This is a genomic window from Phenylobacterium sp., assembly GCF_004799515.1.
GTDB lineage: Bacteria > Pseudomonadota > Alphaproteobacteria > Caulobacterales > Caulobacteraceae > Phenylobacterium.
This window is the reverse complement of the sequence record NZ_SSMX01000028.1, coordinates 1-42063: the sequence shown is the minus strand read 5'-3', so window position 1 is coordinate 42063 and position 42063 is coordinate 1. Positions and strand designations below refer to the sequence as shown.

At 67.2% G+C, this 42063-nt stretch carries 46 protein-coding genes and 4 pseudogenes; 31 read left to right on the top strand and 19 right to left on the bottom strand.

All coding sequences use genetic code 11. The annotated features are described in order from the left end of the window. The 3 genes from E8A49_RS12865 to E8A49_RS12855 all read left to right on the top strand — a co-directional run. A partial coding sequence (locus E8A49_RS12865) for a nucleotidyl transferase AbiEii/AbiGii toxin family protein (RefSeq protein ID WP_293381627.1) occupies positions 1 to 971 on the top strand: 971 nt, incomplete at its 5' end. A 136-nt stretch (positions 972 to 1107) separates the two neighbouring features. After that, positions 1108 to 1662, top strand: coding sequence for a S26 family signal peptidase (locus tag E8A49_RS12860; protein ID WP_293381624.1), 555 nt, complete (start codon positions 1108 to 1110; stop codon positions 1660 to 1662). Beyond that, positions 1662 to 2471: a cell wall hydrolase gene (locus E8A49_RS12855; protein ID WP_293381621.1), complete on the top strand. Its 810-nt coding sequence runs from the start codon at positions 1662 to 1664 to the stop codon at positions 2469 to 2471. Before E8A49_RS12860 ends, E8A49_RS12855 begins: the two co-directional genes overlap by 1 nt. Here E8A49_RS12855 and E8A49_RS12850 read toward each other — a convergent pair. Then, positions 2468 to 3178, bottom strand: coding sequence for a hypothetical protein (locus E8A49_RS12850; RefSeq protein ID WP_293381618.1), 711 nt, complete (start codon positions 3176 to 3178; stop codon positions 2468 to 2470). The two genes, E8A49_RS12855 and E8A49_RS12850, sit on opposite strands and share 4 nt — an antisense overlap. A gap of 239 nt (positions 3179 to 3417) precedes the next feature. On the opposite strand from E8A49_RS12850, the gene mobQ reads away from it, so the two are divergent. From mobQ to trbB, 3 genes are read left to right on the top strand one after another with little or no spacing between them, the layout of a single operon-like run. Then, positions 3418 to 4914, top strand: coding sequence for a MobQ family relaxase (gene mobQ, locus E8A49_RS12845; RefSeq protein WP_293381615.1), 1497 nt, complete (start codon positions 3418 to 3420; stop codon positions 4912 to 4914). 9 nt (positions 4915 to 4923) lie between these two features. Then, complete coding sequence (locus E8A49_RS12840) at positions 4924 to 6876, top strand: type IV secretory system conjugative DNA transfer family protein (protein WP_293381612.1); 1953 nt, start codon at positions 4924 to 4926, stop codon at positions 6874 to 6876. A 10-nt stretch (positions 6877 to 6886) separates the two neighbouring features. Further along, positions 6887 to 7846 carry a P-type conjugative transfer ATPase TrbB gene (trbB, locus tag E8A49_RS12835; protein WP_293381609.1) on the top strand — a complete coding sequence of 320 codons (960 nt, stop codon included), beginning with the start codon at positions 6887 to 6889 and terminating at the stop codon, positions 7844 to 7846. Here trbB and E8A49_RS12830 read toward each other — a convergent pair. Continuing rightward, positions 7843 to 8058 (bottom strand): helix-turn-helix transcriptional regulator, encoded by a 216-nt coding sequence (locus tag E8A49_RS12830; RefSeq protein ID WP_366928820.1) that lies wholly within the window; start codon positions 8056 to 8058, stop codon positions 7843 to 7845. The two genes, trbB and E8A49_RS12830, sit on opposite strands and share 4 nt — an antisense overlap. Before the next feature lie 96 nt (positions 8059 to 8154). On the opposite strand from E8A49_RS12830, the gene E8A49_RS12825 reads away from it, so the two are divergent. After that, positions 8155 to 8370: a hypothetical protein gene (locus E8A49_RS12825; protein WP_293381603.1), complete on the top strand. Its 216-nt coding sequence runs from the start codon at positions 8155 to 8157 to the stop codon at positions 8368 to 8370. A 12-nt stretch (positions 8371 to 8382) separates the two neighbouring features. On the opposite strand, the gene E8A49_RS12820 is transcribed toward E8A49_RS12825, so the two are convergent. Genes E8A49_RS12820 through E8A49_RS12810 form a run of 3 tightly spaced genes read right to left on the bottom strand, consistent with a single transcriptional unit; the run spans position 8383 to position 13830 of the window. Beyond that, positions 8383 to 11628 carry an error-prone DNA polymerase gene (locus tag E8A49_RS12820; protein WP_293381600.1) on the bottom strand — a complete coding sequence of 1082 codons (3246 nt, stop codon included), beginning with the start codon at positions 11626 to 11628 and terminating at the stop codon, positions 8383 to 8385. Then, on the bottom strand, positions 11625 to 13154 hold the full coding sequence (locus E8A49_RS12815; protein ID WP_293381597.1) for a DNA polymerase Y family protein: 1530 nt from the start codon (positions 13152 to 13154) through the stop codon (positions 11625 to 11627). Before E8A49_RS12815 ends, E8A49_RS12820 begins: the two co-directional genes overlap by 4 nt. Next, the gene (locus tag E8A49_RS12810) at positions 13069 to 13830 is read right to left on the bottom strand and encodes a damage-inducible protein (protein ID WP_293381594.1); all 762 of its coding nucleotides are present in this window, start codon (positions 13828 to 13830) and stop codon (positions 13069 to 13071) included. Before E8A49_RS12810 ends, E8A49_RS12815 begins: the two co-directional genes overlap by 86 nt. A 76-nt stretch (positions 13831 to 13906) precedes the next feature. Between E8A49_RS12810 and E8A49_RS12805 the strand changes: the two genes are divergently transcribed. After that, on the top strand, positions 13907 to 14299 hold the full coding sequence (locus E8A49_RS12805; RefSeq protein ID WP_293381591.1) for a hypothetical protein: 393 nt from the start codon (positions 13907 to 13909) through the stop codon (positions 14297 to 14299). 53 nt (positions 14300 to 14352) lie between these two features. Here the strand turns inward: E8A49_RS12805 and E8A49_RS12800 are convergent, their stop codons facing one another. Further along, entirely contained in the window at positions 14353 to 15201 is an 849-nt protein-coding gene (locus E8A49_RS12800) for an SOS response-associated peptidase (protein WP_293381633.1), read from the bottom strand. Here E8A49_RS12800 and E8A49_RS12795 point away from each other — a divergent pair. From E8A49_RS12795 to E8A49_RS12780, 4 genes are all read left to right on the top strand, one after another. Then, positions 15200 to 15718, top strand: coding sequence for an MOSC domain-containing protein (locus tag E8A49_RS12795; RefSeq protein WP_293381588.1), 519 nt, complete (start codon positions 15200 to 15202; stop codon positions 15716 to 15718). The two genes, E8A49_RS12800 and E8A49_RS12795, sit on opposite strands and share 2 nt — an antisense overlap. A 61-nt stretch (positions 15719 to 15779) precedes the next feature. Further along, positions 15780 to 15959 (top strand): hypothetical protein, encoded by a 180-nt coding sequence (locus E8A49_RS12790; protein WP_293381586.1) that lies wholly within the window; start codon positions 15780 to 15782, stop codon positions 15957 to 15959. A gap of 14 nt (positions 15960 to 15973) precedes the next feature. Next, positions 15974 to 16411, top strand: coding sequence for a DUF1810 domain-containing protein (locus E8A49_RS12785; protein ID WP_293381583.1), 438 nt, complete (start codon positions 15974 to 15976; stop codon positions 16409 to 16411). Next, on the top strand, positions 16411 to 16947 hold the full coding sequence (locus E8A49_RS12780) for a hypothetical protein (RefSeq protein WP_293381580.1): 537 nt from the start codon (positions 16411 to 16413) through the stop codon (positions 16945 to 16947). Before E8A49_RS12785 ends, E8A49_RS12780 begins: the two co-directional genes overlap by 1 nt. A 1-nt stretch (position 16948) precedes the next feature. On the opposite strand, the gene E8A49_RS12775 is transcribed toward E8A49_RS12780, so the two are convergent. After that, positions 16949 to 17800, bottom strand: a complete 852-nt coding sequence (locus E8A49_RS12775) for a Ku protein (RefSeq protein WP_293381577.1) — start codon at positions 17798 to 17800, stop codon at positions 16949 to 16951. Positions 17801 to 18007: 207 nt separating this feature from the next. Between E8A49_RS12775 and E8A49_RS12770 the strand changes: the two genes are divergently transcribed. After that, a complete protein-coding gene (locus tag E8A49_RS12770; RefSeq protein ID WP_293381574.1) occupies positions 18008 to 18265 on the top strand; it encodes a GlsB/YeaQ/YmgE family stress response membrane protein in 258 nt (85 codons plus the stop codon). A 74-nt stretch (positions 18266 to 18339) separates the two neighbouring features. Here E8A49_RS12770 and E8A49_RS12765 read toward each other — a convergent pair whose 3' ends face one another. Continuing rightward, complete coding sequence (locus tag E8A49_RS12765) at positions 18340 to 18582, bottom strand: DUF5961 family protein (RefSeq protein WP_293381571.1); 243 nt, start codon at positions 18580 to 18582, stop codon at positions 18340 to 18342. Between the two features lie 124 nt (positions 18583 to 18706). Between E8A49_RS12765 and ligD the strand changes: the two genes are divergently transcribed. The 5 genes from ligD (at position 18707) to E8A49_RS12740 (ending at position 22890) form a co-directional block, all read left to right on the top strand. Beyond that, positions 18707 to 21334 carry a DNA ligase D gene (gene ligD, locus E8A49_RS12760; protein WP_293381567.1) on the top strand — a complete coding sequence of 876 codons (2628 nt, stop codon included), beginning with the start codon at positions 18707 to 18709 and terminating at the stop codon, positions 21332 to 21334. 9 nt (positions 21335 to 21343) lie between these two features. Further along, entirely contained in the window at positions 21344 to 21808 is a 465-nt protein-coding gene (locus E8A49_RS12755; protein ID WP_293381564.1) for an NUDIX domain-containing protein, read from the top strand. 2 nt (positions 21809 to 21810) lie between these two features. Then, positions 21811 to 21954, top strand: a complete 144-nt coding sequence (locus E8A49_RS12750) for a hypothetical protein (RefSeq protein WP_366928818.1) — start codon at positions 21811 to 21813, stop codon at positions 21952 to 21954. Positions 21955 to 22018: 64 nt separating this feature from the next. Then, positions 22019 to 22558, top strand: coding sequence for a hypothetical protein (locus E8A49_RS12745; RefSeq protein WP_293381636.1), 540 nt, complete (start codon positions 22019 to 22021; stop codon positions 22556 to 22558). Between the two features lie 95 nt (positions 22559 to 22653). Next, a complete protein-coding gene (locus E8A49_RS12740; RefSeq protein ID WP_293381561.1) occupies positions 22654 to 22890 on the top strand; it encodes a hypothetical protein in 237 nt (78 codons plus the stop codon). Between the two features lie 20 nt (positions 22891 to 22910). Here the strand turns inward: E8A49_RS12740 and E8A49_RS12735 are convergent, their stop codons facing one another. Then, positions 22911 to 23255: a DoxX family protein gene (locus E8A49_RS12735; protein ID WP_293381558.1), complete on the bottom strand. Its 345-nt coding sequence runs from the start codon at positions 23253 to 23255 to the stop codon at positions 22911 to 22913. Positions 23256 to 23298: 43 nt separating this feature from the next. Next, positions 23299 to 23691, bottom strand: coding sequence for a DUF4267 domain-containing protein (locus tag E8A49_RS12730; protein WP_293381555.1), 393 nt, complete (start codon positions 23689 to 23691; stop codon positions 23299 to 23301). Between the two features lie 105 nt (positions 23692 to 23796). On the opposite strand from E8A49_RS12730, the gene E8A49_RS12725 reads away from it, so the two are divergent. After that, positions 23797 to 24375 (top strand): TetR/AcrR family transcriptional regulator, encoded by a 579-nt coding sequence (locus E8A49_RS12725; protein WP_293381552.1) that lies wholly within the window; start codon positions 23797 to 23799, stop codon positions 24373 to 24375. Between the two features lie 355 nt (positions 24376 to 24730). Here the strand turns inward: E8A49_RS12725 and E8A49_RS12720 are convergent, their stop codons facing one another. Continuing rightward, entirely contained in the window at positions 24731 to 25213 is a 483-nt protein-coding gene (locus E8A49_RS12720; protein WP_293381549.1) for a hypothetical protein, read from the bottom strand. A gap of 321 nt (positions 25214 to 25534) precedes the next feature. Between E8A49_RS12720 and E8A49_RS12715 the strand changes: the two genes are divergently transcribed. Beyond that, entirely contained in the window at positions 25535 to 26629 is a 1095-nt protein-coding gene (locus tag E8A49_RS12715; protein WP_293381546.1) for a histidine kinase, read from the top strand. Between the two features lies 1 nt (position 26630). Further along, the gene (locus E8A49_RS12710; RefSeq protein ID WP_293381543.1) at positions 26631 to 27401 is read left to right on the top strand and encodes a LytTR family DNA-binding domain-containing protein; all 771 of its coding nucleotides are present in this window, start codon (positions 26631 to 26633) and stop codon (positions 27399 to 27401) included. A gap of 47 nt (positions 27402 to 27448) precedes the next feature. Here the strand turns inward: E8A49_RS12710 and E8A49_RS12705 are convergent, their stop codons facing one another. Next, on the bottom strand, positions 27449 to 29413 hold the full coding sequence (locus tag E8A49_RS12705; protein ID WP_293381540.1) for a hypothetical protein: 1965 nt from the start codon (positions 29411 to 29413) through the stop codon (positions 27449 to 27451). A gap of 125 nt (positions 29414 to 29538) precedes the next feature. Next, a complete protein-coding gene (locus E8A49_RS12700) occupies positions 29539 to 29874 on the bottom strand; it encodes a hypothetical protein (RefSeq protein WP_293381537.1) in 336 nt (111 codons plus the stop codon). A gap of 119 nt (positions 29875 to 29993) precedes the next feature. On the opposite strand from E8A49_RS12700, the pseudogene E8A49_RS23200 reads away from it, so the two are divergent. Together E8A49_RS23200 and E8A49_RS12695 are read left to right on the top strand one after the other, a co-directional pair. Further along, a pseudogene (locus tag E8A49_RS23200) lies at positions 29994 to 30059 on the top strand (hypothetical protein); the annotation flags it as partial. Positions 30060 to 30276: 217 nt separating this feature from the next. After that, positions 30277 to 30683: pseudogene (locus E8A49_RS12695) on the top strand (hypothetical protein). A 72-nt stretch (positions 30684 to 30755) separates the two neighbouring features. On the opposite strand, the gene E8A49_RS12690 reads toward E8A49_RS12695, so the two are convergent. The 3 genes and pseudogenes from E8A49_RS12690 to E8A49_RS12680 form a co-directional block, all read right to left on the bottom strand. After that, entirely contained in the window at positions 30756 to 32582 is a 1827-nt protein-coding gene (locus E8A49_RS12690; protein WP_366928817.1) for a DUF885 family protein, read from the bottom strand. 59 nt (positions 32583 to 32641) lie between these two features. Then, positions 32642 to 33466 (bottom strand): AraC family transcriptional regulator, encoded by an 825-nt coding sequence (locus E8A49_RS12685; RefSeq protein WP_293381531.1) that lies wholly within the window; start codon positions 33464 to 33466, stop codon positions 32642 to 32644. Positions 33467 to 34007: 541 nt separating this feature from the next. Continuing rightward, positions 34008 to 34627, bottom strand: a pseudogene (locus E8A49_RS12680) (transposase); the annotation flags it as partial. 55 nt (positions 34628 to 34682) lie between these two features. Between E8A49_RS12680 and E8A49_RS12675 the strand changes: the two are divergent. The 3 genes and pseudogenes from E8A49_RS12675 to E8A49_RS12665 all read left to right on the top strand — a co-directional run. Continuing rightward, positions 34683 to 34854, top strand: a pseudogene (locus tag E8A49_RS12675) (IS3 family transposase); the annotation flags it as partial. A gap of 80 nt (positions 34855 to 34934) precedes the next feature. Continuing rightward, positions 34935 to 35420 carry a hypothetical protein gene (locus E8A49_RS12670; RefSeq protein WP_293381528.1) on the top strand — a complete coding sequence of 162 codons (486 nt, stop codon included), beginning with the start codon at positions 34935 to 34937 and terminating at the stop codon, positions 35418 to 35420. Positions 35421 to 35668: 248 nt separating this feature from the next. Continuing rightward, positions 35669 to 36715: a PAS domain-containing protein gene (locus E8A49_RS12665; RefSeq protein WP_293381526.1), complete on the top strand. Its 1047-nt coding sequence runs from the start codon at positions 35669 to 35671 to the stop codon at positions 36713 to 36715. A 371-nt stretch (positions 36716 to 37086) separates the two neighbouring features. Here E8A49_RS12665 and E8A49_RS12660 read toward each other — a convergent pair whose 3' ends face one another. Then, positions 37087 to 37920, bottom strand: coding sequence for an aldo/keto reductase (locus tag E8A49_RS12660; RefSeq protein ID WP_293381523.1), 834 nt, complete (start codon positions 37918 to 37920; stop codon positions 37087 to 37089). A 139-nt stretch (positions 37921 to 38059) separates the two neighbouring features. Between E8A49_RS12660 and E8A49_RS12655 the strand changes: the two genes are divergently transcribed. From E8A49_RS12655 to E8A49_RS12640, 4 genes are all read left to right on the top strand, one after another. After that, positions 38060 to 39313, top strand: a complete 1254-nt coding sequence (locus tag E8A49_RS12655) for a DUF6880 family protein (protein WP_293381520.1) — start codon at positions 38060 to 38062, stop codon at positions 39311 to 39313. Positions 39314 to 39489: 176 nt separating this feature from the next. Further along, on the top strand, positions 39490 to 39675 hold the full coding sequence (locus tag E8A49_RS12650) for a DUF3008 family protein (RefSeq protein ID WP_293381517.1): 186 nt from the start codon (positions 39490 to 39492) through the stop codon (positions 39673 to 39675). 39 nt (positions 39676 to 39714) lie between these two features. Then, positions 39715 to 39963, top strand: coding sequence for a hypothetical protein (locus E8A49_RS12645; RefSeq protein ID WP_293381514.1), 249 nt, complete (start codon positions 39715 to 39717; stop codon positions 39961 to 39963). 32 nt (positions 39964 to 39995) lie between these two features. Then, a complete protein-coding gene (locus tag E8A49_RS12640; RefSeq protein ID WP_293381511.1) occupies positions 39996 to 40679 on the top strand; it encodes an alpha/beta family hydrolase in 684 nt (227 codons plus the stop codon). A gap of 12 nt (positions 40680 to 40691) precedes the next feature. On the opposite strand, the gene E8A49_RS12635 is transcribed toward E8A49_RS12640, so the two are convergent. Next, positions 40692 to 40979 (bottom strand): hypothetical protein, encoded by a 288-nt coding sequence (locus E8A49_RS12635; RefSeq protein ID WP_293381508.1) that lies wholly within the window; start codon positions 40977 to 40979, stop codon positions 40692 to 40694. 73 nt (positions 40980 to 41052) lie between these two features. Then, positions 41053 to 41316 (bottom strand): DksA/TraR family C4-type zinc finger protein, encoded by a 264-nt coding sequence (locus tag E8A49_RS12630; protein WP_293381505.1) that lies wholly within the window; start codon positions 41314 to 41316, stop codon positions 41053 to 41055. Positions 41317 to 41437: 121 nt separating this feature from the next. Between E8A49_RS12630 and E8A49_RS12625 the strand changes: the two genes are divergently transcribed. Then, on the top strand, positions 41438 to 42063 hold a 626-nt coding region (locus E8A49_RS12625; protein ID WP_293381502.1), incomplete at its 3' end, for an SDR family NAD(P)-dependent oxidoreductase.

Sequence of the window (42063 nt, the reverse complement as noted above, 5' to 3'; positions counted from 1 at the left end):
CCGCGCCTTCAGCGCAGACCCTGCAGCGTCTCGCGAGCGAGACCGGCCTGCAGCCCGGCACGCTGGAGAAGGTCATGCGGCTCCTCGACGTCCTGCAGGAGATCGCGGGCGATGAGGTCCTGGCCGATCGCTTGGTGCTCAAGGGCGGGACTGCGCTCAACGTCTTCCATCGCGGGCTCGCTCGGCTCTCGGTCGATATCGATCTGAATTACGTCGGCCCCCTTGATCGGGCGACCATGGAGGCCGAGCGGCCCGCGATTGACGCCGCCTTGAACCGGCTCCTGACGGCGATGGGCTACGCCATCCGCCGCCAGCCAGACGAGCATGCTGGCGGCAAGTGGATCGGGCGTTTCACCTCGGCGCTGGGCGGGGGCGCGACGCTGGAGGTCGACGTCAACTACATGGCGCGCCAGCCGCTTTTCGGCGTCGATCGGCTCGACTCCGTCGCGCTCGCGGATGTGCAGGCGAGGGGCATTGCGGTCCTGAACCTGCATGAGGTGGTAGCCAGCAAACTGGTGGCTCTGGTTGATCGGACGGCGGCCCGCGACCTGTTCGACGCCCGCCGCATCCTCGACATCCCCGATCTCGACTGGACGCGCATCAAGGCGGCCATGTTGGCCTATGGCGCATCTGGCCGACGTGACTGGCGCCTGGCGTCGATCGACGACATCGGCGGCGATCCGAAGGAGCTGCGCCAAAAGCTGGCAATCTGTCTGCCCCAGAACGCGTTCGAGGCCGCCGGGGGCGTCGAGGCGTGGATCGCACAATCGGTCGCGGCTTGCCGGGCGCGCCTCGCGCCCCTGTTCGCCCTGTCCCCGGAGGAGACGGCGTTCCTCGATGGCGTGCTGGATCGTGGGGAAATCGACACCTCTAGCCTCGCGGTCGGCCCGGACATCCAGGCCCGCATCGCCGCGATGCCGATGCTCCAGTGGAAGGCGCAGAACGTCCGCCTGCACAAGCGGGGCGGATAGGACGCGTCAACGACCGGCGAGCGCGTCGGTAACTCGGAGCACGGAGGCGACAGCCCTCTATGGTCACGATTGCAACGCACTATTACCGGTGAAATAGTGCGTCAGTCGTATCACCGGCGTGTCCCGGACGTTCCCAATGACTGCATCCTCCGTTTCCGCTCTAACCCCGCAGCCGCATATCGCCGGATGGGGTCGGGTCGCCGGGCTTAGCATCGGCGTCGCTATCGCGCTGTCGGCGCTCCTGGCGACGGCTCCACAGGTTCTCATCAACACCACGGCCAGCGAGCCTGAAGGACTTTACAGGCGGATCGACGCGGCCGCGGCCGTAGGGCGTCTCGTCGCCTTCAAGGCGCCTGCGGCCGCCTTTCCCTATGCGGACGCGCACCTCGCCTATCTGCGCCGGGTGCCAATGTTGAAGACCGTAGCGGCTGGGCCCGGCGACCAGGTCTGCGCCCGGGACGGTCGCCTCGTCATCGCCGGCCGCGACCGGGGCCCAATCGTCCGGGCGGACCGGGAGGGCAGGGCGCTGCCGCATTGGAAGGGGTGCCGGCGGCTCGGGGCGAGCGAACTCTTCGTCTTCTCCGACCGGGTCCCCAATAGCTTCGACAGCCGCTACTTCGGTCTCATCGACCGCCAGGACGTTTTGGGCGTCTACGCGCCCCTCGTGGTCGCCTCGCAAGGGGGCCAGTGATGGACCCTGCCGCCATCGCCGGACTGTGCGCGCTCCTCGCGCGCGGGCAGGTCAACGGGCCGCTGCCCGAGGGGGTGACTTGCCCCGCGGTCGCGGTCTCGCCGATGTTGCCGACCACCCCACAGTTTGACGTCGGCCTCGGGCGTGCCATTGCCGCTCCAGGCGCACGCGACGGGATAGCCCGGGTGGCCTACGCCGAGGCCGGCAACCAGGGTGACTCCGGCCTTGCGGGGGTCGTCTACACGATCCTGAACCGGCTGCAGGACGGGCGATGGGGCAGCAGTATCGATGCCGTGCTCAACGCGCGGTCGCAGTTTGAGCCGGTGATGCGAGCGGGCGGCGATTGGCGCAGCCTGCCGCCGGTCTCGGCTGCGGCCCAGGCTCGGATCGACACGATCCTGAACCTGGCGCTGGAAGGCCGCCTGCCGGACCTCACGCATGGCGCGCGCTACTTCCAGAACCCTGTCATCGTCGCGGGGCGGGCCCGCGCCGGACAGGTCTCCGCCGGCCTCGTGAACTTCGGCGGCGCGGCGCCCTCGGCCGTGATCGGAGCGCATAGCTTCTATGCCGAGACGGGGCGGGGAGGCGGTCCTGGCCGCGCCGGTGGAGTGGGCGGTCGGCTGGCTCAACCTGATACGATTTTCGTCGGGGAAAACCGCGTCGGACCGGCATCGGCTGGTGACAATGGGCCGGCGGCCGAGGATCAGCCGCAGGGTCCGCCGACGACATCTCTGGTCGCGCCTTCGGGCGATCCTTCGCGCGCCTTGTTTGTGTCCCGCGACGGGCGCGTCAAGAGCGGCGAACCTTAGGCTTCGCGCCGCCAGACGGGGTCGAGGTCGGCGTAGTCGCCGTCGATGTCGGAGGGGCGAAAATCGTTTTCTTCGGCCATGGCTTCCTGCACCAGAGCATCGAAATCCGGCGTGTCGTTAGCCATGGTCTGAAGGGCCGTCGATAGGTCTTCAGCGACCTCGCCGCCGGGGCGAAGGGGCAGGGGCGCATCGCCCAAGAGATCACGCACCGTGAGGCGATCGCGAGCGAGATCCACGCGCCGATCGAGGATGTCCAGGACCGTGGTGAGCAAGGTGCGATCGCCGGTCAACGTCGCGTCGATCAGTTCGGCAAGCAGCGCGCCACCGATGATGATCTTGCCGCGCGTTTCGCGCTTGCGGCGGTCGATCGACCACAAGGCTTCGAGCCGTTCGACGCGCGCCTTCAGCACGCCGAAGCGCTCGGCGTCGTCGGTGATGCTATCGAGGGGACGGGTGTGACGCCGACCATGAATCCCGTTGTGGCCATGATCGCGTAACGCCGTCTCCAACTCAGCTAGTCGCGCCAGCCATCGGGCTTCATCGTCTGCAGTCTGGCGACGTTTTCGAGCTTCAGCCCGCGCGTCCCAAAGCTGCTGGCGCCGTTGCTTCTGGGCATCGGTCCGGGGCCGATATTTCGACGGCCGGGCGTTGCGACGTCTCTTGTCCATATCCGTCACCACAGCAGAAAAGCGGGCGAGAAACCGCACTACGCACTTTTCCTACCAATATCGTGCGTTCTGGTCCATGGTGGTGGTCAAGGCAAGTTGAGGCAAGTTGAGGACAATGGCGCATATACGGGTTGGTTGGGCTACGCCCACCAACCCCGCGGTCAGGCGGCGCCCGACACCCTCAACCACACCCAGGCCAAGGCCTGCCGGTCGGTTTGAGCCAAGGGCGTTGCCCTTAGCGATCCCCGGCCACAGGCCGTTCAAGAGGAACGCGCGCGGTGGCGTCGTATCTGTGTCAGGTCCAGACCATCCAGCGCGCCGCCGGGCGCTCGACTGTGGCTGCCGCCGCCTACCGCTCAGGCCAGCTTCTGACTGACGAGCGCCTGGCGATGGAATTCGACTTCGCCGGAAAGTCGGGCATCGAGCACAGCGAGATCCTGGCGCCAGCCGACGCGCCTGCGGCCTTTCAAAACCGCGAGGTGCTCTGGAACGCGGCCGAGAAAAGCGAGCGCCGGAAGGACGCCGTACCGGCGCGCGAGATCCTCCTGGCGCTACCCCACGAACTCGACTTCGAGCAGCGTCGCGCCCTGGTCCAGGACTTCGTCGCCAAGCATGTGGTCGCGCGCGGAATGATCGCCGACATCGCCATGCACCGGCCCGGAAAAGAGGGCGACCAGCGCAACTTCCATGCCCACGTCCTGGTCACCACGCGGCGGGTCGGGCCGGATGGATTCGGGCGTAAGGACCCATCCTGGTGGTCGCCGCAGCAGGTCCGCGACTGGCGCGCCGGGTGGGCTGAAATCCAGAACGAACACCTGCGTCGTCAGCTGGGACCAGACGCGCCACAGGTCTCGCATCTCAGCCTCGCCGAGCAGGGCATAGACCGAACTCCGACCGAGCATCTGGGGCCGTCCGTGACGGCCATGGAGCGCCGCAACGAAGCGACTGATCGGGGCGATCGGAACCGTGACGTCGACGCGCGAAACGCTGAGGCGCAACGCTCGCGCCGCGACTATTCGGACACCGCCGATCGGCTCGCAGCGACAGCGCCCCCGGTCGATGCTCCGATCGATGCGCTGGTCGCAGAAGGGCAACGCGTGCGCGACGGCCTGATGGCCGAGCGGGCCGCTTGGGAGGCCCAACGCCAGGCGCTCGCCGGCCCGCCCGTCGCGGGTGAACGGCGGGTCGCGGCGGAGTTGTTGCGGGACGATGCCCAGGCCCAGAAGACGGCCCAGGCGCGCTTGGAGCGGACGGAGGCGCGGGTCGCTCGGATACGCAACCAGCGGCTCGGCCTCGTTGCCTGGATCCGCAATCCGGCGCGCATGATCTGGGCCAAGCATGCTGAGCTGAACGCCTTGGCAAAGGTCCGTCAGGACGCGCGGCGCGCCGACTTGCGGCTGCAGTTTCGCCAGGCGTGGCTGCGCTCACCTGCTGGGCAAGCGGCGGTCGCAGCGCGACGCCAGCCCGACCTCGACCGGGCGGCGGATGCGGCCCGCGAGCGGCGCACCTTGGTGCGCAAGATCAAGCGGATGGATCGGCGGATCGAGGGGGCGACACGGACGGTCAATGACCTTGTCGTGGCCCGGGAACTTGGCCAGCGGCAGCTCCGTGTTCCTGCCCATTCACCGGACGCGACTCGCTTCATTCGCGATGTGGGATCGCCCGCGCGCGAGGCTCTCGCCCGCTACCCGGCGCCGGCGCGTAAGGCCGCCATCGACCGCCTCAACCGCAACGAAGGGCGCGGCCTGATCCGCACTCTTTTCCCAGGCCGATAGGAGCCCGCCGTGACCCTGTCCAAGCGTTCCCGCGTCGTCATACCGCTGGCCGCTCTGGCGCTTGCGGCCGGGCTGATGACAGCGACGCAGCAGGTCGCCGGGGCCTTCCACTACCCGCATGAATTCGGCGGCGGCCTGGTCGATCTCGGGGGTGTGCGGATCTATCCGCCTTGGGCGATCCTGGGATGGTACGCGCACTATGCCGGGCGCTATCCAAAGGCGTTCGACATGGCGAGCCTTTGGGGCCTGGCGGCGGCGATGATCCCGGTCGGGATGGCGATCGGGGCCGCCCGCCGTTTCCGCCGCAGCCCGCCGGCGTTCGGGGCCGACGCCTGGGCGGGCGCCGAGGATGTCCGGCGCGCCAAGCTGATCGATCCCAAGGGGGCGATACGCGGGCGGGTGCTGGGCCGGTTCGACGGCCGATACCTGACCTATGACGGCGTGGAGCACGCCATCATCGTCGGCGCCTCGCGGAGCGGCAAGGGGGCCGGCCACGTGATCCCGACCCTGACGGCATGGCCGCAGAGCGTCTTTGCCTATGACCGCAAGGGAGAGCTCTGGCACATCACCGCCGACCATCGGAAGCAGTTCAGCCACGTCTTCTATTTCGCGCCCACGGACCCGAACACGGTGCGCTGGAACCCGCTGTTCGAGGTGCGCAAGGGCCTTATGGAAATCGCTGACATCCAGAACGTGGTCGGGATCCTCGTGGATCCGCTGGGGCGCAAAGCCGGTGACCTCAGCTTCTGGGATCAGAGCGCGACGGACTTCTTCACCGCGGTGATCCTGCACGTCCTCTACACCGAGCCTGACGAGCGCAAAAACCTCGCCCAGGTGCGCCGGTTGATGATCAACATCGAGCCGACCCTGCACGCGATGATGCACACCCATCACCGTCATCGCCCGGACCTACATGCGGCCGACGGGCTGGCCCGTGACGGCGAGGGACAGCCGATCCCGGAGATCCATCCGGAGGTCCTGCTGGGCGCCCGATCGCTGGCCAGCATGGACGAGCGCGTGAAGTCGAGCGTGCTGGCGACCTGCCGGTCCTCGCTGACTCTTTGGGCCGATCCGTTGGTGGAATACGCCACCAGCTGGTCGGACTTCTCGATCGGCGACCTGGTCTGCTCGGCCGCGCCGGTGAGCTTCTACATCATCACCCCGCAGGCCCACGCCGACCGGCTGGCGTTCCTGGTGCGGGTGTTCACCCGCCAGACCATCAATAGTCTGATGGAGAGCGAGCACGCCGACAGTCGCGGGCGGCGAAAGCTGCATCGGCTGCTACTGCTGCTGGACGAGTTTCCGAAGCTTGGGGCCCTCCCGTTCCTCGAGAACGCGATGGGCGAAATGGCGGGCTACGGGATCACGGCCCACTTGATCTGCCAGAGCTTCAACGACGTGTTCTCGAAGTACGGCGACAAGACCTCGCTCTTCGACAACATGCACATCACCGCTGCCTTTGCGACGTCGGAGCCGACCAGCATCGAGAAGGTCACGCGCCGCGCCGGCAAGGCGCTGGAGTTGCGCGACAGCTTCAGCGACCCGCGCAGCCTGTTCAGCCGGGCGCACCGTTCGACCTCGCAGTCCGAGCAGCAGCGCTACATCCTCTCCGAGGAGGACGTGCGCGGGCTCGATGACCGCCAGCAGTTCCTGTTCGTCAACAACTGCAAGCCGATCCGGGCGGACAAGATCCGCTACTACGAGGAGCCGTTCTTCAAGGCGCGGACTGGCGACTACTTCCATGGCCAGCCTGCCGCCTACCAGCAGATGCCCGGCGCCCCGGACCTGCCGGGGCGCGCCCACATCGACTGGCTGGGGGTGCGCGCAGTCGGCGATCCGCCGCCTGCCTTTGTCGGCGTCGCTCCGCCTTCCGCGCCGGCGGGGATCGATCCCGACGACTACGCGACGTTCCACGCCGCGCACGCGATCCGCACGGCCGCGGACGACGACGGCTTGGTTTGAGGAGCTTTGCATGACCGCGACGAACTCGGTGACCGCTGACCGCAAGGTCGCCGCGCTACGCCAGGCCATGGGGCCGGTCATCGCCGAGGCTTTGGCCGACCGTCTGGTGGTGGAGGTCATGGTCAATCCAGATGGCAAGATCTGGATCGACCGGATCGGGGAGGGGCGTTCCTTCACCGGCCAGAGCCTGGCGGCCTCTGACGCCGACCGCATCCTGCGCCTGCTGGCGGACCATGTCGGCGAGGTGGTGACCCGTGATCGGCCGAGGATCAGCGCCACCCTGCCGGAGACCGGCGAGCGCTTTCAGGGCGCCTTCATGCCCATCGTGGCCAGCCCGGCCTTCGCCATCCGCAAGCGGCCGGAGGTGGTCTTTACGCTGGACGACTATGTCGCCCAGCACATCCTCACGGCCGGGCAGGCGGCCTTGCTCCGGGTGGCCGCTGAAAGCCGCCAGAACCTGCTGATCGCCGGTGGCACCGGGTCAGGCAAGACCACGCTGGCGAATGCCATCCTCGCCGAACCGGCATTCGCGGCGGACCGCGTGGTGCTGATCGAGGACATTGCCGAGCTGCAGTGCGCCGCGGCGGACAAGCTCGAAATGCTGACCAAGCGCACGGAGCCGGCGGTGACCATGACCGACCTGGTGCGCGACACTCTGCGCCTGCGGCCCGACCGGATCATCATCGGCGAGGTCCGCGACGGCTCAGCGCTGGACCTTTTGAAAGCGTGGAACACGGGGCACCCGGGCGGCCTGGCGACGATCCACGCCAACAGCGCGGCCGAGGCCCTGACGCGTCTGGAAGACCTGATCGGCGAGGTGACGCAGCGCGTGCCCTATCGCGCCATCGCTCAGGCCATCAACCTGGTGGTCTTCATCGAGCGCACGCCCACGGGCCGTCGCATCCGGTCGGTGACGCGGGTGCTGGGATGGGACGGAGAGGCGTACCGGTTGGAAAGCGTGGACGCCTAGGTGTTTTCGGAAGGCTCCGGCGTCTGGGCGGTCAGCAAGGCCCGCGGTTCCTCGTCCAGCGCCTTGGCCAGCCGGTCGACGAGGTCGATGCTGGCGGCGTAGACCTTGCGTTCCAGGGCGCTGACATAGGTCCGGTCAATACCGACCCGATGCGCGAGCTCCTCCTGGGACAGCCCTTTCGCTTTCCTGAGCCGCTTCAGATTCGCGGCCAATATTTCCCGACTCTCCATCGACGAGAGAGCACGGCGATGTAGAGTATTCCACCACGGAGTATTCTATTCATTTCCGAGGGGTCAGGAGCGGGTGGCTTGGACGAAGACAGCGACATCCGCGATCTCGTCGGGGCGCAGGGAAAGCTGGTGGTGTTCTTGGCCAGCTTGCTGCAGCGGGCCGGCGTCGTGAAGACAGGCGAGTTTGCGTCTCTGCTGGACACCTTCGCGCTTGCCGTGACGGAGACGGATCCCGAGGAGGGTTCGATCCTGGCGGCGTGGTCGGCCCATGTCCGGGCCGCCAGCGGACATTAGGCCTCGACCGGCCTAGCGGAAATCCCGAGGCTTCTGCTTGAGCGTGTCGATGTGCAGGTCGGGGACGTAGATGTCCCGCACGGGATGTACGCCGCGAGGGTCTGGTCCATGGGGGCCGCGGCGGCCTTCATCCGCCGGGGTATGGGGCAGCGGGAACGGCGCCTGGCGCTGGCCAAGACTGGAGAGCAGAGGGCTCAGGTTTTCCAGCTTGTAGGCGATCAGGTGGACCACCTCGCCCTCGCGCTGAACCCGCCCGTCGACCATCAGCATTGACCCACTCAGAACGGTCCGCCGGTACTTCTCAAACACCTTCTCCCACACCACCAGATTGGCGACGCCCGTTTCGTCCTCGATGGTGATGAACATCACGCCCTTAGCCGAACCGGGACGCTGGCGAACCAGCACCAGGCCGGCGGTCTTCAGAAAGCGCCCGTCGCGCCCGCCGCTGGCCTGCGCGCAGGGGACGATGCCGCGCGCCTTCAGCTCTGGCCGCAAAAAGCTTACCGGGTGCGCGCGCAGGCTGAGACCCAGGGTCTGGTAGTCCTCCACCACTTCGCGCCCGTCCGTCATCGGCTTCAGCGCCGTGGCGGGTTCGTTGAGTTCGAGCGTTTCTTCGCCGAGATCGAAGAGGGGCAGGGGAGTGTCGCGCAGACCCTTGATGGCCCAGAGCGCCTCGCGCCGCGCGAGGCCCAACGCTGGACGGAAAGCGTCGGCCTCGGCCAGGCGGTCGAGGGCGCCGCGGCCGAGGCTGGCCCGCCGCCAAAGCTCGGGCAGAGAGCGAAACGGGACCTCCCCCCGAGCCAACACCAGCTTGGCGCCGTCGGCGTTGCGCAAGGATCGCACCATGCGAAGTCCCAACCGGACCGCAAAGCGATCCTCTCGCCCGGTCGGCTCCAGCGTGCAGTCCCAACGGCTGGCATTGACGCAGATCGGCCGCACCTCGACGCCATGGTCGCGGGCGTCGCGGACAATCTGGGCCGGGGCGTAGAAGCCCATCGGCTGGGCGTTCAGCAGCGCGCAGCAGAAGACGTCGGGGTGATGGCATTTGAGCCAGCTTGAGGCGTAGGCGATCAGGGCGAAAGAGGCGGCGTGGCTTTCCGGAAAGCCGTATGAGCCGAAGCCCTCCAGCTGGCTGAAGGTCTTGTCGGCGAATTCGGCGGTGTAGCCGCGCTCGATCATGCCGCCGACCAGCTTGTCCTTGAAATGGCTGACGCCGCCGGTGAACTTGAAGGTGGCCATGGCCCGGCGCAGCTGGTCGGCTTCCGAGGCGGTGAAACCGGCGCACTCGATGGCCACCCGCATGGCCTGTTCCTGGAACAGGGGGACGCCGAGGGTCTTGCCCAGTACCCGTTCCAGCTCGGGCGTCGGGTAGTCGACGGCCTCCTTGCCCTCGCGCCGACGCAGATAAGGGTGGACCATGTCGCCCTGGATTGGGCCTGGGCGAACGATCGCCACCTCGATGACCAGGTCATAGAAGGTTTGGGGCTTGATCCGGGGCAGCATGGCCATCTGGGCCCGGCTCTCGATCTGGAAGACGCCGAGGGTGTCGGCCTTCTGGATCATCCGGTAGGTGCGGAAGTCCTCGGCCGGGATGGTGGCGAGGTCCAGGTCCTGACCCTTGTGATCACGCAGCAGGTCCAGGCCGCGCTTCATGCAGCTCATCATGCCCAGCGCCAGGCAATCGACCTTCATGAACTTCAGGGCGTCGATGTCGTCCTTGTCCCACTCGATCACCTGACGGTCTTTCATCCGCGCCGGCTCGATGGGGACGAGCTCATCCAACCGATCCCGGGTCAGCACGAAGCCGCCCGGATGCTGGGACAGGTGGCGCGGCGTGCCATGCAGTTCGCGGGCAAGCTCCAGGGTGCGGGCGAGGCGCCAGTCTGAGGTGTCGAGGTTGAGCTCCTGGGCGTGCTTGTCCTCGATGCCTTCCTTGGACCAGGCCCAGGTCTGGCTGGAGAGCGCCTTGATCATGTCTTCGGGCAGTCCGAGCGCCTTGCCCACATCGCGGATCGCGCCGCGGGCCCGGTAGCGGATCACGGTCGAACAGAGGGCGGCGTGGTCGCGGCCGTAGGTCTCGAACACCCACTGCATGACCATCTCGCGCCGCTCGTGCTCGAAGTCGACGTCGATGTCGGGCGGCTCCTTGCGCTCCTGGCTGATGAAGCGCTCGAACAGCAGGTCGTTGCGCTCGGGATCGATGGAGGTGATGCCCAGCACGTAGCAGACCGCCGAATTCGCCGCCGAGCCGCGGCCCTGACAGAGGATGTCCTGGCTGCGCGCATAGCGGACGATGGAGTTCACCGTCAGGAAGTAGGGGGCGTAGTCGAGACTCTCGATCAGACCGAGTTCGTGCTTCAGAAGCTTGATGACCTTGCCCGGCACCCCTTCGGGATAGCGCCGCTTGGCGCCTTCCCAGGTCAGCTCGGCCAGGGTGCGCTGCGGCGTCTTTCCAGGTTCGGAGACCTCATCCGGATATTGATAGGCCAGCTCCTCCAGCGAGAAGCGAAGACGGTCCGCGAGGGCGACGGTGCGGGCCAGCGCTTCGGGGTAGGGCCGGAAGAGCCGGTGCATCTCCTCGGGGGGCTTCAGGACATTGCCGTCCTGGCTTTCGCGCCGCAGGCCCAGTTCGTCGATGGTGCAGCGGAGGCGTGTGCAGGCCATCACGTCCTGCAGCGGCTGGCGGGCCGGCTCGTGAAACAGCACGTTGTTGGTGACGACGGTCAGGACCCCGGCGGCGACGGCGAGGTTGGACAGGTCGTGCAGGCGTTTGGCGTCGCCCGGCCGGTAGCGGCGGGATAGCGCCAGGTAGGCGTGGTCGCCGAAGGTCTGCTTCAGGCGCTTGAGGCGCAGGGCGCAGAGGGCGTCGGCCTCGATGGTCACCAGGACGGCCGCCAGCCCCTCGCCGTAGTGGGCCAGATCGGCCCAATCGATCTGGCATTTGGCCTTGCCGGCGCGCGACTTGCCCAGCGACAGCAGCCGGCAGAGCCGCCCATAGCCGCCGCGGTCAAGCGGATAGACGAGGATCCCGGTCCCGTCGGTCAGATCCAGCCGACAGCCGACGATCAGCCGGATCCCGGTGACCTTGGCCGCCTCATGGGCGCGCACGATACCAGCGACGGTGTTGTGGTCGCAGATGGCGACCGCCTCGATGCCGCAGAGCGCCGCCTGGCTGAACAGCTCCTCGCAGCTGGAGGCGCCGCGCAGGAAGCTGAAGTGCGACGTCGCCTGCAGTTCGGCATAGCTCGGCCGCGTCATCCGAACAGCCCGTGCATCCACCAGCTGAGGTCACCAGAGGGGCCCCATTCGCCGTCGCCCCGGCGAAACACCCAGAACCGCTCACCGGTCTCGGTCTCAAGCTGGAAGTAATCACGCGCCGCCCAGAGTTCGCCGGGCCGGCGCCACCATTCGCCGTGGATGCGCTCCGGGCCGTCGGCCCGGACCACGCGGCGGCGCTGGCCACGCCAGGTGAACGCCGTCGGCGGCTGATCGGGAAGGAGCGCCATGGCCGTCACCGGCTCGGGCCGGGCCAACAGCCGGGTGGGACGAGGCCAGTTCTCTGGCCAGGCCAGTTCGGTCGCCATCGCGGTCGGGGCGACCCTCTGGACCGAGCGCTCGGGCACGAAGCTATCGCCGGGGTCCAGGCGATAGAGCCTACCCGATTGGCCAAGCCGGTTGGCCAGGGTGTCGATCAGGTCGCTGACATCCGGCGGCGCCGGCGTCGTCAGGTCGTTGGCCTGCGGCTTCCACACCAGCGGCTCGGTGGCGACCGCCGCCAGCACCATCTGCTCGATCCCGAACCCCGGGTCGACGGTCTCGATCTTGTCGCACAGCAGCCGCGACAGGCGCTTGAGATCGCGCACCGGCTTGGCGGTGGCGACCCGGACCGCCTCAATGCGGTTATCGACCCGGTGAAAGCGCAGGTCGGCGACCCGCACGCCGAGGTCGCGCTCCTCCAGTGCCGTGCACAGGGCTTGGACGAGCTTGACTGTGTAGCGGGCCAGGGTTTCGGGGGCGCTGATCGGCTCGGGCGCGAAGGCCCGGCGGACTTGGACCAGCTCCGGCGCCTCAACCGGCTCGATCGGTTCGCCCGCGCGGCCGTAGGCCTGGTCGAGCCGGCGCATCAGTTCGGGACCAAAGCGATGGACGAGGGGCGCGCGCGCGCTGGCCTCTAGCTCGCCGACCACCTCGAAGCCAAGCTTGGAGAGGCCGTCGATCATCTCGCCCGGCAGCCGCAGGGCCCGGACGGGCAAGCCGGCGATGGCGCGCCCGCTGTCGGCGCTGTCTACCACGAGGGTGGGGTTGGCGATGTAGCGGGCGAGGGCATGGGCCGACCCCCAGCTGCCGCTGACCGCCGCGCGGCCGGCGACGCCGACCTCAGCCAGGCGGTGGACCAGGTCCTTCAGGTAGGCGGCCTCGCCGCCCTTCAGATGGGCGGCGCCCGTGGCGTCGATCACCAGACCGTCGGGTGGATCGGCGGCGACGATCGGCGAGAACGACTTCAGCGCCCAGAGCGCCAGTTTCTCCAGTCCGTCTCGGTCGCCCACGAGGTCGGCGTCCTGGATGATGAGGTCGGCGGCCATGGCCTGGGCGCTGGCGGCCGCGGCGCCCGGATAGATGCCGAGCCCCTTGGCCGCGTCGTTGGCAGCCAGCACCAGGCGCCGCGATCCAGAGCGGCCGATCAGGACTACGGGAGCCTCAGCCGGCGGCGCGTCTTTCCCAAGACGGCGCCGCTGCCGGTCCGTAGGCCACGTCGGCAGGTAGAGCGAGACGACCCGCCGCATCAGGGGCTTCCAATTCAAACTCCAGACGCTCGCCCGCTTTGCAGCGGATGAGCTCAACAAACCATCGCGCCCGGCCGACTCCCGGGGTCGGCAGGGGTGAAGAGGGCAGGGGGCTGACTCGCCATCGGGTGGTCGCCGCCGTCGGCTGGCCGAAGTCGGCCGCGTCCTGCTGACGCCGCCAACGCCGGACGATGATCGCCATGGTGGACGACGCCTCGGCCGCCAGTTGCAGGCGTCGCGAGGCAGTCGACGACAGGCGGGACACCTCTCCGACCACGGCTCCTAGGCCCCCATGACGCAGGCCTTCTTCGCAGCACGCCAGGAGGGTCTTCTCGTCCCCAGCCTCCAGATAGATCACCCGCTCCGGCGCCAGCCCGGCCTGGAACAGCGCCGGGGCGAAAAGGTCCGGGCGGGTGATGCACCAGAGCACCTGGCCGCTGGAGCGGGCGGCCAGGCCGGCGGCGAACAGGGCCGACGATGCGCCGTCGACCGCCCCGGCGCCGCCGCCGGCGACTTCATGCAGGGCTCCGAGGGGGAGGCCGCCGCCGGGGAGGCGCCGATCAAGCTCCGGGATCCCAAAGGCCAGCACCCCCTTGCCCGCACGGCCGCGCGCCTCGATCTTAGCGATCTCGACGCGCAAAGCCTCAAAGGCGCGGGGGGGCGGGTTGGCGAGCATGGACTCCGGAACGGCAGGACTGTAGGCATGTTCCTAATTTGTTCTGCTGCTGGACGGAAAGAGTCAAGGGCCCCCAATGAGCGTGGCTGTGCAAAAGACTGAACCCCTGAGGACGGAGACCCTGCCGCCCGGCCTGCCGACCAAGCTCAAGCGGCCGGAAGAAAAGGCGATCCGCAGCTTCAAGCCCTGGATGATCGGCGCCGACACGATCGGGACCCTGCTCGACAACGGCTGGTCGCTGGGGATCTGCTGTCGGAGCTGTCCGCGCACCATCGAGATGAAGCCCGAGGCGATCGAGGAGAAGTTCGGCGCCTACCGGGGCCTACGGTTGATTGACCTGCTGCCCAAGCTGACCTGCGGCCAGGACCGAGGCTGCGGCTCGACCGACATGGTGCTGTTTCCGTGGAAGGAGCCGGCGAGCGCGGCGAAACCAAAGCCGGGCAAGCCACAATCCGGCGATCTCTTCTAGACCGCTGTTCGACCCGATGATCCAGCCGCTGCGCTGGCGCTAACAGTCAGCGCCTAAAGCAGGAGACCGGCCGTCGTGGGTTCGGGTTTCGGCTCTGGCGGCACGACAACCAAAGAGCCTTCCGGCAAGGGCCGTTGCAGATGTCTGACCTCCGGCCAAGGCGCGTCGCTCAGCCAAAGGTCCCATTCCTCCGGCTTGGTGAGGATCACCGGCTGGGCCTTCTCGTGGTAGGTCAGCACCGGTTCGTTCGCATCGGTCGTCATGAAGCCGTAGAGGTCGCAGGCTTCCCAGCCGGTCTTGATCTTCCGGACGCAGGCATGAGGGGTCCAAGCTCCGGCAAAGAAGGCCAGGGGCTTGTCCTCGGACAGCGCGAACCAGAACGGTTTCAGGCTGCCGCCGACCTGGTCGGGCTCGCTGAACGAGGTCATCGGCACCAAGCAGCGGTTCCTGGGTCCGAGCCACTGCTGCCAGTGCTTGATCTCGGTCTGGCGGACGTTGGTGATGCCCTTGTCGGGCTCCATCTTCAGAAGCTCATCCCAATCGAACGGCTTGTTCTTGGCGATCAGCTTATCCCGCCGTTTGATCGCTTCCTTTTCGAGATACTTCGGCGGCGTTGGCAGGCCCCAACGCATGTCGCGAACCTCGCGCTGGCCATCATCGCCGCGCAGGACGACAGGCGCGGGATAGTCCGGATAGATGCCAGGCTGCGGGGGCTGGTTGTTGTTGCGGTCGCGCATGGCGCCGGCCAGGCTGGCCACCTCGGCGCGGGATCGCATCATCGCATAGAGATTACACATCGCGGAAATCCAAGAGATCGACGTCTCATAAGACGATCTCACCGCGAAAGTCGACATCCTCCCGCCTAAAGCAAATCCAGCCGGCGCGCCTATCTGTAAAGCCATGCCCTTCAACCCTTCATCCTCTCTGGCCAAGCTTCTCGACGCGCCCGTGCGTCCCGGCCGCGTCATCTGGCTGGGCCTGCGGCCTGAGCGTCGCGCGCCGATGGTGGTCATTGACGCGATGCAGTTGGAGACCGGCCGAGGTGTGACCGGCGACCGCTACAGCAAGCTCGACGGCAACCGGCAGGTCACGCTGATCGGGGTCGAGAACCTCGCCGCGGTCGGCGCCTACCTTGGGACTGCGCCGGCTGATCCCGAAGCGGTCCGGCGCAACATTGTCGTCGAGGGCTTGAATCTCCTGGCGCTCAAGGAGCGGCGTTTCCGGGTGGGCGAAGCGGTCCTCCAGACGACCGGCGAATGCCATCCCTGCTCGCGGATGGAGGAGATCCTGGGGGTCGGCGGCTACAACGCGATGCGGGGACAGGGCGGCATCACCGCGAAGGTGCTCCGAGGCGGGCTGGTCCGATTGGGCGACGTTGTCGAGCGTCTGGACGGCGAGCCTGAGCACGTCGCCAAATAGGCCGCCGGGAACCATCCGACTCCGCCAGGATTCCAGGAGGATACGTTTTTAGGAGGCAACCATGTCCAAACGCGAAGAGATCGCCCCCAATGGCGACAAGCGCTACATCCGCCGCGACGACAAAGGTCAGATCAAAAGCTCGGTCGAAGAAGGCGCTTCTCTATCGGCCGACGCCCGTCACAAGGCCAAGGCCGACGCCAAGCCAGGCCAAGGCGACCGCGGCGACCATCACGCCAAGTAATCGGCGCTAGCGCGATGAGCGGTGATCCGTTCGATCTCGCTCGCTTCGTGAGCGCCCAGGCGGGCGTGTTCGAGACGGCTGTCGGAGAGCTCAGGGCGGGCCGCAAGCGAACCCACTGGATGTGGTTCGTTTTCCCGCAGCTGAGGGGGCTCGGCCGATCGTCGACCGCCCAGTTCTACGGGATAACCGCGCTGGACGAGGCCACTGCCTATGTCCAGCACCCCGTGCTTGGATCCAGATTGGAGATCGCCGCATCGGCGGTGCTGACCACTCCTGCCTTGTCGCTGAACGCGCTATTCGGGTCGCCCGACGACATGAAATTCTGCTCGTCCATGACTCTGTTCGCCATTGCCCAGCCGGACGGCCCTTACCAGACGGCCCTTGATCGCTGGTGCGGCGGCGAGCCAGATCATCAGACAGTCGAGCTGCTCAGCCAGGCCGGAGGCCGATAATGGCTGGCCGCAAGCTCAAGGTCTTCCAGGCTCAGTTCGGTTTCTACGACACGGTCGTGGCGGCGCAGAGCCAAGCCGCCGCCCTTCGTGCTTGGGGCGTCAATCAGAACCTCTTTGCGAGCGGCGAAGCCACGGTCACCACGGATCACGCGGCAGTCGCTGCGGCAACTGCCCATCCCGAAACGCCCTTGCGCCGGGCGGTCGGATCAAAGGACCCTTTCGCGCTGGAGCCGACCAGTCTCCCTGACGTCCCGGACGCTCCGAAAAAGGCCCCCGACAAAACCTCCGCCAAACTCAAGCCTGTTAAGCCCGCAAAGCCGCCCGCGGATCGATCCAAGCTCGACGCCGCGGAAAAGGCGCTCGGTGCTCTGGATGAGGATCGAAAGCGGGAAGAGGCGGATTTTCGGCGCGAGGCCGAAGACCTCGAAGCCCGCCGGATGGCGGCGCAGAGCGGCTATGTCGAGGCGCGCAAGGCCGCCACGAGTAAGGTTGTGGACGCCAGGATCGCGTTTCGGAAGGCCGGCGGCGCCAACTGAGCTAGCCGGCCTTGCGCGTCTTGGCCTTCGCCGGCGTCTTGGCCGCCTTCTCCTTGGCGGCGGGTTTCGCGGCGGCCTTGTCCTTGGCGCCCAGGCTCGCCCGTAGCGCCGACATCAGGTCGACCACGTTGGTGTCGTCGGGCTCGGCGACCTTGGCGGGCTTGTGGCCCTTCTTCTTGTCCTCGATCAGCGCCTTCAGCGCTTCCTCGTAGCGATCGACAAATTGGCTCGGGTCGAACGGACCTTCCTGCTGCTCAATGATCTTCTCGGCGATGGCGATCATCGCGGGGTCGGCCGCCTTGTCACTGATGCCGCCGAAGATTTCGTCGGGTTTGCGCACCTCGGCGTCGGTGCGGATTGTGTAGGCCAGGATGCCCTTATCGCGCGGCTCGAGCGCCAGAATACGCTCGCGCGTACCGATGACGACCCGCCCGAGCGCAATCTGGCCGGATTTCTCCATGGCCGTGCGGATCACGCCGAACGCCTCCTGGGCCAGCTTGCCGTCAGGCGCTAGGAAGTAGGGATTGTCCCAGTAGAGGCGGTCGATTTCGTCGCCGGGCACGAAGCGCTCGATCTCGATGGTCTTGGTGCTCTCCAGCTTGACCGAGTTGATCTCGTCGTTGGTCAGCAGGATGTATTCGCCCTTGGAGACCTCGTAGCCCTTGACCAGTTCGGAGCGTTCGATCGGCCCGGTGTCCGGGTCGGTCGTGATCATCTTGATCCGGTTGTTGGTCTTCGGGTTGATCAGGTTGAAATGGACGTCGCCAGCGGAGTTGGTCGCCGTGTAGAGCGCGACCGGGCAGGTCACGAGAGACAGCTTCAGGTGCCCTTGCCAGGTCGGACGGTAAGCCATGTTAGTTCCCTCGAGCGTCGCCGTACTGGCGCTTCGACCGACTCAACGACTTCGAAGGTGATTCGTTCTGCCGGCGAGCGCGTCGGTCACACGCGGCGCTACGGTTCAGTGCAGCAGCTCCAACCGCTGACCTAGAAAGGCGCGGGGAACCGAAGGCGCCGCGCAGGATTTCACGGTCGCCGCGCTTGGCGGCTGGAGGGCTCTACTATGTCAATTCTTGCATGGCTCGTCGTGGGCCTGATCGCTGGCTTCCTGGCAAGCAAGGTCGTCAACAAAACCGGCGAAGGCCTGGTGCTCGACATCGTGCTGGGTGTGGTTGGCGCGATTGTCGGCGGCTTCCTGTTCAACCAGTTCGGTCACTCCGGAGCCACGGGCATCAATCTCTACAGCATCTTCGTCGCCTTCATCGGCTCGGTCGTGGTGCTGTTGATCTACCACTTGGTCTTCCGCCGCCGGGCCGTCTGAGCCGTAGGCTAAGCTATCACTGGGACGGGCTCTCGCATGCGCGGGAGCCCGTCAGCATTTCGGATTGAAGCCGTCTAGCTGCAGGGGGCGGCTTCGCCTGAGTCGAGGTCGATGCGGAAGCAATGTTCGTGGCCCGTCCCGACCTCGCGCACGATGACGCTGATCTCGTGATCCTCGGTCATCGGCGGATGGAAGTCCTCGACGTAAGCGACGGCGGCGGCCTCGAAGGAGGCCTCCTCCAAGACGCGGGCGTGGTGGCTGTCCACGTGACGGGCGTGGACGCTGAACTGGCGGGTTTCGCCGGCGACTTCGGTCATGTCCTGGTCTCCTGCTGGTTTGAACGCGCCCGGCGCGGAAAGGATTCATCAGAGCTTACAGCGACGCTCGGATCGTGTGGCCGACGTGATCGTTGATGATCGTGACCTGAGTCGGAGCAAATCGATGGCCGCCACCAAGCTCGCCAAATACCAGGAAATGCGCGACTTCGCCCAGACGGGCGAGCCGTCGGGGAAGGACGCCAAGGTCGTCCCGTCCAAGGCGTTGCGGTTTGTCATCCAGAAGCACGCGGCCAGCCATCTCCATTTCGACCTGCGGCTGGAATACGAGGGGACCTTCCGCTCCTGGGCGGTGCCGAAGGCGCCGTCGCTCGATCCCAAGGACCGCCGGATGGCGATGGAGGTTGAGGACCACCCGCTCGACTATGGCGATTTCGAAGGCACGATCCCCAAGGGCCAATATGGCGGCGGCACGGTGATGCTGTGGGACCGCGGCTACTGGGCGCCGGAGAAGGGGTTCGAGAACATCGGCCAGGCGCTGGCCAAGGGTGAGCTGAAGTTCGTCATGGAAGGCGAGCGGATGCACGGCTCGTGGGTGATCGTGCGCCTGAAGGGCGACGGCAAGGGCCGGCCCAAGAACGCCTGGTTGCTGATCAAGCACCGCGACGAGGGGGCGGTTGAAGGCAACACGACCGGCCCGACGGACGACGATAAGTCGATCGCGTCTGGCCGGACCATGACTGAGATCACCAATGGCAAGGGCAGGGCGGCCAAGCCGTTCATGACCGCCAAGGGGACCGACGCCGGCGCCGTCTGGCAGAGCAATCGCGACGACAGCGCCGCGCCAGGCCTGCACGAGCCCGCGAAGGGCAAGGCGTCTACGGCCAAGCCAAAGACCGTTTCCAGTCTACCGGCATTCGTCGAACCACAGCTGGCCAAGCTGCTCGAGAAGCCGCCGGCCGGGCCGGGCTGGGCCCACGAGATCAAGTTCGACGGCTACCGCATGCAGCTGCGGACGGTCGGCGGCAAGGCGACGTTGCTCAGCCGCAAGGGCCTGGACTGGTCATCGAAGTTCAAGGAGATCGTCGCGGCCGGCGCTGCCCTAGGCGACGGGATCATCGACGGCGAGGTGGTGGCCTTGGACCATACCGGCGCCCCGGACTTCGCGGCGCTGCAGGCCGCTATCTCCGAAGCCAAGACCAAGGACCTGGTGTTTTTCGTCTTCGACCAACTGTTCGACGGCAAGGTGGACTTGAGGTCGCTGCCGCTCGCCGACCGCAAGGCCCACCTGCAGGCCTATGTCGAGGAGGCGCCCGCGAACATCCGCTACGTCGATCACTTCATCACCGCCGGCGAGGCGGTGCTGTTGTCGGCCTGCAGGATGGATCTTGAGGGCATCGTCTCCAAGCGGCTCGATGCGCCCTATCAATCTGGCCGCAGCGAGAGCTGGGGCAAGTCCAAGTGCCGCCAGGGCCACGAGGTTGTCATTGGCGGTTGGACCACGACGGGCGAGAACTTCCGTTCGCTGATCGCCGGGGTGAACCGCGACGGCGAGTTGGTCCATGTGGGCCGCATCGGCACGGGCTTTGGACGCGACACGGTCGCTCGCATCATGCCGCGCCTGAAGGCGCTGGAGACCGACGAGAGTCCCTTCAAGGGCAAGGGCGCGCCAAAAAAGGCGGCTGGGGTCCACTGGATCAAACCCGAGCTGGTCGCCGAAATCCAATATGCCGGCTTTACCGGTGACGGCTCGATCCGGCAGGCCTCCTTCAAAGGCCTGCGCGAAGACAAGCCGGCGCAGGACGTCGAGGCCGAGACACCCGCGCCGGCGGCGACAACCGAACTTAGCGAGCCGGCGCCGACCACCATCAAGACCAAGACGGTGATGGCGCGCGGGTCCGTGCCGGTGATGGGCATCACCATCAGTCATGCCGATAAGCCGCTCTGGCCCGACGCCGGCGACGGCAAGCCCGTGACCAAGCTTGAGCTCGCCCAGTTCTACGAGACGGTCGGCGAGTGGATGCTGCCCCATGTGAAGGGCCGGCCGTGCTCGATGATCCGCATGCCGGATGGCATCAGTGGCGCGCAGAACTTCTTCCAGCGCCACAGCGCCAAGGGCCAGTCGTCGCTGATCACCGAGGTCGAGGTGTGGGGCGACCGCAAGCCCTATATCCAGTTCGATCGGGTCGAGGCGCTGGTGGCCGCAGCCCAGACGGGTGCGCTCGAGCTGCACCCCTGGAACAGCGAGCCGTTCCTCCCAGAGCAACCCGGTCGGCTGGTCTTCGACTTGGATCCGGCGCCGGACGTGGCGTTCGACGTGGTGATCGAGAGCGCCCGTGAAATTCGCGACAGGCTTGAGGAGCTGGGGCTGGTCAGCTTCTGCAAAACCACGGGCGGCAAGGGCCTGCATGTGGTCACGCCGCTGAAGGCCAAAGGCATCGACTGGGCGGTCGCCAAGGCCTTCGCCCGCGACGTCTGCAAGGTGATGGCCGCCGAGGCGCCTGACCGCTACCTGATCAACATGGCCAAGAAGGAGCGGACGGGCCGCATCTTCTTGGACTACCTGCGCAACGATCGGATGGCGACCGCGGTCGCGCCATTGTCGCCGCGCGGCCGTCCCGGCGCGCCGGTTTCGATGACTCTCACCTGGAGCCAGGTGAAGAAGGGCCTCGATCCGGCCAAGTATACGGTCCGGACCGTGCCGGCGCTGGTGAAGAAACTCACCGCCTGGGAGGATTACTGCGACGGCGAACGACCCCTGGCCGGCGCCATCAAACGCCTTGGCAAGGTCTGACGTTCGACCATGGGCGTGACCAGCGCGGGTATCCTCGTCTATCGCCGAAGCGGCTCGCAAACCGCCTTTCTGCTCGGACATCCAGGGGGTCCCCTGTGGGCCCGAAAGGACCTTGGCGCCTGGATGGTCCCCAAGGGTCTGATTGAGGCCGGCGAGTCGCCGATCGACGCGGCCTTGCGCGAATTCGAAGAGGAGACCGGGCTTAAAGCGCCGCCCATCGTCTGCGCGCTCACACCCTTGCGGCAAGCGGGCGGCAAGACGGTGCTGTGCTGGGCGGCCGAAGGCGATCTTAATCTCGCGGACTTCAGACCCGGGGAGTTCGAGATGGAATGGCCGCCGCGGTCAGGAAAGCGCGCGAGTTTTCCGGAGATGGACCGCATCGCCTATTTTGATAGCGCCGACGCTCTGACGCGGATCCTGCCCTCGCAGGTCCCACTCATCGACGAGACCCTGCTGCTGATTCAGCGCGCCTAGCCGTGCGGATCGCCACCTTCAACATCAACAACGTGAACAAGCGGCTCGCGAACCTGCTGGCCTGGCTCGCGGCGGAGAAGCCGGACGTCGTCCTGCCTGCAGGAGTTGAAGGCCGAGGACCGCGCCTTTCCTCTCGCGGAAATTGAGGCGGCCGGGTACGGCGCGGTCTGGCGGGGATTCGAGCCGTCACGCGGCGAACCCGATCTTAGCGTGTTCCTGGAGGACCCGGTCTTGGGTGATTTCAGTGCGCTCGGCGCGCTTGGCCATCGCCCATTCCACGGCGTGGCGATCTCAGGTTTTGTCAGGTCCTCCTGGCCCATGCTCGCTGCGGTCTTCGGCTTGGCGGCCACGGCCAACGACGACGTGCCTTCCGAGGACGCCGCGGCCCGGCCCAAGGCGTTGCTGAAGTCCTTCGGAATCACAAGGTGCGACGTGCGGCGGTCAAGCAGATCGCGGAGAAGGGCAAACCTCGATGGTGGCCGCCGGCCCCTGGGCGGCCTACTTCGTGGACGGCTGGCGGCGGGCGAAACTCTCGTTGTCAATGGCGCCACCGGCTACTTCGGATCGTCGGCGGTTCTTCTCGGCCTCGCTTTGGGCGCCGAGCGCGTCGTCGCCGCTGGCCGATCGGCCGATGTCTTGGATCAGGTGCGCGCCGCTGGTGGTCCGCGCATCCGGACTGTCGTTCTCACGGGGGAGGCTGGGGCAGACGCCGAGCCTCTCATCGACGCGGCGGGCGTGGAGCCCACCTAGCGTTCGACGAGGTCGGTGCTGCTGCAGACCCCAGTTCCACTCTAGCCGCACTCAAGAACCTTCGGCGTGGCGGCCGTCTGATCCTGATGGGTAGCATGACCGCGCGGCTGCCCGTTGATTGCGGCGACTTGATGAGCAATGACTGGGAGATCATCGGCAACTTCATGTACCGCCCCAGCGCGTTCCAGACCCTCGTCGGATTGGTCCGCCCGGAGATCCTTGACCTTGGGAAGGTGAATATAGAGCGCGTTTCGATGGTGGAACTACCGGACGCAATGGCACGAGCGGCGACCATGCGAGGTTTGGACTGCACTGTCGTGGATCTGGCATAATCACCAGCACCCGCCCGTGATCAGTTCGCGAGCATCATAAGATCGAGCGCCGACAGGGCGGTCAGTGTTGCGGCCGGCGGGAGGTGGCGCCAGTCTTTGTGCCAAACCACGGTCGCTACGGCCGCGACGCAAATCGATGCGCCTAGTCCGACGCCAGCTATGCGCGCGGTCGGCAGTGCGATGAGCCCAGCGGCGAGCATCTCCAGACCGCCTGTCAAAACGTTCCACCAACGTGGATAGCCCCAGCGGACGAAGCCGGCCTTTACCGCGGGGGTGCCCATCGCGTTGACAACCCCGGCGCCAAAAAAAGCCAGGCCGAGCAGCCAAGCCAACCAAATGGCGGCGGATTGGCCGAGCAGCATCATGAAGTTCTCCTGCGCTAAGACATGCGAGGGCATTTGTCGGCGCTTAGGCCAGTAGCAGCGCCGCGCTCGCAGCCAGCATGACCGCCGCGGTGGCCCCATGGACGCCCATCGCCGTTGTCCGGGGTCCCCCGCTGCGCAAAACGATCAGCGCGTCGCCGATGGCGATCAGGCTGGCGGCGGCCATGAAGGCCCCCAAAAGGTGTGGGGACCGATTGGCTAGGAGAATGCCGATGAAGATCCCCGAACCGATGTCGCGCACCCCCTTCACCTGAAGCCATGGGCGTAGGCCGACGGGGCGGATGACGGCTTCCGGCGGTTCGGCCGGGATCCCGAAGCCACCGGCGATGACCTGGGGAGCCAGAACGTAAAAGCCGCCGATCAGGATAATGCCGGCTCCGACGAAGCCACAGATGATGAATGCGATATCGGTGATCACAACGCGGCCTTTCCTTACTCTTCAGTAAAATCTAGCACTGCTAGATGATATGTCGATGATATATTCTAGCGTTGACAGGTTTTCAAGCGTCAGTAGAATTATGGCATGCCCGTCGCAGACCGCCGCCGGCGCGAGCGCGCCAATCGCCACGACCTGATCCTTGCGGCTGCGCGCAATCTCGCAGAGGCGGAGGGATGGGAGGCGGTGACCACACGACGCCTGGCCGAGCTTGTCGAGTACAGCCAGCCCGTGCTCTACAGCCACTTCGCCGGAAAGGACGCGATCGTGCGCGCCGTCGCGATCGAAGGTTTCGCCGACTTGGCCGCGATACTGCGCGAAGCCCGATTGTCCGCCGACGATCCGCAGTTGGCCCTGCGCGCCATCTGCAGCGCTTATCTGAATTTTGCCGCCGAGCGGCCGGCGCTCTATCAGGCCATGTTCGTGATGCCCACAGATGTGAAGTTCGCCAGCGAAGACACGCCCCAACCCCTGAAGGCGGGATTTGGGGAATTCGTCTGCGCCCTCGGGCCGTTTGATCGCCATCCCGACTTGCGGGCTGAGGTCACATGGGCGGCGCTACACGGCTTGGCCGTTCTCCGCCGTGGCGGACGTATCCCGCCGGAACGACAGGAAGAGCGCATCGATCTCCTGGTCAGCCAGGTCGTCAACGACCGCAGGGACTGAGTGCGCTTATGTCCAGACGCTGACTTGCGGATCCCGCTGCTATTCGTCCGGAGCGACCAGCGCCACGCCGTCCGGTGCTGGGCCCCGTGACTTCGAAATTTGCCGCCCGCCACTGCCGCAATCGAACGCACCGCGCGCGGTGGCGTGTCCTGGTCGACGCCCGTCGTCAGGGCACGACCCACGCGACAGCGACGTGATCGATGAACGGGCGAGGGGCAGCGCCACCCTGGCGCGTCCGGACGCGCAACTATCCCGATCGCCGTCGCCTAGATGATCGACGAACGCGCGCCCCAATTTCGTGGACGACGATACGCAACCTCGGTCTCCTGCTGTGAGCCGGGTCAGCCTCCTGCCGTTAGGGAGCGGACGTCGGCCGTCGGGTCATGTGGTACAGCGAGCGCAACCGCCAGGTCTTGCCCCCGTCATCCGAGCCCTCATCCCGGTAGGTGAAACTGTTCGGCCCGATGTCGACGAACGACCAACGGCTGTCAGCGGCGCCCAGGTTGGGAGAATGCAGCACGATCCCGTCGGCCGTGGCGGGTTCGGCAGTGAACGTCGCGACCGAGGCGTGCTCAGGATCAACGAACACCGCCGGCCAAGTCCCGGTCTTGGGGTCAAACCAGCGCAGGTCGGTGTACGCCTCACGTGTCGTGCGGCTTCCGGACGGGTCAACGATCCAGACATCTTGCACCGCCCGACCGTCAAGCACCCAGCTGGCGATGAACCGGCCGTTCCGTCGTGTGCGTACGCCGGCCTTGTTGATATCGACGTAGTCGACGTCCCACGCGCCGATCAGCCCTGCAATGGCCTTGGCCTGGCTTGGGTTGGGCGTCGCCATCGGTGTGGCTGCTTGGAGCGTCGCAGCGAACTCGACCAGTGGTTCCGCCGCGCGGGAAATGCCGTGGAACGACGCAGGGAGTAGGCTTGCGGCTAGCAAGGCCGTCGCAAGGCGCAGGGACGGGAGAGAAGAGGACATGGCGTGCCTTTCGTGGCGCCGACGCGGGCCGGACGCGGTTTCTGGAGAGCGGCGGCCGGGTCGCCACCTTGGTACGAAGCTTGGCGCCGACGTCGGCGAACCCCCATGCCGTTTGCTTCAGAGGGAAGGCGGTTCGCTGCAACGGAGCGGCAGGCAGCGTCTCCGTCAGTCTAGGGTAGGCGTATGACCGAAGCACCGCTCGGAACCCGCATCAGTCGGTTGCGCTGGATCGTCGCCATTTGGTGCGCGGGCGGCCTGTTCGACGCCAGCCAGACCGTGCTCATCATGCATGCGGAGAACAACCATCACCCGTGGCCGCCCCTTTTCGCCGTCGAGTTCGCGTCCTGGCTCCCTTGGGTGTTGGCGACGCCGCTGATCATTCGCCTAACGCAGCGTTTCCCGCCCGGGCGCAGCATGACGCCCCTGGGCATCGGAGCCCATCTGACCGCTTTTGCGGTTGTCTGCGCTGTGTCCGAGGCCTGGAACGCCGGGCTGCAGGTGACCTTCGATCCGTGGGGGCACAATCGTCCGCCGAGCTTCGTCGATACCTGGAGCACCAATTTGCTCTACCAGGTCCTGACCTTCGTCATCGCCTATGCCCTAATCCTGACCGTCACCTCGGTGGCCGAGTCCCGGGCGCGCCTGGCGCGCCAGGCGACGGAGACGGCGCGGCTCAACGAAGAGCTTTCCCAGGCGCAAATGGCGGCGCTTCGCCGGCAGATGGAGCCGCACTTCATGTTCAACACGCTCAACGCGATCGTCGGCCTGGTGCGCGACCAGCGCAACGAGGCCGCGGTGAACACGCTGGTCGGGCTAAGCGATTTCCTCCGCCGCACCTCCGACGATTCCCACCGTGCGGAGGTGAGCCTTGCGGAGGAGAAGGAATATCTGCAGCGCTATCTCGACCTACAGCACGTGCGGTTCGGGGAGCGCCTGCGGGCGCGGGTGGAGATCGCGCCGGAGGTGATGGGGGCCCGGGTGCCGAACCTGCTGCTGCAGCCGCTGGTCGAGAACGCGATCAAACACGGCGTTGCGCAACGTGTCGCGGGCGGCGAAGTCCTGGTGACCGGCATCCGTGACGGGGACGCTTTGCGCCTGACGGTCCGCAACGACGCGCCGTCGACGCCTGCCGCGCGGCCCGAGCGGGCTGGCGTGGGCCTCGACAACCTACGCACCCGCCTGCGCATCCTTCACGGGAGCGCCGCCTCCCTCGTGCTGGCGCGGCCCGCGCCAGACCAGGTCGAGGTGGTCGTGACCCTGCCGTACCGGGAGGCGTGAGGTGGACCCGCAGACATCGCGCGCCCACCGCATCCGCGTCCTGATCGTCGACGACGAGCCCCTGGCGCGACGCAATATTGCGATCTTGCTGCAGAGCGATCCGGAAATCGCTGGAGTTAGCGAGTGCGGCTCCGGGCAGGCGGCGGTGGATGCGGTTCGGCGCGCGCCGCCCGACCTGATGTTCATCGACGTGCAGATGCCCGAGGTCGACGGTTTCGACGTCCTTGAATTGCTCGGCGGCCAGGCGCCGCGGGCCGTCGTGTTCGTCACCGCCTACGATGAGTATGCACTTCGCGCCTTCGAAGCCGGCGCTCTCGACTATCTGCTGAAGCCCTACGACGACGCGCGCTTCCGACGCACCCTGGATCGCGCCAAGCTGCGAATCTCCGAGGCGGGGCCGCCGCCGCGCCCGTCGGTAGAGCGATTGGTGGTGAAGAGCCGGGGGCGAGCGATCTTCGTCGATGTCCGCGACCTCGATTGGATCGAAGCGGCGAGCTACTACGCCTGCCTGCATGTTGGGGCCGACACGCACATCCTGCGCCGAACGCTCGCCGAGCTGGAACAGGACCTCGATCCGGACCGGTTCATCCGCATACATCGTTCGGCGATCGTCCGGTTGGATCGGGTGGAGGGCCTCCAGCTGACACGGAGTGGTGACCACGAGGCCGTCCTGGCGGATGGTACCCGCCTGCGGGTCAGCCGCCGCTATCGCAAGCTTCTGCAAGACCGATTGATTTCCGTCTCGCAGGACCGGGCGGCGCCGTTCGCTTGACCTCGGCTGCACGTGCCGTGCAGCCGAGCCGCTAGCCGTGCACGTCGTCACGGGAAGTCCGTCGTGAAATAGGCGAAGACCGTCTTCGGCCCGGGGTAGCGGAAGAAGCCGGGCGTGTAGGCGTTCGTCCAGACAGCATGACCCAGCGCGTTCTGGGCCTGGAGGCGAAGGGTGGTCTTGTGGCCCAACGCAGTGAAGCCGTAGCGACCGCCGAGGTTCACCTGGTTGGTGGCAGGCGTGTAGACCCGGTCGTCGACACTTTCCGGCTGAGCGCCGAAGTGTAGGACCGAGGCGTCCAGCGAAAGCTTGGGGATCCAGGGCAGGGCGTAGTTGACGGCGGCGTTGTAGATCAGCCGCGGTTGGCCCACAGCGACAGGACCCACGCCGGCGGCGGCCAGATTAGGTCCGGTGATGCCGACGCCGCCGTCCAACATGCCGACGTTGACGGTCAAGCCTTTTGCGACCTCGCCGGCGATGGAGAACTCGACGCCCTTGCCCCGCTGGAGGCCCAGCCTTTCATCGATGTTGTTAGAGGCAAGGTTGAAGTAGGGCTTCTCCAGCTCGAACACCCCCGCGATGATTTTGAAGCGGGGCGTCACCGCATAGCGGAGGCCGGCGTCCAGCTGCCAGGTCTTCGAGGCTGGCAGGACGGCTCCGCCGTTGGCGGCCGAGCTTGGCGCTGTCCCAGAGTTCTCCAGCCCCTGAGTATAGCCGCCGTAGAGCGTCATCTGTGAGCCGACGGCCAAGGCCGCATTGCCATAGAGGCGCAGGGGATGAGCCGATACGTCTGAGGGAATGGTCCCAGGCATGGCGACCGTCTCGTGGTAGCTCTCCTGCTGCACGCCGGCCTCAACTTCGATGCGGCGGCGCCAAGCGACGTGGTAAGCGACGCCGGCGCTCCAGAGTCGCGCCTGGTCGTCGGTAAGGACCGAGTAGGCAAATTGCGGGCGCGCCGATTGGACAAACATGGAGAGGTCCGCCGGGCCCAGATCGACCGCATTCTGGCCACCATATCGCGCTGTGGTCTCCCGTCCGCGCGCCATCAGGATGACCTGCTGACGGAAATCACCGGCGCCGAAAGCGCCGGTCAGACGCGCTTCTCCCGAGGTCGACCCAGTGAACTGTTCGGGGAACCCGACCACGACGTGATCAGAGCGGCCGTTGCGCTGGATGTCGGTGTAGAGGTCCGCGTAACTCACGGGCGCATCGACCGTCGACCGAAACAGCCCCGCGTTGAGGGACCAGTGTTCGGAGAGCCGCGCGGAAATCAGGCCGCCCAGATTGACGGTTACATTTCGGCCCTCCGCCCAGTCCTGGCCCCGGAAGTTCGTCGGGATCGGCGGCGGCAGGAAGTCTCCGGCCGTGTAGTAAATCGGGAAGGTCTTCGCGGCTGTCGTTTGCTGCCAATCGAGGATCGCGCGCACGGTCACCCGATCGTTCGGGGACCACTGTGGCGTCGCGCCCGCGCTTTTGATCGTCGATGTATAGCCCGGATAGGCGCCATAGGGCGTGGCGGTGCTCACCTGCGCGGCGACCCCGACTGGCACCAGGAGCGTACTGTTTAGCAGGGGCAGGCTGACGTCGAGACTGACTCCGTGCGCCGCGTAGGGACCGAGATTGCCGATGAGGGTCGCGCTAGGTGTGTCGCCGCCGAGCCGACGCAGGTTGTAGTCCACGATGCCGGTCGGGGCGGGGAAAGCGTAGCCGATCTCGCTGATCCCGACGCGAATGACCGAACCCTCCACAACGCGGTTGGAGAGGCCGCCCTGTTGATCGAAGTAAAGCCCGTCGATGCGAACATTGCCCGCCGCCTGGGGGCTAAAGCCGCGCACCAGACCCGCGCTGTAGAGGCCGACGGACTCCAGCCCTAAGGTCAGCCCATAGGCGTCGTCGGCGGCGGTGACCGGATTGTCACCGGCGTGTTGAGCTCTGGCAGGAGCAGCCGCGAACATTAGAAGGTTGGCGGCAGCCGCCAGCAATAGGCGTCGACGGTTCTGACCATGGGGGCGCATGTGTGCTTCGGCTCCGAAAACTCGAGCCAGATTATTTGCCCCGGCTCGCAAAGCTGAGACCGCTCGCTGCGCCCGGTTGATTGTTCACTGCACGAAATTGGTCCCCCTGAGCCCGGGGAGCACTGTTACGTCCAGCTGACAAGCCGTGTCTTGGCGAGCGCTGCGGCAGTGATCGGCACGCGGATCGAGGCGAGAGCGAAGGCCCGCTTCAAAATGTGCTTCAGAGCGCGCAGACGTAGCCGGCGCTTCGTTACTCTGCCGTTGGCCGATCCTGACCAATCCGCGCAAAATCGCTGATCCAGTTGGTCTCCCGGGTGATGCCGCCGTCGGGAGAGAAGGCCTGTGCCAATGGCGAAATTGCGGGTGATTTTCGACCAGATGAACCGCACCTTGATCGGCTTTCCGCGCAGGGTCTCGTCGTTGTAGAAGGTGCCCACGCCGTTAACGAACCGGCCGAGCATTGGCGGGTCGAGCTTGGCGATCGGGGTGCGGCCATCGAGCTAAGGCGGCCCGGTGCTTCAGCTTGGGCCGCTGCCGATGCGGCGTCTCCGAGCGTTACTACGAGGCCGTCGGGGGCTGGATGCTGGCCCACGTGAAGGGCCGTCCGTGCTCGATGATCAGGATGCCGGACAGGATAAACGGGGCGCAGAAGTTCTTCCAGCGCCATGCCGCCAGGGGCCAGTCAGCTCTGATCACCGAGGTTGAGGTGTGGGGCGACCGCAAGCCCCATCCAGTTCGATCGCGTCGAGGCCCTGGTGGCCGCGTCTCAGACGGGCGCCCTGAAGCTGCACCCCTAGAACTCCGAGCCGTTTTCGCCGGAGCAGCCAGGACGGCTGGTGTTCGACCTCGACCCCGCGCCCGACATGGCCTTCAAGGTGGTGATCGAGAGCGCGCGGGAGATCCGCGACCGTCTCGAGGAGTAGGCCTGGTCAGCTTCTGCAAGACCACGGGCGGCAAGGGCCTGCACGCGGTGACGCCACTGGAGGCGGAGGGCATCGAATGGGCGGTGGCCAAGGCCTTCGCCCGCGATGTCTGCAAGGCGATGGCGGCCGATGCGCCGGACCGCTTCCTGATCAACATGGCCGAGAAGGAGCGCACGGGGCGTATCTTCCTGGACTATCTTCGCAAGGACCGCATGGCGACGGCGGTGGCGCCGCTGTCCCCGCGGGGCCGTCCCGGGGCACCGGTGTCCATGCCCCTGAGCTGGACGCAGGTGAAGAAGGGCCTGGATCCAGCGCCTACACGGTGCGCACCGTGCCGGCTTTGGTGAAGAAGCTGAAGGCCTGCGAGGACTATTGCGACGGCGAGCGGCCGCTGGCGGGCGCCAGCAAGCGGCTCGGTCTCATGCCGTCTTGATGTAGGCCTCGATGCGCCGATCCAGCACGCCGAGCGGCATGGCTCCCCACAGCAGCCCCGCATCGTGAAACCGGCGGATGTCGAAACGCGGGCCGAGGGCGTCCTTGGCCTTCTGGCGCAGGCGCAGCCAGTCCAGCTTCCCCAGCATGTAGCTGGAGGCCTGGCCCGGCCAGACGCAGTATTTCTCGACCTCGCTGGCCATGGCGGCCTCCGTGTCCCCCAGCGCGTCGACCATGTACCGGATCGCCTGCTCGCGGCTCCAGCCCTGGCTGTGCAGACCCGTGTCCACCACCAGGCGAACGCAGCGGAACAGGGATTCGTGAAGCTGGCCGACGTGGCCCAGCGGGTCGTGTTCATAGAGGCCCATCTCCACCGCCAACTGTTCGGCATAGAGCGCCCAGCCTTCGGTGTAGCCGGCGAAACTCCCGCCCTTGCGGATCAGCGGCAAGTCCGCCTCCTGGGCCAGGGAGAGCTGCAGATGGTGGCCGGGAACGCCTTCGTGGAAGGTGATTGACGGCAGCACCCAGCTCGGCAGTTCGGCGGTGTCGCGCAGGTTGACGTAGTAGGCCCCGGGCCGGGTCCCATCGAGAGAACCGCTTTCGTAGTAGCCGCCCGAGGCCCCCGCCTCGATGGCCTGCGGCACGCGGCGGATCACCAGCCTGGCCTTGGGCAGGGTTCCGAACCACTCGGGCAGCTTGGCCTGCACTTCGATCGCCTTGGCGTTCAGGTCGGCGATCAGCTTGGTCTTGCCCGCGTCCGTATTCGGGTAGCGCAGCTTAGGATCGTCGAAGAGCGCCCGCAGCCGCTCGCCTACCGAGCCTTGGGTGTAGCCCTGCGCCTTCAGGATGGCGTCGGCCTGCGCGCTCTGGCTCCTCACCAGATCCAGGCCCGTCTGGTGGATCTCCGTCGGCGGCACGTCCGAGGTGGTCTGCTGCTTCAGCGCCAGGGCGTAGAAGGCGGCGCCCTGAGGCAATCGGGCGACGCCGGCCGCGTGGACCGAGTGGCGTCGCATCTCGTTCATGAGGGCGATCTGGCGATCGAGCGCGGGCTGCACCTTGCCCGTGTAGAGGGCTGCGGCGCGCTGTTCCCAGTCGCCGGCCAGCCCCTTTTCTCGGGCGCGTCTGGAGAGCGACCGGACCAGGACCGCCTGGCCCGGCGGCGCGTCGCGGAGCGCGCGCATCTGGATCAGAGCCTTGTCGATGATGAAGTCCGGCGGGATGACGCCCAGGGCCACGTCGTGGCGCGCCTTCCCGGCCTCTTGGTCGAGCACGGTGGCAAACGCCGAGAGGCGGGACAGATAGGCCTCCGCGTCGGCCTTGGTTTCGATGGCGTGCTGGCTGTCCAGGAAATCCGGGACCCGTTGGTAGGACCCGCTGAGCTGGCTCAGCACATAGGGGGAGCCGTAGTAGGCGTCGCCGATGTAGGAGATGTCGCGCTCGACCTGGGCGCCAAGCGTGATGCCGTAGAGGACTGAGTCGTAGTTCACCCGCTCCTGGAGGCCGAGTGCATCGGCGTCGATGCCGCGCAGGCGGGCGAGGTGATCGGCGGTCCGCCGCTTGTTGCCTTCCCAGGCGGCGATCGAGCTGTCGTCCAGCTGGGATTTCTGGCGCGCGCGCTCGCCCTTGTCGAGGCCGAGCCCAGACACTGACATCGGAGAGCGGTCGAGGTTCTCCTTCATGATGGCGTCGAACAGGGCGTTGAGCCTGACGCCTTCCGGGGTGGGGCTGGCGCGACGCGGCTGGGCTTGGGTGCGCGGCGCCGCCCCAAACGCCAGGGCGGCGGCCGAGCCGAGCAGGAGATCGCGTCTGTTCAAGATGGGTTTGCGCAACACGACCCAACCGGTAACCCAAGATGGCCCGTCCGGCTTGAACGTTATTGCTTCGCGTATCGGCCCGGGGAGACCCCGACGATCCGCTGGAACTGGCGCGTCAGGTGGCTTTGATCGGAATAGCCCAGGTCGAGCGCGACCTGGGCGGCCCGATGGCCGGCGAGCAGCCTGGCGCGCGCCTCCATGACCCGGCGTTGGTTGCGGTAAGCCAGCGGCGTCAGGCCGACCGATTTCTTGAAGCTGCGCACCAAGTGAAAAATGCTTAGACCGGTCAGCTCGCCCAGCGCCTGCAGGCCAAAGCTCTCCGTGAAGCGGTCGTCTATGTACTCCCGACAGAGCGTGATCGTGGCCGAAGCGCCGGCCGCCTCTGGCCGCGCGCGGCGCCTCCGCGGCGCGGACTCCGCGAGGATCCCGAGCAGGGCGGCCAGGGCGCTCTCCTGTTCGAGCGGGCCGGCGCCGGTATCGGCCAATGTGGCGTGGGCGTGGTTCACGCACCGGAAGATGGCGGCGTTGTCGGTCACCGGCTCTTCGAAGGAGAGAGGCTGGGCGAACGGCGTGGGGTCGAGGAACGGCCGAACCGCGCCGGGCGGCACATAGAGCACGCGATAGCGCAGGGTCTCGGGTCCGAGCGTCGCATTGGCGTGGGGCTCGTCGGGGTGCAACAGCAGGACGTCGCCTGCGCCCACGAGGTGCGGCCCGCCCCCGACCGCCAGGGTCTCAGCACCCGTCAGGACCGCGCCGATGACATATTCGGCGTGGCTGTGCTCCGGAAAGCTCCGGTCGCGGTAGGCGACGGTCACCAGTTCGACGCCGGGCAGATGCCGCGGGCGGTCGAACCGGGCCTCGTCCTCATTTGTGGGCGACGCCATTGCCGATAGGGTATCCCAGAAATCTGACCATCGCGAGGCCAGGGTTGGGGGAGAGACGCCAGAGCGCGTTTGGCGTGGTGTAGCGCTGAGTCTACCGCTACGTCTTCAACCGGGCGCCGCCTTCCGCTCAGACCATCGCGAGGCGGGTGTTCCGCGAGGGCGGCATCGACAGGATGACGGAGTGGCTGAAGGGCGAGTTGGGCCGGCGCTGCCGGTCGGCCAGCGCCAGATCACTCCAGTCGTCGCTCAGCTCGCGGACCTCGCCCCGCCCCAGCACGCGGCTGCCGTCCTGGTCGATCCCCTCGAGGGCGCCGTGGCGCGTTGTGTAGTTGAGATGGGGCCTCAGGTGCGTGGACGTCCGCGTGCGCCCGGTCACCTTGACCATCACTTCGGGCGCCCGGGCCGCCAGTCTCGCGAGGCGCGCGCGCGGGTCATGACGCGCTGCCGTTCCCAGCACGGCCTCCGGTCGCCTGCGATTGGCCCGGATGGGCGGCCGCCAAACGTCTTCGAACGCCGCGACCAAGGTGAACTCAGTCATGGCCCGACGCGGCAGGGCGGCCAGGCCCCGGACGCCGGCGCGGCGCATCAGCCGCTCGATCCGTGAGCGCCCGACCCTGCGGCCGTGGCCGCGCAGGATGGCGTGGACCCGCGGCGATCCGTAGGTCCCGCTGCTCTCGGCGTGGATCAGGCGGATGTCGTCGAGCAGCGCCCGGTTGGCGGCCGCGCGCGGGCTCTCGGGCCGTACGCGCCACGCATAGTAGCCGCTGGCCGACAGACCCAGGACCGCGCACATCACCCGAACCGGCCAGACCGCTCGATGCTCATCGACGAACCCGAACTTCATCGGGAGGCCGCTCCGAAGATGAGCGCGGCTTTTTTTAGGATGTCGCGCTCCATGCGCAGCCGCTCGTTCTCGCGCCGCAGACGGGCGTTGTCGGCGGCCAGGTCAGACGGCGACGGGGCCGCCGCCTGCGTACTGGGGCGCCACGGCGTCCCCGTCGCCTGCGCCGGAGAAAACTGAGACATCCAACGTCGCAGCACCGTCTCGTGCAGACCGAGCTCGCGAGCCACAGCGCCGGCCGACAGGCCGCTGCTGGCCACCCGGTCCACTGCTTCGCGCTTGAACGACTCCGGAAAAACCCGGCGCTTCACATCTCGCATCAGACACTCCTCTCCAGCTCCGAAAAGCTAGCATGGGTGTCCACTGAAACGAGGGAGGATCAAGGCGCTGGAGGACGAGAACACGAAGCTCAAGCGACTGCTGGCCGACGCCATGCTCGACAACGTCGCGCTGAAGGATCTGCTCGGAAAAAATGGTGACGCCCGCCGCGCATCGGGAGGCTGCAGCTTACCTGCAGGCGACCTACAAGATGAGCCAGCGCCGGGCGTGACGGATACTGAACAGCAACCGAGCTAGCCTGCGCTACCAGGCGACGCGACCTGGCGGGGCCAGCGCACCTGGAATGGGGTGGCGATCCTGGCCCGTGGCGCCACGCCGGTGCTCACACGCCGCGCCCTACCGGGCGACCCGGCCGATGATCAGGCCCGTTATATCGAGGCTGCCGTGAACGGCGTGCTGATCGCCTCGATCTACCTGCCCAACGGCAATCCTCAGCCCGGTCCAAAGTTCGCCTATAAGCTGGCCTGGTTCGAGCGCCTGACCACTTACGCGGCAGAGCTCATGGCGGCGGTCGTTCCGGTCGTGCTGGCGGGCGACTACAATGTGGTCCCGACCGAAGCCGACATCTTGCCCGGACACCACGAGCAGGACAACGCGCTCCTGCAGCCGCAGAGCCGCGCTGCATTTCAACGGCTGCTGGACCAGGGTTGGACCGATGCCCTGCGCACCCTCCAGCCCGAGGGTCCGCTTTGGACGTTCTGGGGCTACCTGCGTCATCGGTGGCATGCGGCTCGATCACCTACTGCTAAGTCCGACCCTGGCGGAGGGGCTTAGGACAGCCGGAGTTTCGCGCGACGTCCGAGGGCTCGACGGCGCCAGCGACCATGCGCCCACTTGGATCGACGTGCGGGGAAAAGTCGGGACGCGGCGACCCTCGCGGCCAGAGGCGGCCAAACCGACGTCCCCTGGCGCCCGTCGCGGGCGACCAGCACGCCCAAGACGGTCTTAGATTCTGCGGCGGCGCGCGAACCCGGCGACCGAACGCGCGTTGAAAACTTCCGGATGTTTCAGTGAGTAAGCGCTTGGCCGACGACGCCCGACACTCTTCTTCCCTGCACGGCGACCGCCCCGCGGCCGCCGCGGCCCAAGTTCTGGCGGATCGCAACGCGCTGGCCGCTGTGGCGGTCGAGCGTACCCGCATGCCGATGGTGGTCTGCGACCCCCGCCAGCCGGACAGTCCCATCGTCCTGGCGAACCGGGCGTTCCTTAAGTTGACGGGCTACAGCGCCGACGAGGTGATCGGTCGCAACTGCCGCTTCCTGCAAGGCGAGGGCACCTCCGCCGAGGCGATCTCCGCGATCCGCGAGGCCATGCGGGAGGAGCGGGAGATCGAAGTCGAAATTCTCAACTATCGCAAGGACGGCTCGGCTTTCTGGAACCAGCTTGGCCTCAGCCCGGTGCACGACGACGACGGGAAGCTGCTTTATGTGTTCGGCTCCCAGATCGACGTCACCGAGCTGCGCAAGGTTCAAAGCCTGGAAGCGGCCGAGCACCGGCTTCTGAAAGAGGTCGATCACCGCTCGAGAAACGTCCTGGCTGTGGTCGGCGGTATCGTCCGCCTGAGCCGTTCGGATGAGCCTGTCCGCTATGCCCGCGCCATCCAGGAGCGGGTGGAGGTGTTGGCCCGCGCCCATTCTCTCCTGGCCGAACGGGGCTGGCAGGAGGTCAGCCTGGAGGAGATCATCCGCCAGCAAATTGAGCGAGGTCGTGCAGAGCGCATCGCTTTGGATGGCCCTGAACTGATGGTGTCAGCGATCGCCGTGCAGCCCGTCGCCCTGGTCATCCACGAGCTGGTCGACAACGCCGTCAATCATGGCGCGCTTTCGGTGCCCGGCGGCAGTGTCGAGGTGCGGTGGGCGCGTGGCCCCGAATATGGCGCCTTCGAGCTCAGCTGGCGCGAGGTTGGCGGCCCGGCTCCGCCCGCAGAGCCTCGGAAAGGCTTCGGGACAGCGATGATCGCGGGCATGGTCGAGCGGCAATTGCGCGGTCACGTCCAGCGCGCCTGGGTCGATCAGGGCCTCACCATAAAGATGACGGCGCCGGGGACCTTTGAGCCGATCCCCGCCTGATCACGGGTCCGCGGCGTCCCGCCGAAAGGCCGAGGCGAGACCGCCGCTGCTTACGCCGGACGGGCGATACATCGTCGTCCGCGGCCGTCTTTGGCGGGCAAGCAACCCAGGTCTGGCCCCGGAGGCGCGCGCCCGGCTGGTGCACGAACTCATGACGGCGCGGCGGGATGTTGGAGCTGCGCGCCGGCGTGCCGACCACCCGGCTCTGGCGGATGCCGGGTCCAGGGTTGAGGCAGCCAAGGTCGGCTTGGGCGAACGCGGGCCCGTGTGGTGGCTGGATGGTGCGCCGGACCTCACCAGGCGGATGGCGCGCACGACGGCCTACGCGGCGTGGTATCGGTCCGCCGGGCCTGAGGGCGGCGCTGATAGCGTCAGAGCATCGCCAGACGGGTCTTGCGCGTAGGGGGCGCGAACTCCGCGTCGATCGCCGCGAGATCTTCGGCCGTAAGCATCAAATCCAGGGCCCGGCGGTTGGCCTCGACGTGCGCCACGTCCGCAGCCTTCGGGATCGCGATGACCGTCGGATCGCGAAGCACCCAGGCGAGCGCGACTTGGGAGGGCGTCACGCCGTGCCGTTTGGCGACCGCCGAGAGGGCAGGGGACTGCGGCAGACGACCCTGTCCGACCGGGCTATAGGCCATGGTCGGAATGGCGCGTTTGCGCAGCTGAGGCAGCAGGTCGAACTCGGCGCCCCGCTCCGTGACGTTGTAGAGGACCTGATTGGTGGCGCAGGACTCGCCGCCGGCTCGGACGAGTTGGTCCATATCGCCGGCGTCGAAATTGCTGACCCCCCATCGCCGGATCTTCCCAGCCCGCATCAAGGCGTCCATGCCCTCGATGGTCTCGGCGAGCGGGACCTGCCCTCGCCAATGGAGCAGGTAGAGGTCGAGGTGATCGGTCTTCAGACGTTGCAGGCTTGCCTCGCAGGCGCGTTCGATACGTCCGCGGCCCGCGTTCTGGGGATAGACCTTGCTGACCAGGAAGATCTGGTCGCGAGCGCCGGCGAAGGCTTCGCCAAGCAGGGTCTCGGCGGCCCCGTCGCCATACATCTCAGCGGTGTCGATCAAGCTCATGCCGAGCTCGACGCCGGCGCGCAGGGCGGTGATCTCCTGCTGACGCGACCGCGGGTCTTCCCCCAGGCGCCACGTGCCTTGGCCGAGCGCGGGGGCCGCCGTCTGATCTGGAAGAGTCACTGATCGCACCATTCGCCCACGCTTACCCGGGCCCCGGCGGCCCCGCCAGCCGTCACGCCCGCCGAGCCGCAACTGGCCCACGAGGCGAGGCGTCGGCTGAACGGCGCGGCCGAACAAGCGTTGATCCGCTGATGCAGCGCAGCTTGGACCGATGAAGCGACCCTCCGTCGCCAGCCGAAAGACCCTCAAACGCGAGAACCTCGCGGGGCTCGGCGCGGACCGGCTCGCCGACATCCTGCTGGGCGTCGCCGACACCCGGCCCGACCTGAAGCGGCGCCTACGCATGGAGGTCGCCGCCGAGCAGGGTGCTGAGCACCTGGTCCCGCAGGTCGACAAGCGCCTGGCGACCCTGGAGACCAGTCGCGGCCAGGTGACCTGGCGGCAGAAACCCGCCGTGATCCGCGACCTCGACGCCTTGCGCGGGCTGATCGCCGAGCGCCTCGCCGGCCTCGACCGCAGCGCGGCGCTTGAGCGGCTGTGGCAGTTCCTGGAGACATCGACGCCGGTCGCACGCCGCTTTCACGGCCGCGATGACGCGATGGCGGCGGTCTACCTCCATGCTGCGGGCGACCTTGGTCGGCTGCTGGCTGCCCATGATCCGCGAATGGCCGCCGATCGGCTGGTGGAGGCTATCGCTGCGCGACCGCAGACCTGGGCCGACTGGCTGCCAGCGACCCTGGAGCCCGTCCCCCGGGCCGTGGCGCTGATCGCCCTTGAGCTGGGGCGGGCGCGCCAAGAGCGGGCAGCGGGCTGGCTGACAGTGATGCGGCATCTGGCCGACGCCGCCGGCGACGTGGAAGCGTTCCGGGAAACCTACCCGGCGGAGGCCTTGGCCACGCCCGCGATTTCGGTCGAGCTGGCTCGGCGCTACATGGCCGCAGGTCAGGTGGAGGCGGCGGGCGATGTGCTGCGCCGCGCGGCTCCGACACCCGGCCGGACGGGTCGTCTTCCCGCGCCGGACTTCGATTGGGAAACGGCCTGGATCGACTACCTGGAGCGGGCCGGCGACACCGAAGCCGCCCAGGCTGTACGGTGGGCCTCCTTCGAGCGCACGCTGGACGCCAGCCGCGCGCGGGATTTCACGACACGCCTCACGGGTTTTGACGACGTGGAGGCCGAAGGCCGCGCCTTCGCCCATGCCGCCGAGCATGCCGACTTCCAACGGGGCTTGCAGTTCCTGATGGCCTGGCCGGCCCTGCCGGAGGCCAGCCGGATGATCCAGGCGCGGGAAGCCGACATCAAGGTCGATGCGTCGGAGGCCGAGTTATGGGCGGCCAAGCTTCGTCGGCGCTATCCGGCGGCCGCGCACCTGTTGCTGCGCCGGGCGGCGGCGGCGGCCTTCCGCCGGCGTGACTTCAAGGTCTGCGACCGGCTGACCCAGGAGGCGGAGACGATCATCCTCTAACGAGGTGGCGCGGCGGTCCTGGCGCGACCAGGCCTCGTCCCAGCAGCGAGCGTTGCCGCCTGGTCGGCTCGATCCGTTTCACCTCTGCGGCGAGGAGTTCACCGGCGCGGAGGGCCCGGCTGAACTCGCTGAAGGGTTCGGCGTTGATCGAAAATCGTCAGCCATAGGAGGTTTTCATGCCCGCCAAATCCGCCGCCCAGCAGAAGGCCGCCGGCGCGGCCCTGTCCGCCAAGCGTGGCGACACGCCCAAGAGCGAGCTCAAGGGCGCGTCCAAGCAAATGGCGGAGTCCATGAGCGAAAAGCAGCTCGAGGAGTTCGCCCACACCAAGCGCAAGGGCAAGCCGGAACACGTCAAGAAATAGTGGGCGGGCCAGGAGAGCCCGCAAACCTCGGAGGGGAGCATGCGGCCTGAGGTCATCAAGACGATCGGGTATGTCGTGTCTTGCGCGAGCGTCGCCCTGCTCGGCGTCGCCGCCTATCCGGGCGCGGAGAAGGCCGGCCTGCTGCCGGCGCTCTTCGCCGGCATGGCGACGTCCGTCGCGGGCATGGGCCTGCGTTGGCTGTCGTATGAAATCGAGAAGCGGCGCGAAACGGCGTCCGCTGCGGACGCGGTCAGCCTTGCGCCCGGCGCGGTTCGTCAGCGAAGCTAGCGGCGGCCAAGCCTGACGGGATCATCGCGCACATGAGCACAACGCCCTTGGCGATCGAGGTTTCCGGGGCCGGCGAGGTCTCGGCCCTCTGGCAGACGCCGGTCGCGCCGTCGGCCTGCCTGGTCTTGGCGCATGGGGCCGGGGCTGGGATGACCCACCGGTCCATGGTGGCGATCGCCGACGGGCTCGAGGCCCTCGGCGTTGCGACCCTGCGCTACCAGTTCCCCTACATGGAAAAGGGCGGCAGGCGCCCCGACGGGCCGGCGATCGCCCATGCAGCCGTTCGGGCGGCTGTCGCAGAGGCGCGCAACCGGGCTGAGGGTGCGCCGCTCTTTGCCGGTGGCCGATCCTTCGGCGGCCGCATGACCTCACAGGCTCAAGCCCTCGCGCCGCTGGCCGGCGTCAGGGGCTTGGTCTTCTTCGCCTTCCCGCTGCATCCCGCCGGCAAACCCTCGGTGACGCGCGCGGAGCATCTGGCGGATGTCGGTGTCCCCATGCTCTTCGTGCAGGGCTCGAACGATGCGCTCGCCCAGCTCGATCTCCTTCGCCAGACGCTGGCAGGGCTCAATGATCGCGCCACGTTGGATCTGATCGACGATGCCGACCACGCCTTCCATGTCCCGGCGCGCACGGGCCGTAAGGACCCCGAGGTCCTGACCGCAATGCTCACGACGGCCGCTCAGTGGATGGCGGCCCAAGGGCCGGGCCCTGAATAAGGAGACGTCGCGTTAGCGGCTCTCAGCGCGACGCAGGCTGTCGAGCGACACCGGGCCAGATAGGCTGGTGAACACCAGCGATGACGAACCGCCCGATTGCTGGGCGACGCCCGAAATCTGGTGATCGGCGCTGTCGTACACGGCCTTCTTGCCGTCCTGCTCGATGAGCAGGCGGCGCTTTTCGGGGAAGAAGGCGTATCGCCACCCGTTCTGGGCGCCGCTTGAAGCAGCCTGGCCGAGCTCTTCCGGCCACCAGGGCGGATCGAACTTCAGCGGCTCCATCGGCTTCATCGGCGCCATGGGCTTCATCGGCTCCATGTTCTGCTTCCTTGTCTCTTGTGAGGGGGCGTCGTTCGAGGCCCGCTGAAGGCCGTCAGCGCAGCTGGCTGTCCTTGCTGCCGCGGCGGTTGATGCCGACCAGGACGATGCGGCTATCGCGGCCGGACTGGCAGCTGACACACGTCCGCGCACCAGGCAGGGCCTTGCGACGGGCCTCTGGGATGTCCTCGCCGCACTCCACGCAGTGCTCAGCGCCTTCGCCCATGGGCAGGCGGGCGCGGGCGGTCAGAACGCCATCGGTGATGGTGTCTTCGATCTGATCCAGGACGGCGCCTTCGTGCGCCCAGCCGGTAGCCATGTCGTCTCCGTTGGCGGTCTGTCGGGACGCCTGAGATAAGGACACCGGCGTCATTGCAAGCTGAGCTGACTGAACCAAGTCGGCCTTAGGCGGTTCCAGTTTCCTTGCTGGAGAAATGCGAATGACCGACCGCCCCAAGAGCCTGAAAGACCTCGTTGTTGTGATCGTTGGGGCGTCCAGCGGCTTCGGGCGCGGCACGGCCCTGAAGCTTGGCGCCGAGGGTGCGAAAGTCGTCGTCGCGGCGCGCCGAAAAGCGCTGCTCGATGAAGTGGTCAGCGAGATCGAGGGCTCCGGTGGCGCGGCGCTGGCCATCGAGACCGAGGTCAGCGACCCCGCCGCGGTGAGCGCCCTGGCCGCGGCCGCGGTGGCGCAGTTCGGGCGGATCGATGTCTGGATCAACAATGTCGGGATCGGCGCCCTGGGCTACTTCTGGGACATTCCGATCGAAGACCACGCGCGGGTGGTGGATGTGAACCTCAAGGGTCTGATCTTCGGCGCGCACGCGGCGCTGCGGCAGTTCCGCAGCCAGGGCTACGGCACCTTGATCAACACCGGCTCGGTGGACAGCGAGACCCCGCTCGCCCTGCAGAACACCTACGCCGCGACCAAGGCCGGCGTGCTCAGCCTCAGCCGCAGCCTCAACGAGGAGCTGAAGCTCGCGGGCGACACGGAGATCAAGGTCGGCACCATCATGCCCTGGGCCGTCGACACCCCCTGGTGGACTCACGCCGCCAACTACACCGGCCA

Coding starts and splice junctions, on each gene's coding strand:
- E8A49_RS12860 (WP_293381624.1), top strand. CDS start 1,108: ATGACTGCATCCTCCGTTTCCGCTCTAACCCCGCAGCCGCATATCGCC.
- E8A49_RS12855 (WP_293381621.1), top strand. CDS start 1,662: ATGGACCCTGCCGCCATCGCCGGACTGTGCGCGCTCCTCGCGCGCGGG.
- trbB (WP_293381609.1), top strand. CDS start 6,887: ATGACCGCGACGAACTCGGTGACCGCTGACCGCAAGGTCGCCGCGCTA.
- E8A49_RS12820 (WP_293381600.1), bottom strand. CDS start 11,628: ATGACGCGGCCGAGCTATGCCGAACTGCAGGCGACGTCGCACTTCAGC.
- E8A49_RS12815 (WP_293381597.1), bottom strand. CDS start 13,154: ATGCGGCGGGTCGTCTCGCTCTACCTGCCGACGTGGCCTACGGACCGG.
- E8A49_RS12810 (WP_293381594.1), bottom strand. CDS start 13,830: ATGCTCGCCAACCCGCCCCCCCGCGCCTTTGAGGCTTTGCGCGTCGAG.
- E8A49_RS12805 (WP_293381591.1), top strand. CDS start 13,907: ATGAGCGTGGCTGTGCAAAAGACTGAACCCCTGAGGACGGAGACCCTG.
- E8A49_RS12795 (WP_293381588.1), top strand. CDS start 15,200: ATGCCCTTCAACCCTTCATCCTCTCTGGCCAAGCTTCTCGACGCGCCC.
- E8A49_RS12800 (WP_293381633.1), bottom strand. CDS start 15,201: ATGGCTTTACAGATAGGCGCGCCGGCTGGATTTGCTTTAGGCGGGAGG.
- E8A49_RS12790 (WP_293381586.1), top strand. CDS start 15,780: ATGTCCAAACGCGAAGAGATCGCCCCCAATGGCGACAAGCGCTACATC.
- E8A49_RS12785 (WP_293381583.1), top strand. CDS start 15,974: ATGAGCGGTGATCCGTTCGATCTCGCTCGCTTCGTGAGCGCCCAGGCG.
- E8A49_RS12780 (WP_293381580.1), top strand. CDS start 16,411: ATGGCTGGCCGCAAGCTCAAGGTCTTCCAGGCTCAGTTCGGTTTCTAC.
- E8A49_RS12775 (WP_293381577.1), bottom strand. CDS start 17,800: ATGGCTTACCGTCCGACCTGGCAAGGGCACCTGAAGCTGTCTCTCGTG.
- E8A49_RS12770 (WP_293381574.1), top strand. CDS start 18,008: ATGTCAATTCTTGCATGGCTCGTCGTGGGCCTGATCGCTGGCTTCCTG.
- E8A49_RS12765 (WP_293381571.1), bottom strand. CDS start 18,582: ATGACCGAAGTCGCCGGCGAAACCCGCCAGTTCAGCGTCCACGCCCGT.
- ligD (WP_293381567.1), top strand. CDS start 18,707: ATGGCCGCCACCAAGCTCGCCAAATACCAGGAAATGCGCGACTTCGCC.
- E8A49_RS12755 (WP_293381564.1), top strand. CDS start 21,344: ATGGGCGTGACCAGCGCGGGTATCCTCGTCTATCGCCGAAGCGGCTCG.
- E8A49_RS12740 (WP_293381561.1), top strand. CDS start 22,654: ATGACCGCGCGGCTGCCCGTTGATTGCGGCGACTTGATGAGCAATGAC.
- E8A49_RS12735 (WP_293381558.1), bottom strand. CDS start 23,255: ATGATGCTGCTCGGCCAATCCGCCGCCATTTGGTTGGCTTGGCTGCTC.
- E8A49_RS12725 (WP_293381552.1), top strand. CDS start 23,797: ATGCCCGTCGCAGACCGCCGCCGGCGCGAGCGCGCCAATCGCCACGAC.
- E8A49_RS12720 (WP_293381549.1), bottom strand. CDS start 25,213: ATGGCGACGCCCAACCCAAGCCAGGCCAAGGCCATTGCAGGGCTGATC.
- E8A49_RS12715 (WP_293381546.1), top strand. CDS start 25,535: ATGACCGAAGCACCGCTCGGAACCCGCATCAGTCGGTTGCGCTGGATC.
- E8A49_RS12705 (WP_293381540.1), bottom strand. CDS start 29,413: ATGCGCCCCCATGGTCAGAACCGTCGACGCCTATTGCTGGCGGCTGCC.
- E8A49_RS12700 (WP_293381537.1), bottom strand. CDS start 29,874: ATGCTCGGCCGGTTCGTTAACGGCGTGGGCACCTTCTACAACGACGAG.
- E8A49_RS12685 (WP_293381531.1), bottom strand. CDS start 33,466: ATGGCGTCGCCCACAAATGAGGACGAGGCCCGGTTCGACCGCCCGCGG.
- E8A49_RS12660 (WP_293381523.1), bottom strand. CDS start 37,920: ATGGTGCGATCAGTGACTCTTCCAGATCAGACGGCGGCCCCCGCGCTC.
- E8A49_RS12655 (WP_293381520.1), top strand. CDS start 38,060: ATGAAGCGACCCTCCGTCGCCAGCCGAAAGACCCTCAAACGCGAGAAC.
- E8A49_RS12650 (WP_293381517.1), top strand. CDS start 39,490: ATGCCCGCCAAATCCGCCGCCCAGCAGAAGGCCGCCGGCGCGGCCCTG.
- E8A49_RS12645 (WP_293381514.1), top strand. CDS start 39,715: ATGCGGCCTGAGGTCATCAAGACGATCGGGTATGTCGTGTCTTGCGCG.
- E8A49_RS12640 (WP_293381511.1), top strand. CDS start 39,996: ATGAGCACAACGCCCTTGGCGATCGAGGTTTCCGGGGCCGGCGAGGTC.
- E8A49_RS12635 (WP_293381508.1), bottom strand. CDS start 40,979: ATGGCGCCGATGAAGCCGATGGAGCCGCTGAAGTTCGATCCGCCCTGG.
- E8A49_RS12630 (WP_293381505.1), bottom strand. CDS start 41,316: ATGGCTACCGGCTGGGCGCACGAAGGCGCCGTCCTGGATCAGATCGAA.